Consider the following 57,329-nt stretch of genomic DNA (forward strand, 5'->3'; position numbering starts at 1 on the left):
CAACCTAGACACCGCCGAAGTCGATCTGGCCGATGCCGAGGCCAACTTCTACGCCGTGGTCGGGCGCATGCCCGACGAACTGGAAACCGCGCCGTCGATCCGCGGTGAAATGCCCGCCTCGATCCAGGACGCCCAGCAGAGCATGGTCGATAACAACCCGTACCTGAAATCCGCCCAGGCTGACGTGCAATCGGCCGAGAGCCAGTACGAAGTGGCCAAATCGCCGTTCTACCCGCGCTTCGACGCGGAAGCGGCGGTGGGTGCGAACAACAACATCGCGGGTGAGGAAGGCCACGACAACGAGTGGCGCGTCGGCATCGTGATGAACTACAACCTGTTCCGTGGCGGCAGCGACAAGGCGCGGCTGGCCTCCGATGCACACAAGATCAATCAGGCACTGGACATCCGCAACAACGCCCTGCGCCAGCTCAACGAGAACATCCGCCTGGCCTGGAACGCCATGCTCAACGCCCGCAAACAAACACCGACCGCCCGCGAATACGCCGAAACCACCACCCGGGTGCGCGCGGCCTATCAGGATCAGTTCGGCCTCGGCCAACGCACCCTGCTCGACGTGCTCGACAGTGAAAACGAACTCTACAATGCCAACCGCCGCTATACCGAGGTACGCTACACCGAGGAATACTCGATGTACCGCGTCCTGGCCAACATGGGCGAGCTGTTGAGCAAGCAGCGCGTGGTGCTGCCCGCCGATGCGGTGGCCAGGACCGAAGTGAAAAGTGAAGCTCGCCTGCCTGAGTTGAGATAACGCAATGGAGCGATCCCTGTGACCAGCATGGAACCGGGCAACACCGGTGCCGATCCACGGCTGAGCTTCGATGACCCGCTTCTGGACGGTCTGCTGATTCTCTGCAAACTCCATGGCGCGACGGTCAGTCGCGCCAGCCTGAGTGCCGGGCTGCCAATGGCACACCAACGCATGAGCCCGGACCTGCTGCCACGCGCGGCGGCCCGGGCCAGTTTGCAGGCACGGCTGCTGCGCCGTGACCTGCAGGATATTTCCCCGCTCAACCTGCCGGTCCTGCTGATTCTCAACAGCGGTCGCACGGCGGTGCTGCGCCGCTTTGGCGAGGACGGCCGCGTGCTGATCCTGCCGAGCGAAGCCGACGGCGGCGAGCAATGGGTCAGCCGCGAAGAACTCACCGAAGACTACAGCGGCCAGGCCCTGTTCGCCCGGCCCCGGCACGAGCTCGAAGACTTGCGCTCGCCCCTGGTCCCTCGGGTCGAGGCGTGGTTTCGCGATACCTTGAAACTGTCGAAATGGCTGTACAGCGACGCCATCCTCGCCAGTTTCCTGATCAACCTGCTGGGGCTCATGGTGCCGCTGTTCGTGATGCAGACCTACGACCGGGTGGTGCCGAACCAGGCGACATCGACCCTGTGGGTGCTGTCCATCGGCCTGCTGATCGGCACCGGGTTCGAACTGGCGCTGCGGGTGGTGCGTGCCCACTTGCTGGACACGGCCGGCAAGAAAACCGACGTGATCCTGTCCGCCACGCTCTTCGAGCGCATCACCGGCATGTCGATGAAAGCACGCCCGGCGACCATCGGCGGGTTTGCCCAGAGCATCCACGACTTCCAGGGGCTGCGCGAATTTCTCACCGCCGTCACCCTGACCAGCCTGATCGACCTGCCGTTCGTCGTGCTGATGCTGTTGGTGATCGGCCTGCTCGGTGGCTGGCTGGTGGTGATTCCGTTGCTCGCCTTCCCCATCACCATCGTGTTTGCCATGGTGATCCAGGCGCGCCTGCGTGACACCGTGCAAAAAAGCCTGACCCTGGGCGCCGAGCGCCAGGCGCTGTTGATCGAAACCCTCGGCGGCCTGGAAACCCTCAAGGCCTGCAGCGCCGAAAGCGAACGCCAGCACAAATGGGAAAGCACCCACGGCGCCCTCACCCGCCTCGACAGCCATGCGCGCAACCTCTCGGCGCTGGCCACCAACGGTACGTTGTTCATCCAGCAGTTCTCCGGCATGGCGACCATCGTTGCTGGCGTGTACAGCATCATCGCTGGCAACCTGAGCGTGGGGGCGCTGGTGGCGTCGTACATGCTCGGCAGCCGGGTACTGGCCCCGCTGGGACAGATCGCCGGCCTGATCACCCGCTATCAGCAAGCGCAACTGACCATGAAGAGCACCGACGCGCTGATGAGCCTGCCGCAGGAACGCGACGCCCGCCAGCGCCCGCTGGAACGCACGCAATTGCAAGGCGCGCTGGACGTCAGCGGTGTGACCTTCCACTACAACGGCCAGAATGCGCCGGCACTGAACAACATCAGTTTCAGCCTCAAGCCCGGTGAACGGGTGGGCATCATCGGTCGCAGCGGTTCGGGCAAAAGTACCCTGGGGCGGTTGTTGATGGGGTTCTTCGAACCCGGTGAAGGGCAGTTGCTGCTCGATGGCCTGGACCTGCGACAACTCGACGTCGCCGACCTGCGCCAACAGATCGGTTACGTGGCCCATGACCTGCCGCTGCTCGCCGGCAGCCTGCGCGACAACCTGACCCTCGGTGCGCGCTACATCAGCGATTCGCGGATGCTGGAAGTGGCCGAGTTGACCGGTGTCACCGAACTGGCGCGTCAGCATCCACACGGCTTCGACCGGCCGGTCGGCGAGCGTGGGCAGTTGCTCTCCGGCGGTCAACGCCAGGCGGTGCTGCTGGCCCGGGCGCTGCTGCTCGACCCACCGATCATGCTGCTCGACGAACCCACCAGCGCCATGGACAACAGCAGCGAAGACATCCTGCGGCAGAAACTCCACGGCCTGGTCCAGGGCAAGACCCTGCTGCTGGTCACGCACCGCACCTCGATGCTCAGCCTGGTGGATCGGCTGGTGGTGCTGGACAACGGGAAGATCGTCGCCGACGGTCCGAAAGAAGCGGTCATCGATGCACTGCGCAAGGGCCGTGTCGGCTCTGCGGCCGTCTAGGAGGCCGCCATGGCATCTTCACAGAGTTCACGCGGTTACTTCGACAGCTTCAGCAAAAGCGCCGAGAGCGAATACATGCCGGAAACCGCCGGCGCTTCGTTGCAGGACTCGCCGCGCTGGTCGCGGATCACGGTCTGGCTCGCGGCGGCGTTGATCATCAGCGCCGTGGTCTGGGCCAAGTTCGCGGTGCTGGACGAAGTCACCATGGGCGAAGGCAAGGCGATTCCGTCGAGCAAGATTCAGGTGATCCAGAACCTGGAGGGCGGCATCGTCACCGAAATCTTCGTTCGCGAAGGGCAGATGGTGAACAAGGGCGACACCCTGCTGCGCCTGGATGACACGCGCTTTCTGTCGAACAAGGGCGAAAGCGAGGCCGACCGTTATGCATTGACCGCCCAGGTCGAGCGCCTGTCGGCCGAGGCCGAGGGGCGGCCGTTCAAGGTCTCGCAGGAAGTGATCGACAAGGCGCCGCAGGTGGCCGAAGACGAACGCGCACTGTACGAACAGCGCCAGCGTCGACTGGCCAGCGAACAACGCACCTTGACCGAACAACTGCGGCAGAAAACCCAGGAACTGGCGGAGTTTCGTTCCAAGCAGGGCCAGTACAGCTCCAGCCTGGCCTTGCTGCAACAGGAAATGAACATGTCAGCGCCGCTGGTGGGCACCGGCGCGGTGTCGCCCGTGGAAATCCTGCGGCTCAAGCGCAGCGCGGTGGAGATTCGCGGTTCGCTGAATGCCACGACGCTGGCGATTCCACGCGCCGAAGCGGCGATCGCCGAGATCAAGAGCAAGATCGACGAATCGGAACAGACCTTCCGCTCGGAGGCAGCCAAAGACCTCAACGAGAAACGCACCGACCTGTCGAAAATCACAGCATCGAGCATTGCCATCGATGACCGGGTGAGCCGCACCACCGTGGTGTCGCCGGTGCACGGGATCATCAAGGTGCTGAAGGTCAACACCATCGGCGGCGTGGTCCAGCCGGGCAGCGACATGGTGGAAATCGTCCCCATCGAGGACAACCTGCTGATCGAAGCCAAGGTGCGCCCACAGGACGTGGCCTTCCTGCATCCGGGGCAGAAAGCCATGGTCAAGTTCACCGCGTATGACTACACGATCTATGGCGGCTTGAGCGCCAAACTGGAATTGATCGGTGCAGACACCATCACCGACGACAAGGGCAACAGCTTCTACCTGATCCAGGTGCGCACCGACAAGAATCACCTGGGCGGGGATGTGAAGCCGTTGCTGATCATTCCGGGCATGGTGGCGACGGTGGACATCATCACCGGGGAGAAAAGCGTACTGGATTACCTGTTGAAACCGGTGCTGAAGGCACGGACCGAGGCGATGCGGGAGCGGTAATCCCGGTTCATGCGGGCCCCATCGCGAGCAAGCCCGCTCCCACAGTGTTTTTGTAGTGTTCACAGAATTTGTGAACAACCGAGATCCCTGTGGGAGCGGGCTTGCTCGCGATGGGGCCGCCACTGACAACCACTATTTCGGCCCATGATTACGCTGAAAAACCTCCTCCCCCATCGCCGCAATCTGCCCCTCGATCAACGCCTCGAAAGGCCTGAGCAACGGCTCGAAACTGACCGGCGCTTCCAGCACCTGCAACGCCTGGACAATCGCCTCCACCGTCGACAAGGCGCCCGGTCCCGGTGCCTTGCGCAACCGGTAGCGCGACACCCCGCCGTCGGCCAGGGTCACCCGAGGGAGCGCCGCCAACAGCGGATTGAGGTGCAGCAGCTTGCGCGCCTTGCGCCAGGTGCCATCGGGCACCACCAGCAGCAACGGCTGATCGGTCGCGCGGTAGGCCTGCATCGGCTGCGCCTCATCGCCAGGGAACAACAAGCGCGCCTCATACCCCGGCGGGTTCAACAGCGCCGGCAAATCCTCGAACACCTCGCCGACGATCAACTGCGCATTGTTCAATCCCAACGCGGCCAGCCGTGCGGTGTTCAGTGCGTGATTCACTTCGCTGGGGTGTTGCAACAGCAAAACCCGGGTACGGCTATCGAGGCTCGGAATCAATGCGCACAGGCAATGGGTTTGCGGGCGCAGGCAACGCGGGCAGTGGATTCTGGACATCGTGTGCTTTTCCTCAGGCCGCCTGGTTGAGCTGCGCTTTGAGCAGGTCGCGGAACGTCTGGATCAACGGTTCACGGCTGCGACCCCGGCGCACGATCATCGAAAACGGCGCCTGATATCCGAAGGTCGCCGGCAGCAGCACGCGCAAGTCGCCCTTGTCCGCCCAAGCCTGGGCATAGTGCTCCGGCAGGTAGCCGATGTAGGCGCCGGACAATACCAGAATCAGTTGCGCTTCCATGCTCTCCACCGTCGCCGCGCTGTGCTTGAAACCGTGGCGCGCCAGTTCGGCCTGGCTCCAGTAGCCCCGGCCGACCATGCGTTGCTGGGTAATGACCTGCTCGGGGATGCGGCGCTCGGCGAACAGCGGATGACGGTTGCTGCAATACAACCAGTGCTGCTCGCGATACAGCGGCATGTACACCAGCCCGCTCATGCGCGTGGAGAACGCGCCGATGGCCAGGTCGAGGCGGTTGTCCTGCACGCCGAGTTGCAGCTCATACGGGCTCATGACCGACAGGTGCAGGTGCACCGCCGGGTGTTCCTGACTGTAGGCGCCAATGGCTTCGGCGAACGGCAAGGCCTTGTCGCTGACCGTGGAATCGATCACCCCCAGGTTCAGGGTGCCGCGCAACTCGCCTTTCAACGCCGCCGCGTATTGCTCGAAACCTTCGAGCTCGGCGAGCAGGCGCAGGGTTTCCTGATGGAACAGTTCACCTTTGCTGGTCAGGCTGAACCCGCCTCGGCCCCGATGGCACAGCACCAGGCCGAGGGCGGCTTCGAGCTGGCTCATGTAGGTGCTGATCGCCGACGTCGAGAGATTGAGCTCCTGCTGGGCGTTGGCGAACCCCTGATGGCGCACCACGCTGACGAAGATGCGCAACAGCTTGAGGTCGGGTAAAGCATTGGCCATGGGGGGCTCCTGTCCGAGCGTGGAACCTGTGGGAGATGCGTAGGCCGGCAGTCTATCGCCCTGCCCACCATTAGTTTAGAAAAATCTGAACTAAGTATTTGCCCGTAGCGATTCTTCCGCCCCGCTGCTTTTCGCAGAATCGGCTCATAACGGTGCCCGTGCCTCCGCGGCCGGCGTATCCGCATAAATAAAACAACGATGATGAGGCCCCACCCGTGGACAAGATTCTTCACCAACCACTGGGCGGCAACGAAATGCCGCGCTTCGGCGGCATCGCCACCATGCTCCGACTGCCCCATGTGCCCACCGCTGCCGGCCTGGACGCTGCCTTCGTCGGCGTGCCGCTGGACATCGGCACTTCGCTGCGCCCCGGCACCCGTTTCGGACCGCGTGACATCCGCGCCGAATCGGTGATGATCCGCCCGTACAACATGGCCACCGGTGCCGCCCCGTTCGACTCGCTGTCGGTGGCCGACATCGGCGACGTGGCGATCAACACCTTCAACCTGCTGGATGCCGTGCGGATCATCGAAGAATCCTACGACAACATCCTCGAACACGACGTGATCCCGTTGACCCTGGGCGGCGACCACACCATCACCCTGCCCATCCTGCGTGCCATCCATAAAAAGCACGGCAAGGTCGGCCTGGTGCACATCGACGCCCACGCCGATGTCAACGATCACATGTTCGGCGAGAAAATCGCCCACGGCACCACCTTCCGTCGCGCCGTCGAAGAAGGCCTGATCGATCCGCAGCGTGTGGTGCAGATCGGCCTGCGTGCCCAGGGTTATACCGCTGACGATTTCAACTGGAGCCGCAACCAGGGCTTCCGCGTGGTCCAGGCCGAAGAATGCTGGCACAAATCCCTGGCGCCACTGATGGCTGAAGTTCGCGAGAAGGTCGGCGGCGGCCCGGTGTACCTGAGCTTCGACATCGACGGCATCGACCCGGCTTGGGCGCCCGGCACCGGCACCCCGGAAATCGGCGGCCTGACGACCATTCAGGCCATCGAGATCGTTCGTGGCTGCCAGGGTCTCGACCTGATCGGCTGCGATCTGGTAGAAGTCTCGCCCGCCTACGACACCACCGGCAACACCTCGCTGCTGGCCGCCAACCTGCTGTACGAAATGCTCTGCGTACTGCCCGGCGTTGTCCACCGCTGAGGATCGGCCATGACTGAACGTGATCAGGTTTTGCAAGCGGCCGCCGATCTGGTGGCCGCCTTTGCCCGCAATGATCGCGAGGCCTATTTCGGCGCCTTCAGCGCCGACGCCAGCTTCGTGTTCCACACCCTCGAACAGCCCCTGCTGTCGCGCGATGCCTACCAGGTGTTGTGGGACAACTGGCGCGCCGAGGATGGCTTCGAAGTGCTGTCGTGCATGTCGAGCAACGCTTTCGTCAGCCTGCAGGGTGACGTGGCGATTTTCATCCATGACGTGGCCACCGAGCTGCGCATGCAAGGGGAGCAACACTTCAGCCAGGAGCGCGAGACGATTGTTTTCAGAAAACAGGCGTCTGGCCAAGAACAACAAGGCCTGTGGCTGGCCTGTCACGAACATTTATCCGCGATGCCGGAAGGGCTGCCAATCCCTTAGCCAAACAGGTGACGCTCGCACACGATGAGCGCGCCTTTATGATCGGAGCAGATCATGAATAACAACAACAACGACCAAAGCCTTACGCAGATTGAAACCCACGGGGTCGAGCAGATCCCGGACCACGAGCGCACCGCAGGCCCGACGGACTTGTTCCGGATGATCTTCGGTGGTTCGAACACCTTTGCCACCGCCGTGCTCGGCAGCTTCCCGGTGCTGTTCGGCCTGTCCTTCCAGGCGGGCGTGGCGGCGATCGTGCTGGGCGTGCTGCTCGGCTCGCTGATTCTCGCGCCGATGGGCCTGTTCGGCCCGCTCAACGGCACCAATAACGCCGTGTCTTCCGGTGCGCATTTCGGCGTGCATGGGCGGATCGTCGGTTCGTTCCTCTCGCTGTTGACCGCCATCGCCTTCTTTTCGCTGTCGGTGTGGAGCTCGGGGGACGCGCTGATCGGTGGCGCCAAGCGCCTGATCGGTCTGCCGGAAACCGACCTGACCCTGGGCCTGGCCTACGGTCTGTTCGCCATTCTGGTGCTGACGGTGTGCATCTACGGTTTCCGCTTCCTGCTGTGGGTCAACAAGATCGCGGTGTGGAGCGCCAGCCTGCTGTTCCTGCTGGGCGTGTTCGCCTTCGCCGGCCCCTTCGATGTCAACTACGCCGGCACAGTGAGCCTCGGTCAACCGGGCTTCTGGGCCGCGTTCATCGGTGCGGCGCTGGTGGCGATGAGCAACCCGATTTCCTTTGGTGCGTTCCTCGGCGACTGGTCGCGCTACATCCCCCGTGAAACGTCCAAGCGTCAGATCATGGCGGCGGTGCTGATCTCGCAGATCGCCACGTTCATCCCGTTCCTGTTCGGTCTCGCGACGGCCACCATCGTTGCGATCAAGGCACCGGACTACATTGCCGCCAACAACTATGTCGGCGGCCTGCTGGCGGTTTCGCCGAACTGGTTCTTCCTGCCGGTATGCCTGATTGCAGTGATCGGCGGCATGTCCACCGGCACCACGTCGCTGTATGGCACCGGGCTGGACATGTCCAGCGTATTCCCCAGAGTGCTGTCGCGGGTCAAGGCCACGTTGCTGATTGGCGTGATGTCGATCGCCTTCATCTTCATCGGACGCTTCGCCGCGAACCTGGTGCAGAGCGTCTCGACCTTCGCCGTGCTGATCATCACCTGCACCACCCCGTGGATGGTGATCATGATCATCGGCCTGGTGGTGCGGCGCGGCTTCTACTGCCCGGACGACCTGCAAGTGTTCACCCGGGGCGAGAAAGGCGGCCGGTACTGGTTCGCCCACGGCTGGAACTGGCGCGGGCTGGGGGCCTGGATCCCGAGTGCGCTGGTGGGCCTGTGCTTCGTGAACCTGCCGGGGCAATTCGTCGGTGTGCTCGGCAACCTGGCGGATGGCATCGACATCAGCCTGCCGGTGACCCTGGGCCTGGCTTCGGTGGTGTACCTAGTGCTGTTGAGCCTGTTTCCGGAACCGGCTGCGGTGTTCGGGCCGGATGATGCGCGCAGCAAAGGCGCAACAACGGATACCGCGTTGCGCCAGGTTGCCTGATAGACGCCTTACCTGTGGGAGCGGGCTTGCCCGCGATGACCGCGGCACATCCGACATCGATGTGACTGACCGATCGCTATCGCGAGCAAGCCCGCTCCCACAAAAAGCAGTGCCACAGAACCTCTTTGTTTCACCATAAAAAAGACAATCGGAGACACGCCACCATGGCATTGGATTTATTCGTCGTTCTCATATACGCCGCTGCGATGCTGGTCCTCGGCTACTTCGGCATGCGCAAGGCCAAGACCAACGAAGAGTTTCTGGTCGCCGGCCGTAACCTCGGCCCGACCCTGTACATGGGCACGATGGCGGCCACCGTTCTGGGCGGCGCCTCCACGGTCGGCACCGTACGCCTGGGCTATGTGCATGGCATCTCCGGTTTCTGGCTGTGCGCCGCACTGGGTTGCGGGATCGTGGCGCTGAACCTGTTTCTCGCCAAGCCGCTGTTGAAGCTCAAGATCTACACCGTGACTCAGGTCCTGGAAAAACGCTACAACCCGATGGCCCGTTCCGCGAGTGCGGTGATCATGCTGGCCTACGCGCTGATGATCGGCGTGACCTCGATCCTGGCCATCGGCACCGTGTTGCAAGTGCTGTTCGGCCTGCCGTTCTGGGTCTCGGTACTGCTGGGCGGTGGCGTGGTGGTGATGTATTCGGCCATCGGCGGCATGTGGTCGCTGACCCTGACCGACATCGTCCAGTTCATCATCAAGACCGTCGGCCTGATGTTCATCCTGCTGCCGATCTGCCTGTACCGCGTGGGCGGCTGGGATGAACTGGTGACCAAACTGCCGGCGGCGAGCTTCAGCTTCACCACCATCGGTTGGGACACCATCATCACCTACTTCATGATCTACTTCTTCGGCATCCTGATCGGCCAGGACATCTGGCAACGGGTGTTCACAGTCAAGACCGCCAAGGTCGCGCAATACGCCGGTACGTTCGCCGGCCTGTACTGCATTCTCTACGGCCTGGCCTGCGCCCTGATCGGCATGGCCGCCCACGTGTTGATCCCGGATCTGGACAACGTCAACAACGCGTTTGCCGCCATCGTCAAACTGTCCCTGCCGGATGGCATCCGTGGCCTGGTGATCGCCGCTGCACTGGCCGCCATGATGTCCACGGCCAGCGCCGGCCTGCTCGCCGCCGCCACCACCCTGAGTGAAGACCTGCTGCCGAAACTGCGTGGCGGCAAACAGTCGAGCCTGAGCCTCAACCGCCTGGTGACCTTGCTGACCGGTGTGGTCGTGCTGGGCATTGCCCTGGTGGTGAACGATGTGATCAGCGCCCTGACCCTGGCGTACAACCTGCTGGTGGGCGGCATGTTGATCCCGCTGATCGGTGCTATCTTCTGGAAACGCGCGACCACCGCCGGCGCCATCGCCAGCATGGGCCTGGGCTTTGCCACGGCCTTGCTGTTCATGGTCAAGGACGGTCTGGATGCCAACACCCCGATCTACTACAGCCTGGTGGTCGGCCTGGTGAGCTTCGTTGTGGTGAGCCTGATGTCCCGCCGCCCGGCAGTGGTGGCCAGCGCCATTTGAGCTGAACATAACGAAACAATGCTTTCTTCGACGGGTGTGGCGTCGGTGGCCACACTCGTTTTTTGCTGTCCCATAGTCTGACCATTCGTCGTTACTGATATTTCTGACAGTGGTTCACGCGCAAGCGCTCACCCTATTCTCGGGCTGTGAATCGCTCTCCCCGAGAGAGGGTTCTCACTCCTGACATGACTTAAAGAGGTGAAAAAATGAGCGCTAAACAATCGCATCCCCCTTCAGACAAAATCCCGAGCAGCGTACGTGTCGGAGACACAGTAACGATCAACGGGCAGGTTGGCGGGGCTCTCATGGGCGTGTATGCCGTGGACTTCAGTAATCCCGAGGAACGATGCCTGGTCCCAATTTCCCGAATCTCGCCGGAAAGCTTTTATTTTGTCGTATCCGGCAATCTGATTTCGGGAGAAATCTGGGTGGATCTGGATGAGAACAGTCCACTGGGCAGCCGGGTGAGCCTGGGCAGAACCGTCATTTCCCCCTGATCAAGGCCTACCACTCCACTCTGGTCGACTACGCGCGCAGCCTGCAACGCCTGCGCGCGCTGCCAATCCGCACGGTGCGCGGCGGGCACTTCGGCAGTTTCTCCGGTGACCATCTGCGCGCAATGATTGACGAGTGGCAGCGCTCCCACGACTGAAGCCTGCTGTACTCAATGTCGGGGCCACATCGGTCATGCCCCTGAAGAACTCACATGAAAAGAGCTGCCGTGCGTGCCGCCGTGCATCGCTTCATCAGCCGTCTGCTGGAAGACCAGGAGGACTTCGACGATGACGCCAGTCTGATGGAATTGGGTTTGGAAAAAGCGGATATCGAAGACCTGATCTTCCATCTGGAAGATGAGCTGGGGCTGACGGCGTTTACCGCAGAAGAAGACCAGATGCTCAAGAACGCCAGGACGGCGAATGATTTGAGCCGGTTTTTGCTTGCCATTGCACGGCACTGAACCGGCCAAGGCTGAGTGCAAGCCGAGCGGCAGGCACCCGGACAGCGGGCCCGCGGTGGCCGCGGTGGCCGCAGTGGCTACCGCATGGCGGTTTGAACGCGATTACCGGCGGCGCTGCTGGCGTCGACGCTGCTCATCGTCTGTCCGAATAGGCACGGGTTGCATGGGTGGTTCGATCAGACCCAGCGCAACACCGAGGTCGTGCAGCCAGTTTTGGATTTTCTCTTTCATGGTGCCCCCCTTCAGGGTAATGCTCGGTGGCTGAAATTCTGTAGCCCCTTCCTCGGTGGCTGAAATTCTGTAGCCCCTTCCTCGGTGGCTGAAATTCTGTAGCCCCTTCGCACTGATAATAGTCCGAAGTCCTACGCAATGCTCAGCAAAATCCGCAAGGATCTGTTACTGAATGGATCCGAATACCTGACCGATAGTTCAAGCCGTCGCCTGCGCGGGAATCGCCGCCGAGGGAAAGTCCATCTGCTGTTGCTCGATCCAGGCATTCAGGTTGGCCCCGACCATGCCCTTGCGCCACATCAGCCAGGTGGTCGCACTGGCGAACGGCTCGGCCAGCGGGTGCACCGCGACGCTTTCGCGCCCCGGCAGGCTGGCGAGCATCGACTCGGCCATCAACGCCACCCCGGAGCCGGCAATCACGCAGGCGAGCATCCCCTGGTAGGACTCGATCTCCATCGCCCGCCCCATGGCCGCATGATAGTGCGCAAACCAGGCTTCCAGGCGCATCCGGTACGAACAGCCCTGGCGAAAGGTGAACACCGCCCGCCCCTGCACGTCCAGCGCACTGCGTACCGGCGGGTGATCGGCTTCGCTGATCAGCACCAGGCGTTCATCGCACAGTGGCACGCCGTCGAGGCCCGCCAACTCCAGCGGGCCGTCCACCAGCGCCGCATCCAGGCGTCCGCTGAGCAACCCCTCCAGCAGTTCCCCACTGGGCCCGGCGTGCACCTGCAGGTTCACGGCCGGGTAGGTGCGGTGATAGCGCGCCAACAGTGTCGGCAGGTGGATAGCGGCGGTGCTGTACATCGTCCCCAGCACGAAATCTCCCGCCGGCTGCCCGCCCTGCACCGCCGATTGCGCTTCGTCGTGCAGGCTGAAGAGTTTGGCGGTGTAGTCCAGCAGGACTTTTCCCGCAGGTGAAAGCTGCAAGCGCTGTCGCTCGCGAAGGAAAAGCTCCACACCCAGTTGCTCTTCCAGTTGTTTGAGCCGGGTCGACAGGTTCGACGGCACCCGGTGCAACCGCTCGGCGGCGCGAGTGACGGAGCCCTCCTGCGCGACCGCCTGGAAAATCCGCAATTGGCTGAATTCCACAATATTCTCCAAATCAGAATAAGTTACTCACTATTATTCATTTTTAAAGAAAGTCAATCAGTCCTAGCCTGACGGTCATTGATCCTCTGCAGGAACCCCGACCATGTCGCCTATGATTCGCCTACTCGCCAGCTTCATCGCCCTCATGATGGCCATGGGCATCGGCCGATTCGCCCTCACCCCGCAAATGCCGCACCTGCTCAGTGAAGGCCAGATCGACCTGACCGAAGCCGGCCTGATTGCCGCCGCCAACTACCTGGGTTACTTCGTGGGGGCGCTCGACGCGATGTTCGCCCGCCAGCACCATCACGTGCGGCAGCGGTTGCTCGGCGGCTTGTGGTTGTGTGTGGTGCTGACCCTCGCCTCCTTCTGGGCCAACGGTTTCTGGTCACACCTGCTGTTGCGCTTCGGTACCGGCGTGGCGAGTGCCTGGGTGCTGGTGATGATCACTGCACTGAGCCAGCCACTCGCCGCAGCAGCTGGCCGGCCCCGCCTGGGCGCGCTGGTCTTCGCCGGACCTGGCCTGGGTATTTTCCTGACGGGGTTGCTGGCGCTGGGCTCACACTTGCTGGGACAGACGTCCGCCACCCTGTGGCTGATTTATGCGGCGGTCGCCCTGGTGATGTTGCTGATGGTCCTGCCATTCCTGCCACAACCGGCGGCCGCTGTTGCCGCGACCGCCCACGCCACACATTCGGGCAATCAGGGCATCGGTCGCCTGGGCTTGATCTATGGCCTGTACGGCCTGGGTTACATCATCCCGGCCACCTTCCTCTCGCAAATGGCCAACGCGCAATTCCACGGACAATGGCAAGCCGACCTGTTCTGGCCATGCTTTGGCCTGGCGTCCGCGCTCGGCGTGGTTCTGGTGAGTCTGCGTCGACACAACCCTGACGCCACCCGTCGCTGGTTGATGGTCACGCTGTGGTTGCAGGCGGCCGGCGTGTTCGCCTGCCTGTTGAACAGTGGTGTCGGCCTGGCGCTGGGCGTGCTGCTGTGCGGCACACCGTTTCTGGCTTGCATGCAACTGGTGATGCAACGCTCGAGGGAACAGGCGCCCCACGCGACCCAGCGCAATGCAGGTCTGCTGACCGCATGCTTCGCCGTTGGCCAGCTCGCCGGCCCGCTGCTGGCCGCTTCGAGCAGCCATTTCAGCGGCGGCTTGCAACCGGCGTTGATCGTGGCAGGCACCGGTCTGCTGGTTGCGGGCGCGCTGTCGCTCAGCCCGATTACGCGGCAGCTGAGCGCCGGCGCCCCAACCGTTCAACGGTGATAAGCGGGCCAGCGCAAAAGCGGCCCATCAGGGCCGCTTCAGTGTCAGCTCAGTTCGATGCGATCAGCATGAATGACGATCTGGCCATTCTTGTACAACGCGCCAATGGCCTTCTTGAAGTTGCCCTTGCTGACGCCGAACAGGCTGCTGATCAACGCGGGATCGCTCTTGTCACTGACGGCCAGGGTGCCGTTGTTTTCACGCAACTTGGCGAGGATTTTCGAGTTGAGGCTGGTGGCCGCTTCCTGGCCGACCGGTTGCAGGCTCAGGCTGATCTTGCCGTCGGTGCGGACCTCCTTGATAAACCCCTTCTCCTGTTTGCCGGCGCGCATGAACTTGAAGATTTCGTTCTTGTGGATCAGGCCCCAGTGCTTGTTGTTGATGATTGCCTTGAACCCCATGTCGGTAGCTTCGGCAACCAGCAGATCAACTTCCTGGCCAGGCGCATAGTTGGCGGGCGTCTTGTCCAGGTAGCGGTCCAGACGGGCGGTCGCGGTAATGCGGCGGGTATGCTTGTCGAGGTAGACATGCACCACCACATACTCGCCCGCTGTCATCTGGCGCTTTTCTTCCGAATAGGGCAGCAACAGGTCCTTGGGCAAACCCCAATCCAGGAAAACACCGATGCTGTTGACTTCAACAACTTTCAAACTGGCAAATTCACCCACTTGAACTTTTGGCTTTTCAGTTGTTGCGATAAGTTTGTCATCGCTGTCCAGATAAACGAAAACATTGAGCCAGTCTTCATCTTCACTGGGAATATCTTTTGGAATATAACGATTAGGCAAAAGAATTTCGCCGTCCGCGCCACCGTCCAGATATAAACCAAAGTTAGTGTGTTTAACCACTTGCAAACTGTTGTAACGCCCGACTAAAGCCATTTCCAATACCCTCATTGCGTGGGCGGCATTCTACCTGTTTTTGCCGGCTGCGCCCGGCGCCCGAACGCGCAGATCGAGAAAAGGCGCTCGGAGTCCTGATTTTACTGTGGTTGCCATCCGCATCCGGCCATTCGTCAGGCAGCCCCGGCAACCGGCGCCGAAGGATGCAGGCGAAAAAACGATTTAAACGCGGTGATCTTCTTATTCAAAACAGCAGCTTACGGTCCTGTTCCGGACAATAACTTGCGATGGGTCAGCGAACTCCCTGCCCGTTCCCGGGGATATTTACCAAGCAATTACCAGCTCGTTCCTGTACGATGACTGGCCAAATTGATTTTCTACAGGTAATTGGCCGCCATGCGCGTAAAAGCATCCAACAGCAAAGCAAAGCCAGCTCCAGCCGTTGAAACCAGCGAATCGATCAACGACCAGATTGCTGCCTTCCTCAAGTCCGGTGGCCAGATCCAGCAAATTGCCAAAGGCGTGAGCGGCCAGACGTTCGGCCCGTCCAAGCAGATCACCCTGGGCAAGAAGTAACACCCGCATCATCCGGTCCCTGAGCGCTTTGAGTATCGAAGCGCTTGGACTGACCTCCCCCCGCAACCCCCTCCCAAATTGCACAAAATCGACGAACGGCCTTCGCCGCCGAGCATTCGCCGGTATGCTTGCACGCGTCTAGATCAAGTATTTCATCGATTTTCGGTTCTGCTCCTCGCGGTCATGGAGTGACGCATGCTCAAGCCCTTTCTCTTGCTGGTCGGCAGCCTGCTGTGGTGCTCGGCGGTCAGCGCGCAGATTTTCCAGCGTGAACTGGGAGACTTCGACCTCAAGCTTGGCACCACGCCGAGCCGCAGCATGGCACAGGGCCTGGTCAAACCTTCGGCCACCGGCTCTTTTCACGGCGGCCTGGATCTGAGCCACGACAGCGGCTTGTACGTCGGCCAGTGGTCGCCCAGCGTGGGACTGAGCCCGGGGAGCAATCTCGAAGTCGATTCCTACATGGGCTTTAAACAACCCTTCGACCAGACCCTGGGCTATGAAGTCGGGATGATTCATTACAGCTACCCGAAGCTTGAGACTCTCGACTCCCATGAATTCTTTGGTGGCTTGACCCTGCTCGGCAGCCGGTTCGGCGCCGCCTTCAGCAACGACCCGGACAAACAGAACAGCACCCTGTTCGCCGACCTGGGTGGCAATCAGCCGTTCGGCATCGGGATCAGCATGAAATACACCACCCACCAGCTCAACACCCCCGTTTCGGTGGACGGAGGCTACGTCAGCAGTTTCAACGATTGGTCGCTGAAATTGTCCCGGCCGTTCATGGGTATCGACCTGGACCTGATCTACAGCGACTCCAGCCTGAGCGGCAGCGATTGCTCGGCCTATTCAGGGCGCAACAGCCAGTGCGACGGACTGGTCACCCTCAAGGCGGAACGCGCGTTCTATTGATTGGCTGAACTGGGAGGCTCATCCTGCGTTCACATGAGAACCCAGGCTTTCGCAAGGACTCGCCCATGTCGCGCTGGTTGAAGTGTCTCGCCGTTGTCATCACCCTCAGTCTCGCCCTCGGTGCCTGCAGCCGGGTGGGCCTGGCCTACCGCAATCTCGACGTGATCATTCCCTGGACGCTCAGCGATTACCTGGACATGAACGGCGAGCAGAAAGGCTGGTTCAACGAGCGCCTGCAGGAACACCTCACCTGGCATTGCACCACGCAACTGCCCGGCTACCTCGACTGGCTCGACCGCCTGCAGGCAATGGTAGCGAGCAACCAGATCAACGACGCCGAGCTGCAAGCCCGCACTCAGGAAGCCAAGCAGGCGATTGCCCAGACCGCCCGGGAAATCACGCCTTCGGCCATCGAGCTGTTGCAGGGGCTGGATGACCGGCAGGTGGCAGAAATGAACGAGGCGTTCGCCAAGGACCTGCGCAAGCGCCAGCAGGAATACCTCGAGCCCTCCCTCGATCAGCAGATCAAGGAACGCAGCGAGCGCATGGAAAAACGCCTGAATGACTGGCTCGGTCCGATCAGCCCTTCTCAGCAGCAGCGCGTGGTCAGTTGGTCGAATGCCTTGGGCGACCAGAACACTCAATGGATCGCCAACCGTGCCCATTGGCAGAAGCAGTTCAGCGCAGCGGTCGCACAACGCAAGAGCCCGCAGTTCCCACAGAGAATCGAGACGCTTCTGGTGAATCGCGAAAGTTTATGGACGCAGGACTACCGTCAGGCGTACGCCAACACCGAAGCCCAGGCGCGCAGCCTGATCGTCGACCTGATGGCGCAAAGCACGCCGGCCCAGCGCCAGCGGCTGCAGAAAAAGATCGAGGGGGTTCGCAAGGACTTCAATGATCTGAAGTGTCTGAAAGCGGCTCGGCAGGCGTAATTGCAGCACAACCCTCCTGTAGGAGCGAGCCGGCTCCGGGCGGCGTTCCGACGATAGCCGTCTGACAGTCAACTTATCATCGACATGTTAAACGCAATCGTCGGAACGCCGCCTGGAGCCGGCTCGCTCCCACAGAGATCGCTGGATAACCGAAGGGGTTCAGGCAATCTGCGCCTTCGACGCCAGCTCATCGAACGTCACCTCATCCAGCGCGTCGTCCTGATCGTCCAGCACTTGCCGTGGGTGATCATTCCCGGGAATGCTACTGTCGATCAGGCTCAGCAACCTCGATCCACGCAGGGTCAGGATGTAGTTGGAACCCGTGCCGCCCTCTTCTTCGGGCCGAGGCTCGATGTAGCCCCGCTCCAGCAGTAACTTTTCGTACTCACCGGCCACCGCTTTCAGATGGTCCAGGTTTTCGGTCGCCTCGCCTTCCGTGGCTTTCTGCGCCGCGTACTGTTCGGCATAGGGCCGTGGGGTGAAGCTGGCAGCGCCGTTCTGCACTTCGTGCAGCAGGCGTTCAATCAAATCCCAGTTATAAGTCGTCATCCTGTTCAACCTCCAAAGCCCGTGAATGTGATGGCCTTCATCGGTTGTGACCGGTTGCCGGTGCAGCCGTTCCGCCTGGTTTTGCGTGACGACCGACCGGCGGTATGTCGATCCGGGTGGGGGCGCAGCGACTAGGCTATGTCAGTCCCCTCCCAGCGTTGCGCAGGAGAAAACGCGATGAACACTCAGAATCATCCGGTCGTCTCGCGAGAAGATTGGCTCGCGGCCCGCAAACAACACCTGACTCACGAAAAAGCCTTCACCCGTGAACGAGACAAACTCAGTGCCGAACGTCGCGCCTTGCCTTGGGTGAAAATCGACAAGGACTATCGCTTTCAAGGCCCCAAGGGTGAGCTGAAACTGGCTGACCTGTTCGGCGGCCGCAGTCAGTTGATCATCTACCACTTCATGTTCGCCGACGGCTGGGACGAAGGCTGCCCCGGCTGCTCGTTCCTGTCTGACCACATCGACGGTGCCAACCAGCATCTGGCTCACCATGACGTTGCGGTCGTGGCGGTGTCCCACGCACCACTGGCTGAATTTCAGGCGTTCAGACAGCGCATGGGCTGGAAATTCGATTGGGTGTCGTCAGCAGGTTGCGATTTCAACTACGACTTCGGCGTCTCGGCCCGCGCGGAAGACGTCGCGGCCGGCAAAGCTACGTACAACTACGAAAAGTCCGATGGAGCGGAGGAGGAACTCCCGGGCCTGAGCGTATTTTTTCGCAATGAAGCCGGCGAGATCTTCCACACCTATTCCACCTATGCGCGCGGTCTCGACCTGTTGGTCGGCGCCTACAACTTCCTCGACCTGACACCCAAGGGCCGTAATGAAGATCAGATCATGGAATGGGTGCGGCACCACGATCGTTACGAGGGCCAGACCTCTGCGGGTTGCTGTCACAAAGACCAGAGCGCGGAACTTTAAGGGGCCCGGTGACCTCAACCGATTGACCGCCCAAAACGGAACCGAGGCCCACTCCATGAAAACCCTGCTGAACATCACCCTCGCCGCCACGCTCGCCTGCGCATTGCCCGCCTGGGCCTGCACGCCCGAGGAAGCCACTGCCAAGCGCGAACAGCTCGCCCGTGAAGTCACCAAGCTCACCGAGCAGAATCCGGCCAAGGCCAAGGAGATCAACGACGAGCTGCAGAAGATGGACCTGGGCACGGCCAGTGCGGACCTGCCGGACAAATGCCAATTGATAGACCAGCGCCTGAAAGAATTGGGGTCGGCGGAAAAGAAAGCCGAGGGTTGATCGCTTCAAGCGAATTGCACGCCAAAAAAAACCGGACATCTGTCCGGTTTTTTTAAGCGCGGGTGCGGGGCTTACTCAGCCGCCGGCGCCTGCGGCTTGCGACGCTTGAGCGGTGCCATGCCGTCCTTGCTGACCAGCGCCGGCACTTCGGCCTTCGGACGGTTGGCGCTCTTGCGCTTGGTCGGGGTCTTGGCGGCCACTTTTTTCTTGTCGCCCTTGGCGTCGGTCTTTTTCTTCTTCACGCCGACGGCTTTGCCCGAGGCCTTGACCTTTTTCGGCCCGCCGTAGGTGCCTTTGACTTCCTTGATGGTGCGACGCTCGAAGCTCTGCTTGAGGTAGCGCTCGATGCTCGACATCAGGTTCCAGTCGCCATGGCAGATCAGCGAGATCGCCAGGCCATCGTTGCCGGCACGACCGGTGCGGCCGATGCGGTGAACGTATTCGTCGCCGCTGCGTGGCATGTCGAAGTTGATCACCAGGTCCAGGCCATCCACGTCCAGGCCGCGCGCGGCGACGTCGGTGGCGACGAGGATTTTGACGCCGCCCTGCTTCAGGCGATCGATGGCCAGCTTGCGGTCCTTCTGGTCTTTTTCACCGTGCAGGACGAACGCCTTGTACTCCTGCGCCACCAGGCGACCGTAGATGCGGTCGGCCATGGCCCGGGTATTGGTGAAGATAATGGCCTTCTGGTAGGTCTCGTTGGCCAGCAACCAGTTCACGATCTGCTCTTTGTGCTGGTTGTGGTCAGCGGTGATGATCTGCTGGCGGGTGGTTTCGTTCAGTTGGCTGACCGCGTTGAGCTGCAGGTGCTCAGGGTTGTTGAGGACCTTGGCGACCATCTCGCGCAGGCCCGAACCCCCGGTGGTGGCGGAGAACAGCATGGTTTGCTGGCGGTTGGCGCATTCGTCAACCAGACGCTGTACGTCATCGGCAAAGCCCATGTCGAGCATGCGGTCGGCTTCGTCGAGGACCAGCACTTCGACTTCTTTCAAGTCGAGGTTGCCGGCGTTCAACTGCTCGATCATCCGCCCCGGCGTTCCGATCAGGATGTCCGGCACCTTGCGCAGCATCGCGGCCTGGACCTTGAAGTCTTCACCGCCGGTGATCAGGCCGGACTTGATGAAGGTGAATTGCGAGAAGCGTTCGACTTCCTTCAAGGTCTGCTGGGCCAGTTCACGGGTCGGCAGCAGGATCAGGGTCTTGATGCTGACACGGACTTTGGCCGGGCCGATCAGACGGTTGAGGATGGGCAGGACGAACGCCGCGGTCTTGCCGCTGCCGGTTTGCGCCGTCACCCGCAGGTCACGCCCCTGGAGCGCGAGCGGAATAGCCGCTGCCTGCACAGGCGTAGGCTCGACAAATTTAAGCTCGGCCACGGCTTTGAGCAGGCGTTCGTGCAGGGCGAATTCGGAAAACACGGGTGCTACCTCGAAGAAATGCAAAAAATCAGCGGTATAGGTTACCGGTTTCGGGCGCGCAGGCCGAGTTTCTTTATGCAATCGCCGGCAAACTGTGGCTTTTGTGTTGCTTGTTTTGTCCTCAAATGTCATCCAAGGCGTCTTAAATGCTCTAATCGCCGCGACGCGCCCTCATAGAAGAATCGTTTTTACCCATGGACATCAAACAGCTCTGGCTCAACACCCAAGACCTTTGGGGAGCACTCGATCAACATCCGCTTCTGCGCTCCGGCCTCGGGCTGCTGCTGTTGCTGGGGGTGGCACTGGTCCTCGGACGAGTGGCGCGCTACCTGATCCTGCACGCGACCAAAATGCTCGGCCGCCAACCCGCCCTCCACTGGATCAACGACTTTCGACAGAACAAGGTGTTTCACCGCCTGGCGCAAATGGTGCCGCCGCTGGTGTTTCAGTTCGGCCTGCACCTGGTGCCGGAGCTGGGCAAGACCAGCCTGGTGTTCCTGGGCAACATTGCGTTGGCGTCGAGCATTCTGTTCCTGCTGCTGGCGGTCAGCGCCCTGCTCAGCGCCCTGCTGGACATCTACGCACGCACCGAACACGCCCGCACCCGTTCGATCAAGGGTTATGTGCAACTGGCGAAAATGGTCTTGTACGTGCTGGGCGCGATCATCATCGTCGCCACCCTCATCGACCGTTCGCCCCTGTTGCTGCTGTCGGGTCTGGGTGCCATGTCGGCGGTGATCTTGCTGGTCTACAAGGACACGCTGCTGTCATTCGTCGCCAGCGTGCAATTGACCAGCAACGACATGTTGCGGGTCGGCGACTGGATCGAGATGCCCCAGGTGGGTGCCGACGGCGACGTGGTGGACATCACGTTGCACACCGTCAAGGTGCAGAATTTCGACAAGACCATCGTCTCCATCCCCACCTGGCGCCTGATGTCCGAATCGTTCCGTAACTGGCGCGGCATGCAGCAATCCGGAGGCCGGCGGATCAAACGCAGCCTGTTCATCGATGCCAGTGGTGTGCGTTTCATCCGTGACGACGAGGAGCAGAAACTGTCCCAGGTGCACCTGCTGACCGACTACATCAGCCGCAAGCAGGCTGAACTCAAAGCGTGGAACGAAGCCCAGGGCAACGTGGCAGCGATGTCGGCCAACCGCCGGCGGATGACCAATATCGGCACGTTCCGGGCATACGCACTGGCGTATTTGAAGAGCCATCCGGAAATCCAGCCGAACATGACCTGCATGGTGCGGCAGCTGCAGACCACGGCCCAGGGCATCCCGCTGGAAATCTACTGTTTCACCCGCACCACGGTGTGGGCCGATTACGAGCGGATACAGGGGGATATTTTCGATTACCTGCTGGCGGTGCTGCCGGAGTTTGGCTTGAGCCTGTACCAACAGCCCAGTGGCGGGGATCTGCGGGCAGGGTTACTGCCAGCGGTGTTGGGCGCGAGTCATATCCCGGAACCAGAAAAACACATCATGTAAGTAGCACCGCCTTTCCCTGTGGGAGCGGGCTTGCTCGCGAAGGCGGTGTGTCAGACAAATCAATATCGCCTGACACACCGCCTTCGCGAGCAAGCCCGCTCCCACAAAAAGCCAATCGCCGATCAGTGTGCTGGGATAGCTCTGCGCACACCCAACCGACTGATCCACACCGCTGCCAGAATCACCGACCCGCCGAGCAGCAAGCGGCCCAATTCCTCATGCTGATTCCAGATCAGCAAGTTGAGCAGCAACCCCACGGGCACATGCAGGTTGTTCATCACCGCCAGGGTGCCGCCATTGACCAGGCACGCGCCCTTGTTCCACCAGTACAACCCCAGTGCGGTCGAAACCAGGCCAAGAAATACCAGCACGCCCCATTGCAGCGGCGCTTCGGGCAGGAAGTTCTGCTTGCCGAACAACAGGAACGCCGGCAAGGCCACCGCCAGTGCCCCCAGGTAGAAGTAACCGAAGCGCCGGTAATGCGGCAGGTCGCTCGGATGCCGCGCCACCAGATGCTTGTAGAGCACTTGCCCGGCGGCGTAGGTGAAATTGGCCAGTTGCAGCAGCAGGAACCCCATGAAGAAATCCGGGTTGATACGGTCAAAGCGAATCACCGCCGCGCCCATCACCGCCACCAGTGCGGCGACCAGGGCCCAGGGATTGAAACGCCGGCTCAGCGCGTCTTCGATCAAGGTCACATGCAACGGCGTAAGAATGGTGAACAGCAGCACTTCGGGCACGGTCAGCACCCGGAAGCTCAGGTACAGGCAGACGTAGGTCACGCCAAACTGCAACGCGCCGATCAGCAGCATGCCGCGCATGAACGCCGGCTCCACCGAACGCCAGCGCGTCAGGGGAATGAACACCAGCCCCGCCAGCAGCACCCGCACCAGCACCGCGAAGTAACTGTCAACGTGACCGGCCAGGTATTCGCCGATCAGACTGAAGGAAAACGCCTGGATCAGCGTGACAAAAAGTAGATAGCCCATGTTCGCCTCATTTGGAATGGCGGCGACGATAGCGGGTTTTATCGATGATCGCGAGAACACATGGAACACTGTGGGAGCGGGCTTGCCCGCGATGGCGTCATCGGGTCCGACATCTCTGTCGAACGGCACACCGCTATCGCGAGCAAGCCCGCTCCCACAAGTTCATGTGGCGCTCACAAAATCCCAAGCAAAAAAAAGCCCGATCTCGCTAATGCGTACAATCGGGCGGCAGCACTCAGGAGCAACAAGTGCAAAGGGAGGTTCGATGCGCGTGAAACCTTGAAGGGGATTCGCCAGACAATTTGACCCTCAAGGGATTATCTGGCGATTAAAGCTCAAGCCACCTGGGCAAGTTTGGCGTTGGCCTGGTTCAGGCCCTTCTCCTGGAAGTCACCACCCAGGTTCATGCCTTCGGCATGAATGAAGGTCACGTCGTGGATGCCGATGAAGCCCATGACCTGACGCAGGTACGGTTCCTGATGGTCCGCCGGGCCACCGGCGTAGATCCCGCCGCGAGCCGTCAACACGTAGGCACGCTTGCCACTGAGCAAGCCTAGCGGGCCGGTTTCGGTGTATTTGAACGTCACGCCGGCACGCAGCACATGGTCGAGCCAGGCCTTCAGGGTGCTCGGGATGGCGAAGTTGTACATGGGTGCGGCCAGGACCAGCACATCGGCGGCCAGCACTTCGTCGGTCAACTGGTTGGAACGCTCCAGGGAGGCCTGTTCGATCTCGCTGCGCTGCTCGGCGGCTTTCATCCAGCCGCCCAGCAGGTTGATGTCCAGGTGCGGCACCGGGCTGACGGCCAGATCACGTACGGTGATCTCGTCTTGCGGATGCGCGGCTTTCCATTGGTTGATGAAGGTCTGGGTCAGTTGACGCGAAACCGAGTCTTGCTGGCGGGCGCTGCTTTCGATGATCAGAACGCGGGACATGGAATGTAGGCTCCATCTGAGAATGCTGTAAGTCGATGGAGTGAAGGTTAAACGGGGCTGTATCGATGAAAAAGCGCAAATAACTGCTACAACCGATCAATAAATTCGTTTATAAGCTGAGCATGCCTCGTGGGAGCCAACCTGCTCCCACAGGACCCGGGGCTATTTCGGGGTACAGGTCAGCTTGATGCGCATCTTGATGATGGAGCGGTTGAACTTGACGGTGGCCGTCTTGTGTTTGCCGGCCGCCACTTCGATGTTGCGGGTGCGCGGCGCCTCCGGACCATTATTGAAGACGACCTTGCACGAGGCATCGGTGGTGCCGTAGTTGTTCACCTGGATAGAGGCGATGTCGGTATCGGTGTCATTGGCGTTGTAATCGATGCTCAGGCCGTTCAACTGTTTTTGCACTTCGATCGGGTAGGCAAACGCTGTCAATGGCAACAACGCCAGGACCAGACAACACAATTTTTTCATTCGGCAGTCTCCAATAGGGACCGCCAGCTTAGGACAAGAGGAGCTCAACATGAAAGCGCCCCGCGTGACCCTTGATCAATGGCGAACGCTGCAGGCCGTGGTCGACCACGGTGGTTTCGCCCAGGCCGCCGAAGCGCTGCATCGCTCGCAGTCGTCAGTCAGCTACACCGTGGCCCGCATGCAGGACCAGCTCGGCGTGCCGCTGCTGCGTATTGACGGGCGCAAGGCCGTGCTGACCGAGGCCGGCGGCGTGTTGCTGCGCCGTTCCCGGCAACTGGTGAAGCAGGCCAGCCAGCTGGAAGACCTGGCGCACCACATGGAGCAAGGCTGGGAAGCGGAAGTGCGGCTGGTGGTGGACGCCGCCTACCCGAGCGCCCGCCTCGTCCGCGCCTTGACCGCGTTCATGCCGCAAAGCCGTGGCTGCCGCGTGCGCTTGCGCGAGGAAGTGTTGTCGGGTGTGGAAGAGGTCCTGCTCGAAGGCGTGGCGGACCTGGCGATCACCGGGTTCAGCATTCCCGGCTATCTGGGCACGGAATTGAGTGACGTCGAATTCGTCGCCGTGGCTCACCCCGAGCACGCCCTGCACCGTTTGAACCGCGAGCTGAGCTTCCAGGACCTGGAAAGCCAGATGCAGGTGGTGATCCGCGACTCCGGCCGCCAGCAGCCCCGGGATGTCGGCTGGCTCGGCGCCGAGCAGCGCTGGACGGTCGGCAGCCTGGCCACCGCCGCGACATTCGTCAGCAGCGGGCTGGGCTTTGCCTGGCTGCCCCGGCACATGATCGAGCGGGAACTCAGGGAAGGTTCGCTCAAGCTGCTACCGTTGGATAAGGGCGGCAGCCGTAATCCGAGCTTCTACCTGTATTCGAACAAGGACAAACCGCTGGGGCCGGCGACGCAAATCCTCATCGACCTGCTGCGCAACTTCGACACCGCGCCGCTGGACGCACCGTTCGCCGCCCCCGAACAAGCCTGACACGGAGTGAACCGATGGCCTATTTCGAACATGAAGGTTGCCACCTGCACTATGAGGAATATGGCCATGGCGAACCGCTGCTGCTGGTCCATGGCCTGGGTTCCAGCACCCTGGACTGGGAAGAACAGATCCCGGCACTCGCCGCCCGCTATCGGCTGATCGTGCCGGACGTGCGCGGCCACGGCCGCTCGGACAAGCCCCGCGAGCGCTACAGCATTGCCGGTTTCAGCGCCGACCTGATCGCCCTGATCGAGCATCTGAACCTGGGTCCTGTGCACTATGTGGGCCTGTCCATGGGCGGCATGATCGGTTTTCAACTGGCGGTGGACCAACCGCAATTGCTCAGGAGCCTGTGCATCGTCAACAGCGCGCCCGAGGTCAAGCTGCGCAGCCGCGACGACTACTGGCAGTGGTTCAAGCGCTGGAGCCTGATGCGGGTGCTGAGCCTGGGCACCATCGGCCGGGCCCTGGGAGCCAAGCTGTTCCCGAAACCGGACCAGGCCCGGTTACGTGAAAAGATGGCCGAACGCTGGGCAAAAAACGACAAACGTGCTTATCTCGCCAGCTTCGACGCCATCGTTGGCTGGGGTGTTCAGGAACGACTGTCCAGGGTGTCCTGTCCAACCCTCATCGTCAGCGCCGACCGTGACTACACACCGGTCTCGCTGAAGGAGACGTACGTCAAACTGCTGCCCGATGCGCGGCTGGTGGTGATCGCCGATTCACGCCACGCCACCCCGCTGGATCAACCGCAACGTTTCAATCAAACCCTGCTCGAGTTTCTCACCGCAGTCGACACCACTTCACTCAGGATCACTGACCCATGCTGAAAAAAATCGCCCTCGTCGCCGGCTCCGTTCTGTTTGCCGCCAACCTGATGGCCGCCACGCCTGCCAAGGCGCCACACGTGCTGCTGGACACCACCAATGGCCAGATCGAAATCGAACTGGACCCGGTCAAGGCGCCGATCAGTACCAAGAACTTTCTCGAGTACGTCGACAGCGGCTTCTACAACAACACGATTTTCCACCGTGTGATTCCGGGCTTCATGGTCCAGGGCGGCGGTTTCACCCAGCAGATGCAGCAGAAGGACACCAAGGCGCCGATCCAGAACGAGTCGAAAAACGGCCTGCATAACGTGCGTGGCACGCTGTCCATGGCCCGCACCTCCAACCCGAACTCGGCGACCAGCCAGTTCTTCATCAACGTCAAGGACAACGATTTCCTCGACCAGGGTGATGGCTACGCGGTGTTCGGTAAAGTCGTGAAGGGCATGGAAGTCGTCGACATCATCGTCAACTCGCCAACCACCGTCCGTGGTGGCATGAAGGATGTGCCTGCCGACCCTGTGTTCATCAAGTCGGCCAAGCGCATCGACTGAGAACCACGCGCACAGGGATGTGGAGCGGGCGCCGGTCACGGCGCCGCTCTCAGCGTTTGAAGAAGAGCCCGTTCGCGGGCGGAGAAGCAATGCTTTATCGCCGTTTTGAACAACTGATCGATGTCTTCCGTGACGCTCCGACGGCGGCGCCGCCGGACCGTGTTTTCCCCTTCTACACCTATTACCTGAAGCAGGTCTGGCCGAGCTTTGCTGCCCTGCTCACCGTAGGCCTGTTCGGCGCGCTGATCGAAGTGGCGCTGTTCAGTTACCTGAGCCGCATCATCGACCTGGCCCAGGGCACGCCCAACGTCAATTTCTTCAAGGACCACGGCCTGGAACTCGCCTGGATGGCGGTGGTGGCGCTGATCCTGCGCCCGGTGTTCGTGGGCCTGCATGACCTGCTCGTGCACCAGACCCTGAGTCCGAGCATGACCAGCCTGATCCGCTGGCAGAACCACAGCTACGTGCTCAAGCAGAGCCTGAATTTCTTCCAGAACGACTTCGCCGGGCGCATTGCCCAGCGCATCATGCAGACCGGCAACTCGCTGCGCGACTCCGCCGTGCAAGCCGTGGACGCCCTCTGGCATGTGCTGATCTATGCGATCAGCTCGCTGGTGTTGTTCGCCGAAGCCGACTGGCGCCTGATGATTCCGTTGTTGAGCTGGATAGCCGCCTACATCGGCGCGCTCTACTACTTCGTGCCCCGGGTCAAGGAGCGCTCGGTGGTGTCCTCGGATGCGCGCTCCAAGCTGATGGGCCGCATCGTCGACGGCTACACCAATATCACCACGCTGAAGCTGTTTGCCCACACCAACTACGAGCAACAGTACGCCCGGGAAGCGATCGAGGAACAGACCGTCAAAGCCCAGCTGGCCGGCCGCGTGGTCACCAGCATGGACGTGGTCATCACCAGCATGAACGGCCTGCTGATCGTCACCACCACAGGCCTGGCGCTGTGGCTGTGGACGCAGTCGCTGATCACCGTGGGCGCCATCGCCCTGGCCACCGGCCTGGTGATTCGTATCGTCAACATGTCCGGGTGGATCATGTGGGTGGTCACCGGCATCTTCGAAAACATCGGCATGGTCCAGGACGGTTTGCAGACCATCTCGCAACCGGTCAGCGTCACCGACCGCGAAGAAGCCAAGCCGTTGGCCGTGGCCCGTGGCGAAGTGCGCTTCGAGCACGTGGATTTTCACTACGGCAAGAAAAGCGGGATCATCGGCGACCTCAACCTGACGATCAGACCCGGTGAGAAAATCGGCCTGATCGGCCCGTCCGGCGCCGGTAAATCGACTCTGGTCAACCTGCTGCTGCGCCTCTACGACGTGCAGGGTGGGCAGATCCTCATCGACGGCCAGAACATCGCCGAGGTCGGCCAGGAGAGCCTGCGTGCGCGCATCGGCATGATCACCCAGGACACCTCGCTGCTGCACCGCTCGATCCGCGACAACCTCCTCTACGGCAAACCCGATGCCACGGACGCCGAACTCTGGGAAGCGGTGCACAAGGCACGCGCCGACGAGTTCATCCCGCTGCTGTCGGACGCCGAAGGCCGCACCGGCTTCGATGCCCATGTCGGTGAACGCGGTGTCAAGCTGTCCGGCGGTCAGCGCCAGCGGATCGCCATCGCCCGGGTGCTGCTCAAGGACGCGCCGATCCTGATCATGGACGAAGCCACCTCGGCGCTGGACTCAGAGGTTGAAGCGGCCATTCAGGAAAGCCTGGAAACCCTGATGCAGGGCAAAACGGTGATCGCCATCGCCCACCGCCTCTCGACCATCGCCCGCATGGACCGGCTGGTGGTGCTGGAAAGAGGCCGGATCGCGGAGATGGGCACCCACGCCGAACTGCTGGCCCACGGCGGGCTGTATGCACGGTTGTGGCAGCACCAGACCGGGGGTTTTGTCGGAATCGACTGACCTGTGGAAGCGAGCCTGAAAAACCGCCACAGCCCTTTGATACAGGGCCCTGGCGGTTTTTTACGCCGGCTGGAAATCCGCACGAATCGTGCTGTACTCAGCGCAGGTTCTGGAGAGGAACCTGTCGTAAGTCTGCAGGATGCACAACTCGATGCAGTCTCGATAGCAAGCCTATCAAGGACGCTCTCATGTCTCTGTTCAAACGTTCAGTCACTGAGTTGCTAGGTACGTTCTGGCTGGTGTTGGGGGGTTGCGGCAGTGCGGTCCTCGCCGCGTCGTCTCCGCTGGGAATCGGGGTGCTGGGCGTGGCCCTGGCGTTTGGCCTGACGGTGTTGACCATGGCGTTCGCCATTGGCCACATTTCCGGCTGCCACCTGAACCCCGCCGTTTCGGTGGGCCTGTCCGTAGGGGGACGGTTCCCCGCCCGTGAGCTGCCCGCGTACATCGTCGCCCAGGTCATTGGCGCGATTATCGCCGCCGGCCTGATCTACTTAATCGCCAGCGGCAAGGAAGGTTTCGACCTGACAGCCGGCCTCGCCTCCAACGGCTACGGCGAGCACTCTCCCGGGAAATACTCGATGGTGGCAGGCTTCGTCTGCGAGCTGGTGATGACGGCGATGTTCGTGCTGATCATTCTCGGTGCCACCGACAAGCGCGCACCGGCCGGGCTGGCACCGATCGCCATCGGTTTGGCCCTGACGCTGATCCACCTGATCTCGATTCCCGTCACCAACACCTCGGTCAACCCGGCCCGCAGTACCGGCCCGGCCCTGATCGTCGGCGGCTGGGCCATCGCGCAATTGTGGATGTTCTGGGTCGCGCCCTTGCTCGGCGCGGTCATCGGCGGCGTGACCTATCGATGGCTGGGCAAGGAAGGCACCTAGCCCCTTGAGAGGGATCAGCCTTGCCGATACGGCAAGGCGGTCCGCGCTTCCTCGGCGTATGCCAATACACCCAGGCGTTCCTGTTGCAGGAAATCCTTGACCGCCGCCTTCAGGCCCGGATGACGCAGGTAATGCCAGGAATGGGTGATCACCGGCTCGAAGCCGCGAATCAGCTTGTGCTCGCCCTGGGCGCCGGCATCGAAGCGCGCAAAGCCGTGGGCAATCGCGTAGTCCATGCCCTGATAGAAACAGGTCTCGAAATGCAGGCGGTCGAATTCCGCCAGGCAGCCCCAGTAGCGGCCATAAAAACTGTCACCACCGACCAGGCTGAACGCCATGGCCACCGGCCGTGAAGCCTGTTTGGCCAGCACCACGCGAATGGCCTCGGGCATGCGCTCGGCCAAAAGGCTGAAGAACTCGCGGGTCAGATAAGGCCGTTGCCGACGTACTGCATAGGTATTGGCGTAGCAGGCATACACGAAATCCCACTGTGCCTCGTCCAGTTCCCGACCTTCCAGCCACTCGAAGTCGATCCCCTGACCCGCCACCTGTTCCCGTTCCTTGCGCATCTGCTTGCGCTTGCGTGAACTGAGGCTGTCGAGGAAGTCCTGGAAATCCCCATAGCCGCGATTCTGCCAGTGGTACTGGCAGCCAATGCGCTGCAACCAGCCGGGTTGTTCGGCCAGGGCGGCGTCGGTGAATGGATCGGTGAAATTGACGTGGGCACTGGAAAACCCCTCGATCTCCAGGTAACCCGGCAGGCTCTTGAGCAACTCGAAACCGTCTTCAAGCGTGCCGGCCAGCAAGCGTGGCCCGCTGACCGGGCTGAACGGCACGGCGGTCAGCAGCTTCGGGTAGTAGTCGATGCCGGCACGCTCGCAGGCATCCGCCCATGCGTGATCGAAGACGTACTCGCCGTAGGAATGCCATTTGCGGTAACTGGGCAACGCTGCGAGCAGACGATCGCCTTCGATGTGCAGCAAGTGCTCCGGCTGCCAGCCGGAATGCGCACCGACGCTGCCACTGTCTTCCAGCGCGCTGAGAAAGGCGTGACGCAGGAACGGCTGAGACTGTGGCACCAAGCCATCCCACGTGTCCGAGTCGATTTCGGACAGATTGTGCAGGCGTTGCAACGGCATTGAATCCTCTCCAATTCGCGGTCTAGAGCCTCGCCAGTATCGCTCATCGCGATCAGATGCACAGCTCGTGAACCGGCGACAGACGTGCAAAACAAAAGTTCAGACAGCCCCTGAATCGTCATCGAGACGCCATCACTTTGCCACCGCTTTGTCATAAACCATCGCGATACTGGCGCCAGTTTTTAGAGCGCCGGGTTCTAACGCCCGGTCACTGTTTTCCGCCCTTCAACGGTCGGTTGTGTCCTGGATGACCACGTCATCCTCTCTTATCCTTCGGAGATTGATATGCGTCTTGCTTCCACAAAAACTGCGGCGGCCCTGTGTGGCGGCCTGCTGCTGGCCATGAGTGTACCGGCCAGCGCCGCAGTCGACGCCAAACTGCTCGACATGCTCAAGGCTAACGGTTCGATTAGCAATGCGCAGTACACTGAACTGCAAGCCGAACTGGCCCGGGATCAGAAAGAACAGCAAATCGCTCGCCAGGCTCAACAAGAGACCAATGAGCAGATCGCAGCGACCGCCAAGAAAACCAACGAGCTGAGCTCCTTCGACCAGAAACTGGCGTGGGCGGCCAAGACCCAGTTCAAGGGTGATGTTCGCTTCCGTCAGGAAACCGTGAAGAACGACGGTGTTTCCAACACGGGCGACCAGGATCGTCAGCGTATTCGTGTGCGTCTGGGCGCCTACACCGAAATCAACCCGCAAGTGGACACCGGTATCCGTATCGCCACCGGCAGCGACAACGATCCTCGCTCTACCAACCAGAGCCTGGACAACAACTTCACCAAGAAAGACATCTGGCTGGACCAGGGTTACGTTGACTACCACCCTGACGCCATCAAGAACCTGCACCTCGTTGGCGGCAAGATGCCACAGCAATGGGTGAGCATGGGCGACATTATCTGGGATAGCGACATCAGCCCGGAAGGTCTCTCGGCTTCTTACAAATACCCGCTGGGTGGCAGCACCGAGCTGTTCGGCAGCGCCGGCCACTACACCCTCAAGGACAACGTCGACGGCGAAGGCAAGCAGTTCCGTCACGACCTGCGTCTGTACGCCGGCCAGTTGGGCGCACGCTTCGCGATCACTGACAACCTGAAAATGACTCTGGGTGGCAGTATCTACGCGTACGACAACGACAACGATATCAACAACACTTGCACCGCCAACACCTGCCGCCTGGCCATCAACGGCAACAGCGCGAACGAGCAGTTCAAACTGTACGAAGGCTTCGGTCAGCTGGACATCGGCGGCCTGCCAATGCCGCTGTCGCTGTACGGCCAAGTGGTCAACAACGACGACGCCAGCAACGACCAGGACATGGGCTGGCTGGTCGGTGCCAAGACCAAGGTCTACGGCTTCGGCATCGATTACAACTACCGCGACGTACAGCGTAACGCGGTGGTCGGTGCCTTCACCGACTCCGACTTCGCCAACGGTTTCACCGGTTCGCGTGGCAGCAAGTTGAAAGTGAGCTACGACCTGGACAAGAACTTCTCGCTGGGCGCGACGTACTTGATGGCGGACTCCGACTACACCAACGCCACCTTGAAGGACTCGAAAATCAACACCCTGCAACTGGATGCTGAAGCGAAGTTCTGATAACCGCTACACGGCCCGGGCAGGGAAGCCTGAGCTGATTTCATAAACTCGCGTTGCCGTATCGGTCCCCATCATCCGTCCGATACAGCAGCGCGAGTTTTTTTGTTGCCGCGAAACCTGTAGGAGCGAGCATGCTCGCGATGGAGGGTCAGACAACGCGGGGCATCAGACAGCCGCGTCATCGTTGACCACCATCGTCGGAACGCCGCCCGGGACAAGTCCGCTCCGACAGTTTTACCGTTTACGCAAAATCACACTGCCAATCGAATAACCCGCACCGAACGAGCTGAGCACCGCCAGCGAACCCGGCGCCAGGTCGTCCTGGTTCTTGTGGAACGAAATCACCGAACCGGCGGAGCTGGTGTTGGCGTAGGTGTCGAGAATCACCGGGGCTTCCTGCTCGGTCGCATCGCGGCCCAGCAGTTTCTTGACGATCAGGTGGTTCATGCTGAGGTTGGCCTGGTGCAGCCAGAAACGCTTCACGTCGGCGACATTGAGCTGGTTCTCTTCCAGATGCTGGCCAATCAGCTCGGCCACCATCGGGCAGACTTCCTTGAACACCTTGCGACCTTCCTGGACGAACAACTTGTCCCTGGCGCCAACGCCCTCTTCCGCCGCGCGGTTGAGGAAACCGAAGTTGTTGCGGATGTTGTTGGAGAACTTGGTCAACAGCCTGGTGCTGACAATGTCGAATTGGTACGGCGACGTGGCCTGGTCAGCGCGTTCGATGATCACGGCGGTGGCCGCGTCGCCGAAGATGAAGTGGCTGTCGCGGTCACGGAAATTCAGGTGACCGGTGCAGACTTCCGGGTTCACCATCAGGATCGCCCGGGCCTGGCCCAGTTGAATGCTGTTGGCGGCGGCCTGAATGCCGAAGGTGGCCGAGGAGCAGGCCACGTTCATGTCGTAACCGAAACCCTGAATGCCCAGCGCTTCCTGGACTTCGATGGCGATGGCCGGATACGCACGTTGCAGGTTGGAACACGCGACGATCACACCGTCGATGTCCGCTGCGGTCTTGCCGGCGCGCTGCAAGGCTTGCTCGGCGGCACCGATGGCCATCTGGCAGAGGACCGACCACTCGTCATTCGAGCGTTCCGGCAGGCGTGGCGTCATGCGTTGCGGGTCGAGAATGCCTTCCTTGTCCATGACAAAGCGGCTTTTGATGCCCGAAGCTTTTTCGATGAACGCGGCGCTGGATTCGGTCAGGGCCTGGACTTCGCCACTGGCGATGGCCTCGGCGTTGTCGGCGTTGAACTGTGCGACGTAGGTGTTGAAAGACTGCACCAGCTCTTCGTTGGAGATGCTGTTGGCCGGGGTGTACAGGCCGGTGCCGCTGATGACGACGTTATGCATGGTCGTTTCTCTAATCTGTTCAGGCAGAAAGCATTGGCACCGACGTACCAATACACAATGGGTCTGTTCCCATCCCGGGGACGCAAACCTGGCGTCGCTTTATTCCGGGATCCGCCCAGAGCGAAGGCTCTGGGTCGCGAAACCGGCGTTTATGGTCGCGAAGTTTGCCATAAACCTTGGATTTTGGCGCCTTTTGCAATATCAACGACATTCCCCTGTGGGAGCGGGCTTGCCCGCGAAGGGGCCGTCAACTCAACACCAATGTTGACTGACGCAGCGCTTTCGCGAGCAAGCCCGCTCCCACAGGGAATTGTGCTAGGGCTCCACCTGGCTCCACTGCTTGCTCAGGCGCTTGTCCGAGATCGGCACCTTGGTCCCCAACTGCTGGGCGAACAGCGACACCCGGTACTCCTCCAGCCACCAACGGTACAGCTCGAGCTGCGGATCGCGCTTGCCTTCCTGGGCGTGCTTGGTCGCGCGAGCCTGGTACTGGGCCCATAACCCGGACAACTCGCCGCTCCAGACCCGATCCTTCTGCACCTGGGCACCGAGTTTTTCGAAACGCTGTTCGATGGCCTTGAGGTAACGCGGCAACTCCTTGAGCCATTGCATCGGCGTTTGGCGGACAAACCCCGGGTACACCAGTTGGCTGAGTTGCTGCTTGATGTCGTTCAGCGCCACCGCCTGCGCCAGGTCGATCTTGCCCTTGAAGCGTTTTTGCAGGCCGTGCCAGAGCTTGAGAATCTCCAGGGTCAGTTTCGCCAGCCGCTCGGCGTGTTCGGTCCAGTTACCACGCTTGCGCTCGGCCAGCGACGCCAATGCAGCGCCATCGCGGGGCAACGGGTCTTCGCCATCGAGAATGCAGCTGTCGAGGCTGGCCAGCAGAATGTCTTCCACCAGCGCATCGACGCGCCCCATGTCGCGGTACAGCAGGCCCAGCTCGGTCAGCCCCGGCAACTTGCCGCGCAGGAACTTGGCCGGTTCCGCCAACTGCTGCATCAGCAAGCGTTGCAGAGCGCGGCGATGCTGGAATTCAGCTTCGGCCGGCGTCGAGAAACGCCCCTCCTTGACCGTGCCCGCCTCCTCCACCAAGGCCGGATAGACCGTCATCGACAAGCCGGCAATCTTCTGCTGGGTTTTCTCGGCGACGGCGGCGAAGACTTTCGGCTCGACCGGCTGCTGGCTTTTCGCGGTTTGCGGCACCGCCAGTGCGGCCTGGCTGGCTTCGGCGAAACGTGCGGTCAGCTCCGCCAGATCCCGCCCTTCGCCGAGGAACTTACCCTGGCCGTCGACGATTTCCAGGTTCATGCGCAGATGGCTTTCGACCTGCTGCGCCGCTTCCGCCCAGGCTTCATCGCTGACCCGCGCGCCGGTCATGCGCAGCAACTCGCGACCCAGCGCCTGGGGCAACGAGCCCTCGGCAAAGGTCATGCGCTGCAACGCGGCCTTGACGAAGTCCGGGACCGGCACGAAATTCTTGCGCAGCGCCTTGGGCAGGTTGCGCACCAGTGCGATGCACTTGGCTTCGATCACCCCCGGCACCAGCCACTCCAGGCGCTCCGGCGGCAGCATCGGCAACAGCGGCGCCGGCACGCGCAAGGTCACGCCATCGCGCGGGTGGTTGGGCTCGAAGTGATAACTGAGGGCCAGTTCCAGATCGCCGATGTGCAAGGTGTCGGGGTACTGCATCGCGGTGATTTCACTGGCCTCGCGGGCCAGCACGTCTTCCTCGCGCATGATCAGCAGTTGGGGATCTTTCTGGCTGTTGACCCGATACCAGCTGTCGAAGGTCGCGGTCTGATGAATCTCTGCCGGCAGTCGCGCATCGTAGAACGCATACAGGGTTTCTTCGTCGGCGAGAATGTCGCGCCGACGGGCCTTGGCTTCGAGTTCGTCGAGTTGCTCCAGCAACTGCGCATTGGCCGCCAGGCACTTGGCCTTCGACTGGATTTCACCGCGCACCAGGCCTTCGCGGATAAACAGCTCGCGAGACACCACCGGGTCCACCGGCCCGAAATGCACCGGCCGGCGCCCGACCACGATCAGCCCGAACAGGGTGATCTGCTCGTAGGCCACGACCTGCCCGCGCTTCTTCTCCCAATGGGGCTCGAAGTGGTTCTTCTTGATCAGGTGCCCGGCCAGTGGCTCGATCCAGTCGGCGTCGATCTTGGCGACCATGCGCGCATAGAGCTTGGTGGTCTCCACCAGTTCGGCGGTCATCAGCCATTGCGGGCGTTTCTTGCCGATGCCCGACGACGGATGAATCCAGAATCGCCGCTGACGGGCGCCCAGATAATCGCCGTCTTCGGTCTTCTGGCCGATCTGGCTGAGCAGGCCCACCAGCACCGCCTTGTGCAGTTTCGGGTAATCCGCCGGTTCCTTGTTGAGGCTCAATTGCAGGTCACGACAGATCAGGCTCAACTGGCGATGGGAGTCCCGCCACTCGCGCAGACGCAAGTAATTGAGGAAGTTCTTGCGGCACCAGTTGCGCAACGGGCTGGCACTCAGCGCCTGGCGCTGCTCTTCAAAACCGCGCCACAAATTGACCAGCGCGGCGAAATCCGAGTCCGGATCCTTCCACTGCGCATGCGCCTGGTCCGCCGCCTGCTGACGCTCCGGTGGACGCTCGCGCGGGTCCTGGATCGACATGGCGCTGGCGACGATCAGCACTTCCTGCAAGCTGCCGAGTTTGGCCGCTTCCAGCAACATGCGCCCCATGCGCGGGTCCACCGGCAGCCGCGCCAGTTGGCGGCCGAGCGGCGTCAGCTGGCTGTTGCGGTCCACCGCCGAGAGTTCCTGCAACAGATTGAAACCGTCGCTGATGGCCTTGCCATCCGGCGGCTCGATGAAGGGGAAATCGGTGATTTCACCCAGGCGCAGGTGCAGCATCTGCAGGATCACCGCCGCCAGGTTGGTGCGCAGGATTTCAGGATCGGTGAATTCCGGGCGACCGAGGAAATCCTCTTCGCTGTACAAGCGCACGCAGATACCGGGTTCGACCCGCCCGCAACGGCCTTTGCGCTGGTTGGCGCTGGCCTGGGAAATCGCTTCGATGGGCAGGCGCTGGACCTTGGCGCGGTAGCTGTAGCGGCTGATGCGCGCAGTGCCGCTGTCGATCACGTAACGAATGCCCGGCACGGTCAGCGAGGTTTCGGCGACGTTGGTCGCCAGCACCACGCGCCGGCCCGGGTGCGACTGGAAAATCCGCTGCTGCTCGGCCGGCGAGAGCCGCGCGTACAACGGCAGGATTTCGGTGTGCTTGAGCTGGGCCTTGCGCAGCATGTCGGCGGCGTCGCGGATCTCCCGTTCGCCGGGCAGGAACACCAGCACGTCGCCGGGGCTGCGGCGTTCGCTGCGCTCATAGGCGGCGATTTCGTCGAGGGTGGCGAGAATCGCCTGGTCCACGGTCAGGTCATCCTCGACCCGGTTGCCCTCTTCGTCCTGCTCCAGGGTCAGCGGGCGATACCAGGTGTCCACCGGGAAGGTACGACCGGACACCTCGACGATCGGCGCGTCGTCAAAATGCCTGGAGAAGCGCTCCAGGTCGATGGTCGCCGAGGTGATGATGACTTTCAGGTCCGGACGGCGCGGCAGCAGGGTTTTCAGGTAACCCAACAGGAAATCGATGTTGAGGCTGCGTTCGTGGGCCTCGTCGACGATGATCGTGTCGTAGCGTTCCAGGTAACGGTCGTTCTGGGTTTCCGCCAGCAGGATGCCGTCGGTCATCAGCTTGATCAGGGTGTTGGCGTCGCTCTGATCCTCGAAACGCACCTGGTAACCGACCAGCGCGCCCAAGGGCGTGCCCAGCTCCTCGGCGACACGGCTGGCGACACTGCGCGCGGCGATCCGGCGCGGCTGGGTGTGGCCGATCAGGCCGTGCTGGCCGCGACCGATTTCCAGGCAGATCTTCGGCAACTGGGTGGTTTTACCCGAACCGGTTTCACCGGCAATGATCAGCACCTGGTGCTGTTCCAGCGCCTGCTTGATTTCGTCGCGCTTGGCGGCAATCGGCAGGCTGTCGTCGTAACGAATCACCGGCAGGCTGGCCTTGCGCGCCAGCACCTGATCGCAGGACGCCTGCATGCGCGCCACCCATTGGGCCAGCTTGGCCTCGTCGGGTTTCTTGCGCAGCTCAAGCAACTGCCGCCGCAGCCGGTGACGGTCGGCGAGCATGGCGTGATCGAGATTTTTCAGCAGTTTGTCGATGGAAGGCGATTGGTCGGTCATCGGGTCGGCAATAAGTCGTCTAGTGGCGCAGGGTGCCGATTGTCGCAGATTTGCGACCGCTGCGCGGCCATCGCGAGCAGCCGCGCTGCCACAGGCTTGCCGTGATCATTGTGGGAGCGGGCTTGCCCGCGATCGATTGCGCAGCAATCGCGGCCAGCTACTCGCCATCCAGCCCCTTGCGCCGATACGGGAACACATCGATCACCTTCCCCGCCCGGATCGCCTCCTGCAACCCTTTCCAGTAATCGGCGTTGTACAACTCGCCATGCAACTGATCGAACAACTTGCGCTGCCCGGCATCGGCAAACAGGAACGGCGGAAACTCTTCCGGGAACACATCCAGCGGTCCGATCGAATACCAGGGCTCCGAGGCCATTTCATCCTCGGGCGTGCGCGGCGCCGGGATGTGGCGGAAGTTGGCTTCAGTCAGGAAACAGATTTCGTCGTAGTCATAGAACACCACGCGACCGTGACGGGTCACGCCGAAATTCTTCAGCAGCATGTCGCCGGGAAAGATGTTGGCCGCCGCCAGTTGCTTGATCGCCAGCCCATAGTCGTCCAGCGCCTCGCGCACTTGCGCCTCGTTGGCGTTGTCCAGGTACAGGTTCAGCGGTGTCATCCGCCGCTCGGTCCAGCAGTGGCGGATCAGCACCGTGTCACCTTCGACCGACACCGTGGACGGCGCCACTTCGAGCAATTCTTCCAGGCAGGCCGGTTCGAATTTGCCCAGTGGAAAACGGAAGTCGGCGAACTCCTGGGTATCGGCCATGCGCCCGACGCGGTCGACGCCTTTCACCAGCCGGTACTTCTCGATCACCGTGGCGCGGTCGACGTTTTTCGATGGAGAAAACCGGTCCTTGATGATTTTGAACACGGTGTTGAACCCCGGCAGGGTGAACACGCTCATCACCATGCCGCGCACGCCGGGGGCCATGATGAACTGGTCGTCGGTGTTGGCCAGGTGATTGATCAGCGCCCGGTAGAACTCCGATTTGCCGTGCTTGTAGAAACCGATGGAGGTGTACAGCTCGGCGATGTGCTTGCCCGGCAGGATGCGTTTGAGGAAGCCGATGAACTCCGCCGGCACCGGCACATCCACCATGAAATACGAACGGGTGAAGGAGAAGATGATCGAGACATCGGCTTCGTCGGTGATCAGCGCATCGATCTGGATGCCGCGACCTTCCAGGTGCAGCAGCGGAATCGCCAGCGGCCACTGCTCATCGGCCGTGAAGATGCGCCCCACCAGGTACGCGCCCTTGTTGCGGTACAGCACCGAGGAGAACAACTCGACGCTCAGGTCCGGGTCCTTGCACACCCAGTCGGGCAAATTCTCGCGCAGTTGCGCTTCGAGGCGCCGCAGGTCGCCCGGCAGGTCGGCGTAATCCTCGCGGAAACGGTAGTCGGCAAAAATGCTCGCCAGCATCTGCGCCAGGTGGCCCTGTGGTTTGTAGGTGCGGGTTTGCGCGGCGCGTGCCCGACGCAGGCTGGGCCGGGTGGTGTGAATGAACATGCAGCCGTCGCTGATCAGGTCATGGCTGAACAGGCCGCAGAAAATCGAGTTGTACCAGGTCTCGGACAACTCATCGTCGAAGCGCAGGTCGATCAGGCTGATGTAGGCGCTCTTGACCAGCGGCCAGCAGCTGACATCCAGGGTGTCGGTATCGAAGGCGATACGCAGCCGCTGCACCGTTTCACCGACTTTTTCTTCATAGAGGTTGATCCGTGCCGCCGACGCCTCCTGCGTCGCCTGCCACTGGGCCTGTTCGAACCGCGCCCGGGCGCCGTCGGTGATCTGGCGAAAATGTTCACGGTAATCGTCAAAGCCATCGAGGACCATTCGGGCGATATCGGCGGCGGGCCATTGCTGCGGCATGGTGAAACCTCTGCGGGTATCTGGAAGACCTGAGCTTAGCCAGTGAACCCGATGCAGGAGAAGGGTAATTTCGGCCGTTGTGCGGATGAATCGAGCGGCCACGACATTTATTTCGTTTTTTTTAAATCGACCGTTTAGTCAGAAAATGCATGGAAACCTTCATGTCTCGTAGATGAATCGATTCACTCGAGACCGCGAATCCTGTGGCTTTCGGATCCAATTCAGTGCCAGTGCGGAGGAGCGCGCCACGCTCACAGGGTTTTTCCGCCGTCGCCTCTCGCCGTCCAGAGCGATCGGATTGGTCTTACCAAAATAGTGGCACTTTGATATATACGCGTCGTTAACCTGCCTGAAAACAAGATCTTCGGCTCACGAGGACGATTTCTCTCACTATGTCCAAGGAGCACTTGCATGCCTTTCAGAAACCTGCGCATCGGTTTGCGCGCCAATTTGAGTTTCGCCGTTCTCGCCGGTCTTCTGGTACTGGTCGGGCTGTTTGGGCTCGGTCAGATGGCGACCTTGCGCGAAAGCGCCAGAATCATTGAAGAATCATGGATGCCGAGCAGCGAGCGCATCCACGACAGCGCGGCCAACATTGCGACCATCCGCCTGGAGTCGTTGCGCCTGAGGACCAGCAGCCACAGTGACGTCAGGCAGAAGAGCAAGGGCATCATCAGCGCCCAACGCCAGGAGTTGCTCCAGCGTCTCGAGGATCACGCGGCCCTGCTGTCGAGCGACCAGGAACGGGCCATGCTCGACAGCCTCAAGTCAACCGTCGCCAAGTACCTGTCGCTCGTCGACCAGGTCATTGCCCACATTGACGCCGGCCATGACAGCCAGGCCTACGAGCACCTCAACGTCGAATCCAACGCGCAGGGCATCCAGCTGGACAAAATCCTGGAGTCGATGATCAGCTTCAACCAGCAAGGTGCCGACACCGCCGCCGACGCCGCCACGGCGTTATACCAGCGGGCGCAATGGATCGTCGGCTCGATCATCGTCGTTGCCTTGCTGGCCACCCTGCTCCTGGCCTGGGCGCTGACCCGCAGCATCACCACGCCCATCAATCAGGCCCTGGACGTCGCCCGCCGGATTGCCTCGGGTGACCTCAGCGGCAAAGTCGTCAGCGACGGCAAGGACGAAGCTGCGCAGTTGCTCGATGCCTTGACCGACATGCAGGGCAACCTGCGTTCGACCATCCACGGCATCAGTGAGTCGGCCCGACAACTGGCTTCCGCCGCCGAAGAGATGAGTTCGGTGATGGAGGAAAGCACCCGCAGCCTGCAACAACAGAACGACCAGATCGAAATGGCCGCCACCGCCGTCACCGAAATGAGCACGGCCGTGGATGAAGTGGCCAGCAATGCCGTGTCCAGCGCCGAAGCGTCCCAGGCCTCGAACGAGGACAGCAAGCACGGCCACGTTCAGGTCAGCGAAACCATCGCCTCGATCCAGGGCCTGGTCAGTGAAGTGCTGGGCGCCTCGGAGCAGGCCCAGGGCCTGGCCGTCCAGGCGCAGGACATCAGCAAGGTGCTGGAGGTGATTCGCGGCATCGCCGGGCAGACCAACCTGCTGGCGCTCAATGCTGCCATCGAAGCGGCGCGCGCCGGTGAAGCCGGACGCGGTTTTGCCGTGGTGGCCGACGAAGTGCGCTCGCTGGCGCAACGCACGCAGAATTCCACCGAAGAAATCGAGCTGATGATCAGCAATATCCAGCAAGGCACCGGGGCCACGGTCGGCGCCTTGCAAAGCAGTGCCGAGCACGCGAACCAGACCTTGCGCCGGGCCAACAGTGCCGGCAGTGCACTGGAAAAAATCACGGCGTCTATCTCGCAGATCAACGAGCGCAACCTGGTGATCGCCAGCGCCGCCGAACAGCAGGCACTGGTGGCCCGGGAAGTCGATCAGAACCTGGTGAACATCCGCGATCTGTCGACCCAGACGGCCGCAGGCGCGACCCAGACGTCGGCCGCCAGCCATGAACTGTCGCGCCTGGCGGTTGATCTCAATGGTCTGGTGACACGTTTTGTAATTTAATGCCGGTTTTGCGGTTGCCATCGACAAGGCGCTCGGCAACACTCTCGCCCCCATCAAAGGAAGGAGTGCACCGTGAGCCCTGTCGATTCTGTGCGTCTGCTGTCGCTGGCGGCGATCTGGGGTGCGAGCTTTCTATTCATGCGCATCATTGCCCCGGTGATCGGCCCCATTCCCACGGCGTTTTTCCGTGTCTCGATTGCCGCCGTCGGGTTGCTGATGATTCTCGGGCTGCTGCGCGTGCGCTGGGATTTCAAGGGCAAACTGAAAACCGTGATGCTGCTCGGGGTGATCAACTCCGGGATTCCGGCGACCCTTTATTCGGTGGCGGCCCAGGTACTGCCTGCCGGCTACTCGGCGATTTTCAACGCGACGACGCCATTGATGGGCGTGTTGATCGGCGGGCTGTTTTTCAGTGAACGACTGACCGCCGCCAAACTCGGCGGGGTGTTCCTCGGCCTGTTCGGCGTGGGTGTGCTGACCCGCGCCGGGCCGGTGACGTTCGATCTGCAACTGCTGATGGGCGCCCTCGCCTGCCTGCTCGCCACCACCTGCTACGGCTTCGCCGGATTCCTCGCCCGCCGCTGGCTGGACCAGGCCGGAGGGCTCGACAGTCGCCTGTCGGCGCTGGGCAGCATGCTCGGGGCGACCCTGTTCCTGCTGCCGCTGTTCGGCTACAGCGTGATCAGCCAGCCACCGGCAAGCTGGGGCGGCTGGAATGTCTGGCTGTCGCTGCTGGGGTTGGGGCTGGTGTGCACCGCGTTCGCCTACATCATCTACTTCCGCCTGCTGAGCTCGATCGGCCCGGTGAAATCGATGACGACGACCTTCCTCATTCCGCCGTTTGGCGTGCTGTGGGGCGCGCTGTTGCTGGACGAACCGCTGTCGATTGCGCACGTGTATGGCGGGGTGTTGATTGCGGCGGCGTTGTGGTTGGTGTTGAAGCCGGCCAGGTAGGGTCTGTACTGCCATCGCCGGCAAGCCGGCGATGACGGACATCCACACAATGCAGATCAAAGCGACGAGTGACTCAACTCCCCATCCACCAACCGCCGAATCCCCAGCGGGTTACTGTCCTGCAACGCCTCGGGCAGCAACGCATCCGGGTAGTTCTGGAAGCACACCGGCCGCAGGAAGCGGTCGATTGCCAGCGTGCCCACCGAGGTTCCCCGGGAATCGGAGGTCGCGGGGTACGGGCCGCCATGCACCATCGCGTCACACACCTCGACCCCGGTCGGATAACCGTTGAGCAGGATTCGACCGACCTTTTCCTGCAGCACGTCGGTCAGCCAGCGGTACTCCAGCAACTCATCGGCCTCGCCAATCAGCGTCGCGGTCAGTTGCCCGCGCAAGCCGTGCAGCGCCGCCGCGAGCTGCGCCCGATCCTCGACTTCGATGACGATGGTGGTCGGTCCGAACACCTCTTCCTGAAGCAGTTGGTCACCCTTGAGCAGCAGGCTGACATCGGCCTTGAACACCTGCGGTTGCGCCTGCTTGCCTTGCTGCGGCTGGCCCGCCAGGTGGCTCAGCCCCGGATGCTCGTGCAGCTCCCCCAGGCCGTGACTGTAGCTGGCCAAAGCACCGGCGTTGAGCATGGTCTGCGCCGGCTGCTCGTTCATGGTGGTGCAGAACGCCTGCAAAAAGGCGCTGAACTGCGGCGAGCGCAGGCCGATGACCAGGCCCGGGTTGGTGCAGAACTGGCCACACCCCAACGTCACCGAACCGGCCAGTTGCGCCGCGATCTGCTCACCACGTACCTGAAGCGCTTCGGGCAACAGGAACACCGGGTTGATGCTCGACATTTCGGCGAACACCGGGATCGGCTGCGCTCGGGTCGCGGCCATGTGACTTAAGGCATTGCCGCCCTTGAGCGAACCGGTAAACCCGACCGCCTGGATCGCCGGGTGCTTGACCAGCCACTCGCCCACGCCCGCGCCGTAGATCATGTTGAACACACCGGCCGGCATGCCCGTGCGTTCGGCGGCGCGGATGATCGCGTTGGCGACCCACTCGGCCGTGGCCATGTGCCCGCTGTGCGCCTTGAACACCACCGGGCAGCCGGCGGCCAGGGCCGACGCGGTATCGCCACCGGCCGTGGAAAAGGCCAGCGGAAAGTTGCTCGCACCGAACACCGCCACCGGGCCGAGGGCGATGCGGTACTGACGCAGGTCAGGACGCGGCAGCGGTTGGCGGTCCGGCAGCGCCCGGTCGATTCGCGCACCGTAGAAGTCGCCACGCCGCAGGACCTTGGCGAACAGCCGCAGCTGACCGCTGGTACGCCCGCGCTCGCCTTGAATCCGCCCTGGCGGCAAAGCGGTTTCGCGGCAGACGGTGGCGACGAACTCATCGCCCAGCGCATCGATTTCATCGGCGATGGCGTCGAGGAACGTGGCGCGTTGTTCCGCACTCAGGTTGCGGTAGATCGGGTACGCCGCCGCAGCGGCCTTGGCGGCGGCATCCACCTCGGCTTCGCTGGCCTGGAAGAACCGCACCGGCAAGGGTTCACCGGTGGTGGCGTCGAGGCTTTGCAGTTGCACGGTGCCGTTGGCACTGCGGCGTCCGCCGATGTAGTTGTGTCCGAGTAGCGTGGTCATGAATATTCCTTGATCGTCTGGCGTAGCTGTAGGAGCGAGCTTGCTCGCGAAAAAACGTCCTGACACTGCGTTCATTCAGGCAAACCGCGCCACCGTTGGCGACATTCGTCGGAACGCCGCACGGAGCACGCTCGCTCCTACAAAGTGCGAACCTGGCCGATGGCCAAAGGCTGCGCACTTTCCCCGATACCATTGACCAACGGCGCGCCAAACTCGTCCAGGCTGATCTGGAAACGATCCCCCGGCTGGGTCTTCACCCCGTCGGCGAACGACAGCGTGGCCGTGCCGAAGTAATGCACATGCACATCGCCGGGACGCAGGAACTGCGCGTACTTGAAGTGGTGAAATTCCAGGTTGGCGAGGCTGTGGCACATGTTGTCCTCACCGCTGAGGAATTCCTTTTCCCAGAGCGTTTCGCCGTTACGCACGATGCGGCTGGTGCCCACCAGGTGCCGGGGCAACTCGCCGACGCGCAACTCGGGACCGTAGGCGCAACTGCGCAGTTTCGAGTGCGCCAGGTACAGGTAATTGCGCCGCTCCATCACATGATCGGAGAACTCGTTGCCCAGGGCGTAACCGACGCGATACGGCAGGCCGTCGTCGCCGATCACATAGAGGCCGGTCAGCTCCGGTTCCTCACCGGCATCCTCGGCGAACGGTGGCACCGGGAAGTTCGCGCCGGGGCGCACGACGATACTGCCGTCGCCCTTGTAGAACCACTCGGGCTGCGCACCCACCTGCCCGGCTGACGGTTTGCCACCTTCCAGGCCCCATTGGAACATGCGCATGGTGTCCGTCATGCCCGCTTCGACCGCGCCCTCCTGCTGGTGCATCTTGTCCCGTGCCGAGGCGCTGCCCAGGTGAGTCAGGCCGGTGCCGCTGATCAGGCAATGAGCCGGGTCTTCGTGGTCCAGTGGCGGCAGGACCTTGCCCTGCTGCAACAGAGTCGCGTAAACGGGGCCCGGCTGGGTACCCCGCACGGCGACTTCTTCCTGCAGGCTGCGTTGCGCACGTATGGCGGCGAGTGCCAGTTCGCGGGTGCTGGCGGTGTTGTTCAACACCTGGATGAGGGAACCCTCGACCACGCCGACCTGGCGTTCTCCCTGGGTATTTTCGAATTGGATCAGGCGCATGTTGTCCTCCACTGTGTCAGGGATGGCGCCGTTCGGGGGCGCCTCAAGGTCACTCGATGATGTTGAAGTCGCTCAGGTATTCATCGGAGATTTCCAGGCCCAGGCCCGGTCTGTTGTCATCGAGCTGGATGTAGCCGTTGACCGGCTGCGGCTCGCCCTTGAACACGTAGTAGAACAGCTCGTTGCCGACCTCGACGTCGAACACCGGGAAGAACTCGGCCATCGGCGAAGCCGTGGTGGACATGGTCAGGTGATAGTTGTGCATCTGCCCGGCGTGCGGAATCACCGGCACCGACCAGGCTTCGGCCATGGCGTTGATCTTGCGTGCGGCAGTGATGCCGCCCACGCGGTTGGTGTCGTACTGGATGACGTCGACGGCGCGACGTTCCAGCAGGTCTTTGAAACCGTAGGAAGTGAATTCGTGCTCACCGCCGGAGATCGGCATGATCCCCATTTTCTTCAGCTCGATGTAACCCTCGATGTCGTCGGCGATCACCGGCTCCTCGAGCCAGCGCGGTTCGAATTCGGCCAGCTTGGGCAACATGCGGCGCGCGTATTCCAGGGTCCAGCCCATGTAGCACTCGAGCATGATGTCGACGTCCGGGCCGGCCAGTTCACGCAGGGCGCGCACTTGCTCGATGTTCTTGCGCATGCCCGCCGGGCCGTCTTTCGGACCGTAGCCGAAGCGCATTTTCAGCGCGGTAAACCCCTGGTTCAGGTAGCCCTGGGCTTCTTCGAGGAACAGGTCGAGGTTGTCGTTGGCGTAGAGCTTGGAGGCGTAGGTCCAGATCTTCTCTTTGGTACGCCCGCCCAGCAGCTTGAAAACGGGCTTGTTGACCGCCTTGCCCATGATGTCCCAGATCGCAATGTCGATCGCCGAGATCGCCGCCATGCCGATGCCTTTGCGGCCCCAGGCGTGGCTCTGGCGGTACATTTTCTGCCAGATGTATTCGTTGTCGAACGGGTCTTCGCCAATCGCGATCGGCGCCAGGTAGGTGTCGATGATTTCCTTGGCCACACGTGGCGCCAGGGCGCAGTTGCCGATGCCGACCAGACCGGTATCGGTCTCGACTTCCACCACCAGCCAGCCATGGAACCGGAACGAGCCCATCGCGTCGCCGCGCTCGAACAGGATGTCGCTGGCGTTGGTGCAGAAGTGCGCCTGAGGGGGAACGACCTTGCCTTTCCACTCGAAAACGCGGGTACGGATTGCTTTGATTTTCATGAATTGGGTTCCTTGCTGACGCTTCTTGTCATTGTGAGTCGCATACACGGAACCGCTCAGCTGGCGGCTTGCAGGTATTCGATGGGGCGACTTTAGCCAGCGTCCGGGGAGCGCGGATAATCACTTATGCACATCCGTCGATAACCAGAGGTGATACCAAATTTTGATTTGTGACCGTATTCAGTTATCACCTCGGAGCAAAAAAAAGTGGGAGCGGGCTTGCTCGCGATGGCGGTGGATCAGGCACTGCAAAGGTGTCTGACACGCCGCTATCGCGGGCAAGCCCGCTCCCACAGGTTTACGCGTGGACCATCAGTGCCGGTTCTGTCCCATCCTGCAGGCGATTTCGAAGGCCTGGCGGACCGCGCCGGGGTTGGCCTTGCCTTGCCCGGCGATGTCGAAAGCGGTGCCATGGGCAGGGGTGGTGATCGGGATCGGCAGGCCGCCCTGCACGGTCACGCCACGGGAGAAACCCATCAGCTTGATCGCGATCTGGCCCTGGTCGTGATACATGGTCACCACCGCGTCGAATGCGCTGGCGTCCCCCTGCACCTTGAGGAAGATCGTGTCGCCCGGATAAGGTCCTTCGGCAGCGATGCCCAGGCTCTGCGCGGTACGTACCGCCGGGCCGATGATGTCCAGCTCTTCGCGGCCAAACGAGCCGTTGTCGCCGTTGTGCGGGTTCAGGCCGCAGACGCCGATACGCGGTTTTTTCAGGCCGCTGCGCTTGAGCGCGGTGTCGATCAGCTGGATCGCTTCCACCACGCGCTCCTGGCTGAGCATGCCCGGCACTTCGGACAGGGCCACGTGGGAGGTCACCCGGGACGTCCACAGGTTGTCGAGTACGTTGAACTCGCAGAACGGCCCGTGGAAATCCAGCAGCTCGGCAAACCAGTGCAGTTCATCGTTGTGCGCCATGCCGGCCATGTGCAGCGACGTCTTGTTCAGCGGCCCGAACAGCACCGCGTCGGTGGTGCCGGCCTCGGTCAGGCGCAGGGCCTTTTCGAGGGTGTCGAGGCTGTAGCGGCCGCCGATGACACTGGCTTCGCTGCGCGGGAATTCACCCACCGTGTCGCCGCGAAAATCAAAGAACAACGGGGTGTCGTCGGTGAACGACAGTTGCTCCAGCGACTCCACCCGACGGTAGGGAAACTCCGCACCGGCCAGGCGCATGCCGCGACGCATTTCCGCCTCGTCGGCGATCAGGATCACGTTGGCCTGACGCCGTACCTCAGGCTCGCCGAGCAAACGGGCGATCAGTTCAGGGCCAATCCCGGCGGGGTCACCCAGGACCATGGCGATGGTTGTCTTGTTCATGCTTCACTCCTCAGGAATTCAGGGCGTGCCCGGTCGATGGCACTCGGCTCGCAGCGATACACCCGCTGCGCGTTGCTGTAGAACAGTCGCTCCTGATCCGCCGGCGGCAGGTCAGCAACGATGGATTTGAAACCGCTGTAGATGTCGTCGAACGAGCCGCACAGGCTGTCCACCGGGAAGTTGCTGGCGAACATCACGCGACCGGCGCCGAACATGGCGATCACTTCGCGCACGATCCACGCGTTGTCCTTGGCGCGCCACGCCTGACCCTTGAGACCGAGGCCGGAGATTTTCACCTGCACGTTCGGCCACTCGGCCAGCCGCGCCATTGCCCGGCGCCAGCCAGCCAGGCCTTCGGCGCTGCGGTCACTGGGCAGACCGGCGTGATTGAGAATCAGCGTGGTACCGGGAAAGTCCCGGGCCAGGCGTTCGGCTTCGTGCAGGTTCCACCAGGGAGTCTGCAAATCGAAATGCAGCCCCAGCCCTTGCAGGGCCGCATAACTGCGACGCCAATGCTCGTCGCTCATCAGGCTGCGCACATGGCCCACCTGCGCCGGGCTGGTCGGCCCGCCAGGCTTGTGGCGCACGCTGCGCACACATTTGAAAGCCGCTTGCTCGGCGAGTACCGCGAGGGCGTCCGGATGATCGAGCCAGGCCTGGGCCACCACCGCATTCGGCACGCCGTAACGGGCAGCCAGTCGCTCGATGAAACGGGTTTCGCCAATCGGGTCCTGCGGGTCCCACTCGGTCTCGATGTACACCGTTTGCACGACCTTGTGCGGGCCGGCATCGGCGAAGTAGTCGTCGGGAAAATACCGCCGCTTGATCGCGCTGTAGTCGCCGTAGCGAAACGGGATGTTGGCCTCGGGCGCGAGCCACGGATGCGGATTGACCGTCGGGTCCCAGAAATGGTGATGGGCGTCGATGATCGGCCCGTCGTACAGCTTAACCATGGCGCACCTCGTCCAGACTGATGAACAGCGTGGCCAGCACGAAGATGGCCGAGCACACGGCGAAGAAGCCCAGCACCGGGGCGAAGCCACCGGCCATTTGCAGGATCACACCGACCAGGATCGGCACCGCAATCCCGCCGGTGCTGCCGGCCATGTTCATCACACCGCCAATCAGGCCGACCCGTGCCGGTGCCGCGAGCAGCGCAGGGAAGCTCCAGTAGAGGCTACCCCACATCAGGAAAAACGCGGTCATGGCCAACAGCGCCACCGCCGCAAAAGGGTCTGTCAGGGTCGGCAACATCAGGAAGGCACCGAGCGCGATCAGGCCGGAGAACGCCAGCAGCCCCTTGACCGCCACCCCACGGCGAACGCCTTTACGGATCAGGCCGTCGCACAGAAAGCCGCCGGTCAAGGAACCCAGCGCGCCACAGATGAAAATCACGAAGGTGGCCGCACCAATGCCCTTGATATCAAAGCCACGGGCCTGCGCCAGGTAGCTCGGCCCCCAGGTCAGCAGCCCGAAATACACCATCGCCCAACTGGCGCGGCCGACCAGCAAACCGCTAAGGGACCGCGCCGCAATGCCCAGGCCCTTGACCGGTACTCGCGCGGCTTCCGCAGCCGGCGTGGCACGTCCGGCGTTGATCTTCTCGAGTTCCTGCGCATTGACCTGCGGGTGACTGGCCGGGTCATCGCGCAGATAACGCCACGCCAGCCAACCCAGCAACAGGGTGGCGACACCGGCGATGCCGAAGGCCAGTCGCCAGGAGTCCAGTGTGGCAATCAGATAGGCGATGATCAGCCCGCCGAGCGCGACGCCCAACGGGCTGCCGCTGTCCATCAGCACCGCGCCGCGACTGCGTTCGCTGGGGGCCAGCCACAGGGAAATCAGCTTGCCGCCCGAGGGGAACAAAGGTGCCTCGGCAGCTCCCAGCGCGACCCTGGCGAACAGCAGCGACAACCCGCCGGTGGCAAACGCCGCGAGCACCTGGAACGTCCCCCACAGCCCGGTGGACCAACTGATCACCCGGTGCGGCCCGAATCGGTCGATCATCCACCCGCCCGGAATCTGCAACAACGCATAGGCCCAGAAGAAACTGCTGAGGATCAGCCCTTGCATGCTCGGCGACAGAGAGAATTCATGGGCGATGGTCGGCATCGCAATCGACAGTGACACCCGGTCGATCAGGTTGACCATGGTCAGCGCGAAGACAATCGCAAAGATACGCCAGCGTACGCTGCTGGCTTTGGTGGTACCCGCCCGGGCCGTGGCCGCTGCGGCGGTTTGGACATCTGCGTCTGGCAGATGCAGGGAAGCACTGGGACGAGCCATGGTGCATACCTCGATTTATTATTTTTGTAGGAGTGTCGCATTGGCCGTTTCAGGACGGCATGGATGAGCACTATCGAAGGCTCAGCGATAACCGTCTAATCAAAACTGGAAATACGGCGATAGCCTCGAGTTATGGCAGAGGCCGCTTTCACCGAGCTTTCAGCCCCCTTACCCGGCAATCCAAATGCCATGAAACCGCTCTGGGACAAGTCTTTCAATAACTGTGACAATTCATTTCCCAGCGAGCGATAACCCCAAGCTATCGGTATATGTATTGTTTTGACTAGACGCGACGGCACAGGCTTCCCACACTCGGGCCAGGCTTGCAGCTTTCGAGCACCGACAAGTCACTCATAACAACTACAAAAACGAGGCCCTTCCATGCGAAATGCATTCGTCCGTCGCACATCCCGTCTGTTGCTTGGCTGCTCGTTGATCGCGGCCGGCACCCTGCCCGCCCTCGCTCAAGCCGCGTGGCAACCGGACAAGAACGTCGAAATCGTCGTGGCCGGCGGTCCCGGTGGCGGCACCGACCAGCTCGGCCGCCTGATCCAGTCGATCATCACCACCCACAAACTGCTCGACGTCAACACCATCGTCCTCAACAAGGGTGGCGGCAACGGCGCCGAAGCCTTCCTCGACCTGAAGATGAACAAGGGCGATGCGGAAAAACTGGTGATCGGCACCAACAACATCTACCTGTTGCCGCTGGTATCCAAGCTGGGCTACCAATGGCAGGAACTGACCCCCGTCGCCGCCGTGGCCGAGGATGACTTCATTCTCTGGAGCTACAAGGGTGCGCCGTGGAAGGACGCCAAAGGCTTCTACGAAGCGGTCAAGGCCGACCCGAGCAAGTTGCGCATGGGCGGCAGCCAGTCCAAGGACGTCGACCAGACCCTCACCCTGCTGCTGAACCAGACCACCAACAGCAAACTGGTGTACATCCCGTTCAAGAGCGGCAGCGAAGCCGCGACGCAACTGGCCGGCAAACACATCGCCGCCAACGTCAACAACCCCGCCGAAAGCATCAGCCAATGGCGCGGTGACCAGGTCGAACCGCTCTGCGTGTTCAGCCAGGAACGCATGAGCTACACCGACAAGGTGGCGGGCGACAAATCCTGGGCCGACATCCCGACCTGTCACGAACAGGGCCTGGGCGTCGACCAGTATCGTTTCCCACGCACCGTGTTCATGCCCGGCGATGTCACCGCCGAGCAGCGGGCGTTTTATGTCGAACTGATGCGCAAAGTCACCGAGACGCCAGAGTTCAAGGCTTACGTGAAGCAGAACGCGCTGGTGCCGACCTTCCTCGAGGGCGAGCCTCTGACCGCCTACATCGAAAAAGACACCGCCCGCGTCACCCCGGTGTTCAAAGAAGCCGGCTGGCTGAAAAACTGAGTCAGCGACGGCCGTCCACCTGGGCACGGCCGTCACCTCTGGAGGTGCTTTCATGTCCCATTCTTCGGATTCACCGACGCTGGTCGGTACCCGCTGGGTCGAGCTCGGCCTGGCCGTCTTCACCGCGCTGATCGGCGCGGTGGTGATGGTTGGCAGTGTCGAACAAGGTATCGGCTGGGGCGATTCTGGCCCCGAGCCGGGTTATTTCCCGTTCTACATCGGCCTGATGCTGTGCGCCGCGAGCGTGGCCAACGGCGTATTGACCCTGGTGCGCTGGCACGCGCTGAGCATTTCATTCGTCAGCCGCAGTGCATTCAGGCAAGTGCTGTCGGTGTTCATCCCGATTGCCCTGTTCGTCGCGGCCATGCCGTTCACCGGCCTTTACCTGGCGTCGGCCTGTTTCATCGCCTGGTTCATGGCCCGTGACAAAGTGCGCGCCAAACCCTACGGCAAACTGCTGATCGCCAGCGTTTCCCTCGGCGCGGCACTGGCCAGTTACCTGATTTTCGCGCTGTGGTTCAAGGTCCCGCTGGATGCAGGCCCCCTGGGCGACCTGTTCAACCTGCTGGGGAGAACTTTCAAATGAGCGAATTCGATTCCCTGCTGCAAGGCATGAACCTGATCCTCACGCCAGGCCACATCGGCCTGATGGTGGTCGGCGTGCTGCTGGGCATCCTGGTCGGCGTACTGCCCGGCCTCGGCGCCCCCAATGGCGTGGCGTTGCTGCTGCCGCTGACGTTCACCATGTCGCCGGTGTCGGCGATCATCCTGCTCTCGTGCATGTATTGGGGCGCCCTGTTCGGCGGCTCGATCACCTCGATCCTGTTCAACATTCCCGGTGAACCCTCATCGGTGGCGACCACGTTCGACGGCTACCCGATGGCCCGCGAAGGTCGCGCCGCCGAAGCCTTGACCGCCGCCTTCAGCTCGGCACTGATCGGTGCACTGGCCGGGGTGCTGCTGCTGACCTTCCTGTCGACCAAGATCGCCGCGTTCGCCATGACCTTCAGCTCGCCGGAGTTCTTCGCGGTGTACCTGCTGGCGTTCTGCACGTTCATCGGCATGAGCAAGAACCCGCCGTTGAAAACCGTTGTGGCGATGATGATCGGTTTCGCCATGGCGGCCGTCGGCATGGACACCGTGTCCGGCAACCTGCGCCTGACGTTCGACCAGCCGATCCTGATGACCGGCATCAGCTTCGAAGTGGCGGTGATCGGTTTGTTCGGTATCGGCGAAATCCTCTGCACGGTCGAGGAAGGCCTGGTGTTCCGTGGCGAACATGCGCGGATCACGCCAATGGTGATCCTGCGCACCTGGGCAAAACTGCCGCGCTACTGGTGGACGATCGTACGCAGCACGCTGGTCGGATGCTGGATGGGCATCACCCCAGGCGGGCCGACGGCGGCCTCGTTCATGAGCTACAGCCTGGCGCGACGCTTCTCGAAGAATCGCGAGAAATTCGGCAAGGGCGAACTCGAAGGCGTGATCGCACCGGAAACCGCCGACCACGCAGCGGGCACCAGCGCGCTGCTGCCGATGCTGACCCTGGGCATTCCGGGCTCAGCCACTGCAGCGGTGATGCTCGGCGGCCTGATGATCTGGGGTCTGCATCCCGGGCCGACGCTGTTCGTCGAGCAGCATGATTTTGTCTGGGGCCTGATTGCGAGCATGTACCTGGGCAACGTGGTGAGCCTGATCGTGGTGCTGGCCACCGTGCCGCTGTTCGCCTCGATCCTGCGCATTCCGTTCTCGGTCATCGCGCCGATCATCATCATGGTCTGCGCCATTGGTGCCTACTCGGTGCACAACTCGTTCTTCGACGTGGTACTGATGCTGGGCTTCGGCGCACTGGGGTACCTGTTCAAGAAACTCGGTTACCCGATCGCGCCGCTGGTATTGGCCGCCGTACTGGGTGACAAGGCCGAAGATGCGTTCCGCCAGTCGATGCTGTTTTCCGACGGCCAGATCGGCATCTTCTGGTCCAATCCGCTGGTGGGCAGCCTGACCACGGCCGCCCTGCTGATGCTGTTCTGGCCCTTGATTTCCAAGGCGCTGGGCAGCGTGATCGGCCTGCGCAAATCCGCAGCGGCCAAGACCAAACCGGTGCAGTGACACCGTAATGCTGGCAACGCCTGGCATTTGTTGTCAGGCTTGCCGCAGTCTTTTCTGCGAGCGTGGCCCATGACCCGAATTCCTGATGCCAATGTGATCCACAGCCGACTGCGTCTGCGCCAATTGCGGCTGATGCTGGCGTTGCAGGAATTCGGCTCGCTGCGCCGCGCCGCCGACCACATCGGCATGACCCAGCCGGCAGCGACCAAGATGCTGCACGAGGCCGAGGACCTGCTCGGCGTCGAACTGTTCGAGCGCCTGCCCCGGGGCATGCGTTCAACCCCGTTCGGCGAAACCGTGATCTATTACGCGCGCATGGTGTTCGCCGAACTCAGCGGCATGCGTGAAGAGCTGGTCGCGCTCGAGTCCGGCAACCTGGGTCGGGTCGCCGTCGGCGCCATTCCCGCGCTGGCCTCGGGGTTGTTGACCCGCACCATCGCCACGTTGAAACAGAGCCATCCACGCCTGTCGATGAGCATTCAGGTCGACACCAGCGACGTGTTGGTCCAGGCCCTGCTGCAGGACCAGCTCGACATCGTCCTGGGACGGATTCCAGTGGGTGCACGGGCCGAAGAACTGCTGTTCGACAGCCTCGGTGAAGAGGCGCTGTGCGTGATCGCCAGCGCGCAGAACCCGTTGGCGAACGAAAAGCACCTGAGCTGGGCCGAACTGCAGAACATGACCTGGGTGCTGCAACAGCAGCCCAGCCCTATGCGCGCAATCATCAATCAGGTGTTTCACAACGCACGGGTCGACATCCCCAGCAGCATCGTCGAAACCACCTCGATCATGACCCTGCTGTCGTTGATCCAGCAAACCGACATGCTCGGCGTCACGCCGGTCTCGGTGGTCGAGGACTACCCCGGCCGTGACCTGCTGGCAGTGCTGCCGATCAAGTTCGAAGCACGGCTCCCCCCCTACGGGTTGATCACCCGCCGTCACCGCATTCAATCGTCGGCCATGCAGGCGTTCATGAATTCGGTGCGGGCCGAGCATGCGTTGAGCAAGTGAGCCTGCCGGGGACTTGCAATAAGTTGGACAAAGGGCCAGTAACGACAGCTGAGTAACCGGCACCTACTCTGGGGACGCAAGAAAGCTACTGCCAAAGAAATCTCATCCGCGCTTGTGAGAAAGCGGACGGCTCTAGCGTCCACGAGCAACCAGCGACGCCTGCTGCAACTACTGGTAACCGGCATCGAAGGCGAAGAACCTGACGTGCTTGCCGGACGCCGATGACGCCAGTTGAAAAAAACCGCTCCCAAGGGAGCGGTTTTACGTTCGACCGGCGCAATCACCCAAACAACCAATACCCCAACAACGTCAGCACCACCACTGCCAGCACAGGCCTCAGCACTCGATAGGCTTTGGGGTTGCGGCGCTTCCACTGCTTGACCACGCCGCTGGTCTTGTCGCTGAAACGCTTGCTCCAGGCATAGGCCTGGTTGATGCCGCCAACCCGCTCGTCATCCAGGTTCTGCGGCGCGGTGGCGCGCCCGAGCAAAGCACTGACTCGACGGTTGAGGGTGGTCATCAGGCGATTGCTCAGCGGCCGTTCGATGTCACAGAACAGGATCACCCGGGTTTTCTCGGTTTCGTTCTTGACCCAGTGCACATAGGTTTCATCGAACATCACGTCATCGCCATCGCGCCAGGCATACACCTGACCGTCGACAAAAATGCGACAGTCGTCGGAGTTCGGCGTCGACAGCCCCAGGTGATAACGCAGGGAACCGGCAAAGGGATCGCGATGCGGGTTCAGATGGCTGCCACCGGGCAACAACGCGAACATCGCCCCTTTGACGTTGGGAATGCTGCTGACCAACGCCACGGTTTTCGGGCACAGCGCTTCGGCGGATGGCAGGGGTTTGTCGTACCACTTGAGGTAAAAACGCTTCCAGCCTTTCTTGAAGAACGAGCCGAAGCCGGCGTCATTGTCCTTCTCGGCGGCACGAATGTAGCCTTCGTCGAACAGGTGCATCGCTTCGTCGCGAATGACCTCCCAGTTTTCCTTGAGCACATCCAGTTCCGGGAACTTGCTGCGGTCCAGGTAAGGCCGGGAAGGCACGCTGGAAAACAGGTACATCAAGGCGTTGTAAGGCGCAAACAGCGCGGAGTGGTTGACGAACTGGCGCAAGACCGGCAAACGCGCCTTGCCGCGCAAATGCACATACAGCGTGCTGCCCAGGAACAGCAGCAACAGCGCCGCCTTCACGGCAAAGGAAACAGTCATCCACAACTCCTTGAATATAAACATTCATGCACAGCGCCATACACCCGACGCGGCAGCCCGCCATGATAAGCACTCGGGGCCAGGGGGAAAACCCGCCCGACCCGACATTCAGTGTTGGGGATTGTGCAACAAAGCCCTTGTTAACATAAGCCTGCTGAACGGGGGCTGACGTCAATCAGCCCCTCGACCGGACATGCGGCACTTATGCCTGGTTCTCCTGCTCGGTGAACAGATCACTGAACAGCATGCTCGAGAGGTAGCGTTCGCCGGAGTCAGGCAGAATCACCACGATGGTCTTGCCCTGCATTTCCGGGGTTTCCGCCAGGCGTGCGGCCACGGCCATGGCGGCGCCGCAGGAAATCCCGCACAGAATCCCCTCTTCCTGCATCAGGCGCAGGGCCATGGCCTTGGACTCGTCGTCGGTGACCCGTTCGACCCGGTCGACCATCGACAAGTCCAGGTTCTTCGGCAGGAAACCAGCGCCAATGCCCTGGATCTTGTGTGGGCTGGGCTTGATCTCTTCGCCCGCCAACGCCTGGGTAATCACTGGCGAAACCACCGGCTCGACCGCCACCGACAGAATCGGCTTACCCTGGGTGTTCTTGATGTAACGCGAGACCCCGGTAATGGTTCCGCCGGTGCCGACGCCCGCCACCAACACATCGACCGCGCCGTCGGTGTCGTTCCAGATCTCCGGCCCTGTGGTTTTCTCATGAATGGCCGGGTTCGCCGGATTTTCGAACTGGCCCGGCATGAAGTGCCGGGACGGGTCGCTGGCGACGATTTCGGCGGCCTTTTCGATCGCACCCTTCATGCTCTTGGCCGGTTCGGTCAGCACCAGCTCGGCGCCCAGCGCCTTGAGTACCTTGCGACGCTCGATGCTCATGGACGCCGGCATGGTCAGGGTCAGCTTGTAGCCTCGTGCAGCGGCGACGAACGCCAGGCCAATGCCGGTGTTGCCGGAAGTGGGCTCGACAATGGTCATGCCAGGCTTGAGTTTGCCGGTGCTTTCGGCGTCCCAGATCATGCTGGCGCCAATCCGGCATTTG

Annotated in this window: 49 protein-coding genes and 2 pseudogenes (2 of these 51 only partly in view); 29 read left to right on the top strand and 22 right to left on the bottom strand. The window is 61.8% G+C overall.

All coding sequences use genetic code 11. From position 1 onward, the window contains the following. The 3 genes in view from QIW53_RS07330 to QIW53_RS07340 are tightly spaced (at most 18 nt apart) and all read left to right on the top strand, a layout consistent with a single transcriptional unit that may run on beyond the window. Positions 1-769, top strand: the 3' portion of a protein-coding gene (locus QIW53_RS07330) for a TolC family outer membrane protein (protein ID WP_371048966.1). Its footprint begins 590 nt before the window's first position; the window shows 769 of its 1,359 coding nt (coding positions 591-1,359); the start codon falls outside the window, past its left edge; its stop codon occupies positions 767-769. An 18-nt stretch (positions 770-787) separates the two neighbouring features. Then, positions 788-2,947: a type I secretion system permease/ATPase gene (locus tag QIW53_RS07335; RefSeq protein WP_371048967.1), complete on the top strand. Its 2,160-nt coding sequence runs from the start codon at positions 788-790 to the stop codon at positions 2,945-2,947. Between the two features lie 9 nt (positions 2,948-2,956). After that, positions 2,957-4,312: an HlyD family type I secretion periplasmic adaptor subunit gene (locus tag QIW53_RS07340; protein WP_371048968.1), complete on the top strand. Its 1,356-nt coding sequence runs from the start codon at positions 2,957-2,959 to the stop codon at positions 4,310-4,312. A 132-nt stretch (positions 4,313-4,444) separates the two neighbouring features. Here QIW53_RS07340 and QIW53_RS07345 read toward each other — a convergent pair whose 3' ends face one another. Both QIW53_RS07345 and QIW53_RS07350 read right to left on the bottom strand, forming a co-directional pair. Beyond that, positions 4,445-5,041 carry a tRNA-uridine aminocarboxypropyltransferase gene (locus QIW53_RS07345; RefSeq protein ID WP_371048969.1) on the bottom strand — a complete coding sequence of 199 codons (597 nt, stop codon included), beginning with the start codon at positions 5,039-5,041 and terminating at the stop codon, positions 4,445-4,447. A gap of 13 nt (positions 5,042-5,054) precedes the next feature. After that, positions 5,055-5,951 carry a LysR family transcriptional regulator gene (locus QIW53_RS07350; RefSeq protein WP_192302205.1) on the bottom strand — a complete coding sequence of 299 codons (897 nt, stop codon included), beginning with the start codon at positions 5,949-5,951 and terminating at the stop codon, positions 5,055-5,057. A 215-nt stretch (positions 5,952-6,166) separates the two neighbouring features. On the opposite strand from QIW53_RS07350, the gene speB reads away from it, so the two are divergent. From speB to QIW53_RS07385, 7 genes and pseudogenes are all read left to right on the top strand, one after another. Continuing rightward, entirely contained in the window at positions 6,167-7,117 is a 951-nt protein-coding gene (speB, locus tag QIW53_RS07355) for an agmatinase (RefSeq protein ID WP_371048970.1), read from the top strand. A 9-nt stretch (positions 7,118-7,126) separates the two neighbouring features. Next, the gene (locus tag QIW53_RS07360; RefSeq protein WP_371048971.1) at positions 7,127-7,549 is read left to right on the top strand and encodes a YybH family protein; all 423 of its coding nucleotides are present in this window, start codon (positions 7,127-7,129) and stop codon (positions 7,547-7,549) included. Between the two features lie 54 nt (positions 7,550-7,603). Further along, on the top strand, positions 7,604-9,109 hold the full coding sequence (locus QIW53_RS07365; RefSeq protein ID WP_371048972.1) for a purine-cytosine permease family protein: 1,506 nt from the start codon (positions 7,604-7,606) through the stop codon (positions 9,107-9,109). A 164-nt stretch (positions 9,110-9,273) separates the two neighbouring features. Continuing rightward, a complete protein-coding gene (locus QIW53_RS07370) occupies positions 9,274-10,653 on the top strand; it encodes a sodium:solute symporter (protein ID WP_371048974.1) in 1,380 nt (459 codons plus the stop codon). A 206-nt stretch (positions 10,654-10,859) separates the two neighbouring features. After that, complete coding sequence (locus tag QIW53_RS07375) at positions 10,860-11,150, top strand: hypothetical protein (protein ID WP_371048975.1); 291 nt, start codon at positions 10,860-10,862, stop codon at positions 11,148-11,150. Further along, positions 11,144-11,305: pseudogene (locus QIW53_RS07380) on the top strand (MBL fold metallo-hydrolase); the annotation flags it as partial. The gene QIW53_RS07375 and the pseudogene QIW53_RS07380, both read left to right, overlap by 7 nt. 54 nt (positions 11,306-11,359) lie before the next feature. Beyond that, positions 11,360-11,611: an acyl carrier protein gene (locus QIW53_RS07385; protein ID WP_371048976.1), complete on the top strand. Its 252-nt coding sequence runs from the start codon at positions 11,360-11,362 to the stop codon at positions 11,609-11,611. A 102-nt stretch (positions 11,612-11,713) separates the two neighbouring features. Here the strand turns inward: QIW53_RS07385 and QIW53_RS07390 are convergent, their stop codons facing one another. Together QIW53_RS07390 and ptrR are read right to left on the bottom strand one after the other, a co-directional pair. After that, complete coding sequence (locus QIW53_RS07390) at positions 11,714-11,842, bottom strand: PA1414 family protein (RefSeq protein ID WP_257737111.1); 129 nt, start codon at positions 11,840-11,842, stop codon at positions 11,714-11,716. 198 nt (positions 11,843-12,040) lie between these two features. Next, positions 12,041-12,934 (bottom strand): putrescine utilization regulator PtrR, encoded by an 894-nt coding sequence (ptrR, locus tag QIW53_RS07395; protein ID WP_371048977.1) that lies wholly within the window; start codon positions 12,932-12,934, stop codon positions 12,041-12,043. A 103-nt stretch (positions 12,935-13,037) separates the two neighbouring features. Between ptrR and QIW53_RS07400 the strand changes: the two genes are divergently transcribed. Beyond that, positions 13,038-14,207, top strand: a complete 1,170-nt coding sequence (locus QIW53_RS07400) for an MFS transporter (RefSeq protein WP_371048978.1) — start codon at positions 13,038-13,040, stop codon at positions 14,205-14,207. Between the two features lie 44 nt (positions 14,208-14,251). On the opposite strand, the gene QIW53_RS07405 is transcribed toward QIW53_RS07400, so the two are convergent. Further along, on the bottom strand, positions 14,252-15,088 hold the full coding sequence (locus QIW53_RS07405; RefSeq protein WP_371048979.1) for a CvfB family protein: 837 nt from the start codon (positions 15,086-15,088) through the stop codon (positions 14,252-14,254). A gap of 357 nt (positions 15,089-15,445) precedes the next feature. Here QIW53_RS07405 and QIW53_RS07410 point away from each other — a divergent pair, with 357 nt between their 5' ends. The 3 genes from QIW53_RS07410 to QIW53_RS07420 all read left to right on the top strand — a co-directional run bounded on the left by QIW53_RS07410 (position 15,446) and on the right by QIW53_RS07420 (position 17,472). Then, complete coding sequence (locus tag QIW53_RS07410) at positions 15,446-15,625, top strand: hypothetical protein (protein ID WP_192302214.1); 180 nt, start codon at positions 15,446-15,448, stop codon at positions 15,623-15,625. Positions 15,626-15,820: 195 nt separating this feature from the next. Next, entirely contained in the window at positions 15,821-16,537 is a 717-nt protein-coding gene (locus tag QIW53_RS07415; RefSeq protein WP_371048980.1) for a TorF family putative porin, read from the top strand. A 65-nt stretch (positions 16,538-16,602) separates the two neighbouring features. Continuing rightward, positions 16,603-17,472, top strand: coding sequence for a DUF6279 family lipoprotein (locus QIW53_RS07420; protein ID WP_371048981.1), 870 nt, complete (start codon positions 16,603-16,605; stop codon positions 17,470-17,472). A gap of 159 nt (positions 17,473-17,631) precedes the next feature. Here QIW53_RS07420 and QIW53_RS07425 read toward each other — a convergent pair whose 3' ends face one another. Continuing rightward, positions 17,632-18,021, bottom strand: a complete 390-nt coding sequence (locus QIW53_RS07425) for a transcriptional regulator (RefSeq protein WP_371048982.1) — start codon at positions 18,019-18,021, stop codon at positions 17,632-17,634. 177 nt (positions 18,022-18,198) lie between these two features. On the opposite strand from QIW53_RS07425, the gene QIW53_RS07430 reads away from it, so the two are divergent. Next, positions 18,199-18,948, top strand: a complete 750-nt coding sequence (locus QIW53_RS07430) for a DUF899 domain-containing protein (protein ID WP_371048983.1) — start codon at positions 18,199-18,201, stop codon at positions 18,946-18,948. A 55-nt stretch (positions 18,949-19,003) separates the two neighbouring features. Next, positions 19,004-19,279, top strand: a complete 276-nt coding sequence (locus tag QIW53_RS07435) for a hypothetical protein (protein WP_371048984.1) — start codon at positions 19,004-19,006, stop codon at positions 19,277-19,279. A gap of 71 nt (positions 19,280-19,350) precedes the next feature. Here the strand turns inward: QIW53_RS07435 and QIW53_RS07440 are convergent, their stop codons facing one another. Further along, entirely contained in the window at positions 19,351-20,697 is a 1,347-nt protein-coding gene (locus tag QIW53_RS07440; protein ID WP_371048985.1) for a DEAD/DEAH box helicase, read from the bottom strand. Positions 20,698-20,891: 194 nt separating this feature from the next. Between QIW53_RS07440 and QIW53_RS07445 the strand changes: the two genes are divergently transcribed. Continuing rightward, positions 20,892-22,190, top strand: coding sequence for a mechanosensitive ion channel family protein (locus QIW53_RS07445; protein ID WP_371048986.1), 1,299 nt, complete (start codon positions 20,892-20,894; stop codon positions 22,188-22,190). A gap of 122 nt (positions 22,191-22,312) precedes the next feature. Here QIW53_RS07445 and QIW53_RS07450 read toward each other — a convergent pair whose 3' ends face one another. The 3 genes from QIW53_RS07450 to QIW53_RS07460 all read right to left on the bottom strand — a co-directional run bounded on the left by QIW53_RS07450 (position 22,313) and on the right by QIW53_RS07460 (position 24,591). Then, entirely contained in the window at positions 22,313-23,179 is an 867-nt protein-coding gene (locus QIW53_RS07450; protein ID WP_371048987.1) for a carboxylate/amino acid/amine transporter, read from the bottom strand. Between the two features lie 335 nt (positions 23,180-23,514). Continuing rightward, complete coding sequence (locus tag QIW53_RS07455) at positions 23,515-24,114, bottom strand: FMN-dependent NADH-azoreductase (protein ID WP_371048988.1); 600 nt, start codon at positions 24,112-24,114, stop codon at positions 23,515-23,517. Positions 24,115-24,276: 162 nt separating this feature from the next. Next, on the bottom strand, positions 24,277-24,591 hold the full coding sequence (locus QIW53_RS07460; RefSeq protein ID WP_371048989.1) for a 3-phosphoglycerate kinase: 315 nt from the start codon (positions 24,589-24,591) through the stop codon (positions 24,277-24,279). 49 nt (positions 24,592-24,640) lie between these two features. On the opposite strand from QIW53_RS07460, the gene QIW53_RS07465 reads away from it, so the two are divergent. From QIW53_RS07465 to aqpZ, 5 genes and pseudogenes are all read left to right on the top strand, one after another. After that, positions 24,641-25,564, top strand: coding sequence for a LysR family transcriptional regulator (locus QIW53_RS07465; RefSeq protein WP_371048990.1), 924 nt, complete (start codon positions 24,641-24,643; stop codon positions 25,562-25,564). 14 nt (positions 25,565-25,578) lie between these two features. Next, positions 25,579-26,384: pseudogene (locus QIW53_RS07470) on the top strand (alpha/beta fold hydrolase). A 3-nt stretch (positions 26,385-26,387) separates the two neighbouring features. Then, complete coding sequence (locus QIW53_RS07475; RefSeq protein ID WP_201196022.1) at positions 26,388-26,945, top strand: peptidylprolyl isomerase; 558 nt, start codon at positions 26,388-26,390, stop codon at positions 26,943-26,945. An 89-nt stretch (positions 26,946-27,034) separates the two neighbouring features. After that, entirely contained in the window at positions 27,035-28,867 is a 1,833-nt protein-coding gene (locus QIW53_RS07480) for an ABC transporter ATP-binding protein (RefSeq protein WP_371048991.1), read from the top strand. Between the two features lie 188 nt (positions 28,868-29,055). Then, positions 29,056-29,751 carry an aquaporin Z gene (gene aqpZ / locus QIW53_RS07485; protein WP_371048993.1) on the top strand — a complete coding sequence of 232 codons (696 nt, stop codon included), beginning with the start codon at positions 29,056-29,058 and terminating at the stop codon, positions 29,749-29,751. A gap of 14 nt (positions 29,752-29,765) precedes the next feature. Here aqpZ and QIW53_RS07490 read toward each other — a convergent pair whose 3' ends face one another. Then, positions 29,766-30,890 carry a GNAT family N-acetyltransferase gene (locus QIW53_RS07490; RefSeq protein ID WP_371048994.1) on the bottom strand — a complete coding sequence of 375 codons (1,125 nt, stop codon included), beginning with the start codon at positions 30,888-30,890 and terminating at the stop codon, positions 29,766-29,768. Positions 30,891-31,175: 285 nt separating this feature from the next. Between QIW53_RS07490 and QIW53_RS07495 the strand changes: the two genes are divergently transcribed. Further along, positions 31,176-32,492: a putative porin gene (locus QIW53_RS07495; RefSeq protein WP_371048995.1), complete on the top strand. Its 1,317-nt coding sequence runs from the start codon at positions 31,176-31,178 to the stop codon at positions 32,490-32,492. Positions 32,493-32,726: 234 nt separating this feature from the next. On the opposite strand, the gene QIW53_RS07500 is transcribed toward QIW53_RS07495, so the two are convergent. The 3 genes from QIW53_RS07500 to aceK all read right to left on the bottom strand — a co-directional run bounded on the left by QIW53_RS07500 (position 32,727) and on the right by aceK (position 39,951). Beyond that, positions 32,727-33,848, bottom strand: coding sequence for a beta-ketoacyl-ACP synthase III (locus QIW53_RS07500; protein ID WP_371048996.1), 1,122 nt, complete (start codon positions 33,846-33,848; stop codon positions 32,727-32,729). A 315-nt stretch (positions 33,849-34,163) separates the two neighbouring features. Continuing rightward, positions 34,164-38,075 carry an ATP-dependent RNA helicase HrpA gene (gene hrpA / locus QIW53_RS07505; RefSeq protein WP_371048997.1) on the bottom strand — a complete coding sequence of 1,304 codons (3,912 nt, stop codon included), beginning with the start codon at positions 38,073-38,075 and terminating at the stop codon, positions 34,164-34,166. Between the two features lie 157 nt (positions 38,076-38,232). Further along, positions 38,233-39,951: a bifunctional isocitrate dehydrogenase kinase/phosphatase gene (aceK, locus tag QIW53_RS07510; protein ID WP_371048998.1), complete on the bottom strand. Its 1,719-nt coding sequence runs from the start codon at positions 39,949-39,951 to the stop codon at positions 38,233-38,235. 411 nt (positions 39,952-40,362) lie between these two features. On the opposite strand from aceK, the gene QIW53_RS07515 reads away from it, so the two are divergent. Further along, entirely contained in the window at positions 40,363-41,988 is a 1,626-nt protein-coding gene (locus QIW53_RS07515) for a methyl-accepting chemotaxis protein (RefSeq protein ID WP_371048999.1), read from the top strand. A gap of 72 nt (positions 41,989-42,060) precedes the next feature. After that, positions 42,061-42,942: a DMT family transporter gene (locus QIW53_RS07520; RefSeq protein ID WP_371049000.1), complete on the top strand. Its 882-nt coding sequence runs from the start codon at positions 42,061-42,063 to the stop codon at positions 42,940-42,942. A 56-nt stretch (positions 42,943-42,998) separates the two neighbouring features. Here the strand turns inward: QIW53_RS07520 and QIW53_RS07525 are convergent, their stop codons facing one another. The 6 genes from QIW53_RS07525 to QIW53_RS07550 all read right to left on the bottom strand — a co-directional run bounded on the left by QIW53_RS07525 (position 42,999) and on the right by QIW53_RS07550 (position 50,540). Then, the gene (locus tag QIW53_RS07525) at positions 42,999-44,579 is read right to left on the bottom strand and encodes an aldehyde dehydrogenase (NADP(+)) (protein ID WP_371049001.1); all 1,581 of its coding nucleotides are present in this window, start codon (positions 44,577-44,579) and stop codon (positions 42,999-43,001) included. A gap of 137 nt (positions 44,580-44,716) precedes the next feature. Beyond that, positions 44,717-45,712 (bottom strand): AraD1 family protein, encoded by a 996-nt coding sequence (gene araD1 / locus QIW53_RS07530; RefSeq protein WP_371049002.1) that lies wholly within the window; start codon positions 45,710-45,712, stop codon positions 44,717-44,719. Between the two features lie 49 nt (positions 45,713-45,761). Further along, entirely contained in the window at positions 45,762-46,937 is a 1,176-nt protein-coding gene (locus tag QIW53_RS07535) for an L-rhamnonate dehydratase (RefSeq protein WP_371049003.1), read from the bottom strand. Between the two features lie 312 nt (positions 46,938-47,249). Continuing rightward, positions 47,250-48,254, bottom strand: a complete 1,005-nt coding sequence (locus QIW53_RS07540) for a 4-hydroxythreonine-4-phosphate dehydrogenase PdxA (RefSeq protein ID WP_371049004.1) — start codon at positions 48,252-48,254, stop codon at positions 47,250-47,252. Continuing rightward, positions 48,251-49,207 carry an amidohydrolase family protein gene (locus tag QIW53_RS07545; protein ID WP_371049005.1) on the bottom strand — a complete coding sequence of 319 codons (957 nt, stop codon included), beginning with the start codon at positions 49,205-49,207 and terminating at the stop codon, positions 48,251-48,253. The genes QIW53_RS07540 and QIW53_RS07545 overlap by 4 nt, the downstream gene beginning before the upstream one ends. Continuing rightward, positions 49,200-50,540 carry an MFS transporter gene (locus QIW53_RS07550; RefSeq protein WP_371049006.1) on the bottom strand — a complete coding sequence of 447 codons (1,341 nt, stop codon included), beginning with the start codon at positions 50,538-50,540 and terminating at the stop codon, positions 49,200-49,202. The genes QIW53_RS07545 and QIW53_RS07550 overlap by 8 nt, the downstream gene beginning before the upstream one ends. A 381-nt stretch (positions 50,541-50,921) precedes the next feature. On the opposite strand from QIW53_RS07550, the gene QIW53_RS07555 reads away from it, so the two are divergent. The 4 genes from QIW53_RS07555 to QIW53_RS07570 all read left to right on the top strand — a co-directional run bounded on the left by QIW53_RS07555 (position 50,922) and on the right by QIW53_RS07570 (position 55,061). Next, a complete protein-coding gene (locus QIW53_RS07555) occupies positions 50,922-51,938 on the top strand; it encodes a Bug family tripartite tricarboxylate transporter substrate binding protein (protein ID WP_371049007.1) in 1,017 nt (338 codons plus the stop codon). 52 nt (positions 51,939-51,990) lie between these two features. Further along, positions 51,991-52,524, top strand: a complete 534-nt coding sequence (locus QIW53_RS07560) for a tripartite tricarboxylate transporter TctB family protein (RefSeq protein ID WP_371049008.1) — start codon at positions 51,991-51,993, stop codon at positions 52,522-52,524. After that, the gene (locus QIW53_RS07565) at positions 52,521-54,050 is read left to right on the top strand and encodes a tripartite tricarboxylate transporter permease (protein WP_371049009.1); all 1,530 of its coding nucleotides are present in this window, start codon (positions 52,521-52,523) and stop codon (positions 54,048-54,050) included. Before QIW53_RS07560 ends, QIW53_RS07565 begins: the two co-directional genes overlap by 4 nt. 69 nt (positions 54,051-54,119) lie before the next feature. Beyond that, on the top strand, positions 54,120-55,061 hold the full coding sequence (locus QIW53_RS07570) for a LysR family transcriptional regulator (protein ID WP_371049010.1): 942 nt from the start codon (positions 54,120-54,122) through the stop codon (positions 55,059-55,061). Between the two features lie 280 nt (positions 55,062-55,341). On the opposite strand, the gene QIW53_RS07575 is transcribed toward QIW53_RS07570, so the two are convergent. Both QIW53_RS07575 and cysK read right to left on the bottom strand, forming a co-directional pair. Continuing rightward, the gene (locus tag QIW53_RS07575) at positions 55,342-56,280 is read right to left on the bottom strand and encodes an aspartyl/asparaginyl beta-hydroxylase domain-containing protein (protein ID WP_371049012.1); all 939 of its coding nucleotides are present in this window, start codon (positions 56,278-56,280) and stop codon (positions 55,342-55,344) included. A gap of 202 nt (positions 56,281-56,482) precedes the next feature. Next, positions 56,483-57,329, bottom strand: the 3' portion of a protein-coding gene (cysK, locus tag QIW53_RS07580) for a cysteine synthase A (RefSeq protein ID WP_371049013.1). 128 nt of this gene lie beyond the right edge of the window; only the last 847 of its 975 coding nucleotides appear in the window; its start codon lies off the right edge, out of view; the stop codon is at positions 56,483-56,485.

Source organism: Pseudomonas fluorescens, from assembly GCF_041354075.1.
Lineage (GTDB): Bacteria > Pseudomonadota > Gammaproteobacteria > Pseudomonadales > Pseudomonadaceae > Aquipseudomonas > Aquipseudomonas fluorescens_CE.

Excerpts from the sequence above, each read along its gene's own strand:
- QIW53_RS07450 (WP_371048987.1), bottom strand. The coding sequence starts at position 23,179 with ATGGGCTATCTACTTTTTGTCACGCTGATCCAGGCGTTTTCCTTCAGT.
- QIW53_RS07570 (WP_371049010.1), top strand. The coding sequence starts at position 54,120 with ATGACCCGAATTCCTGATGCCAATGTGATCCACAGCCGACTGCGTCTG.
- QIW53_RS07560 (WP_371049008.1), top strand. The coding sequence starts at position 51,991 with ATGTCCCATTCTTCGGATTCACCGACGCTGGTCGGTACCCGCTGGGTC.
- QIW53_RS07375 (WP_371048975.1), top strand. The coding sequence starts at position 10,860 with ATGAGCGCTAAACAATCGCATCCCCCTTCAGACAAAATCCCGAGCAGC.
- hrpA (WP_371048997.1), bottom strand. The coding sequence starts at position 38,075 with ATGACCGACCAATCGCCTTCCATCGACAAACTGCTGAAAAATCTCGAT.
- QIW53_RS07360 (WP_371048971.1), top strand. The coding sequence starts at position 7,127 with ATGACTGAACGTGATCAGGTTTTGCAAGCGGCCGCCGATCTGGTGGCC.
- QIW53_RS07390 (WP_257737111.1), bottom strand. The coding sequence starts at position 11,842 with ATGAAAGAGAAAATCCAAAACTGGCTGCACGACCTCGGTGTTGCGCTG.
- QIW53_RS07405 (WP_371048979.1), bottom strand. The coding sequence starts at position 15,088 with ATGGCTTTAGTCGGGCGTTACAACAGTTTGCAAGTGGTTAAACACACT.
- QIW53_RS07385 (WP_371048976.1), top strand. The coding sequence starts at position 11,360 with ATGAAAAGAGCTGCCGTGCGTGCCGCCGTGCATCGCTTCATCAGCCGT.
- QIW53_RS07575 (WP_371049012.1), bottom strand. The coding sequence starts at position 56,280 with ATGACTGTTTCCTTTGCCGTGAAGGCGGCGCTGTTGCTGCTGTTCCTG.
- QIW53_RS07340 (WP_371048968.1), top strand. The coding sequence starts at position 2,957 with ATGGCATCTTCACAGAGTTCACGCGGTTACTTCGACAGCTTCAGCAAA.
- QIW53_RS07455 (WP_371048988.1), bottom strand. The coding sequence starts at position 24,114 with ATGTCCCGCGTTCTGATCATCGAAAGCAGCGCCCGCCAGCAAGACTCG.
- QIW53_RS07430 (WP_371048983.1), top strand. The coding sequence starts at position 18,199 with ATGAACACTCAGAATCATCCGGTCGTCTCGCGAGAAGATTGGCTCGCG.
- araD1 (WP_371049002.1), bottom strand. The coding sequence starts at position 45,712 with ATGCGCCTGATCCAATTCGAAAATACCCAGGGAGAACGCCAGGTCGGC.
- QIW53_RS07410 (WP_192302214.1), top strand. The coding sequence starts at position 15,446 with ATGCGCGTAAAAGCATCCAACAGCAAAGCAAAGCCAGCTCCAGCCGTT.
- QIW53_RS07480 (WP_371048991.1), top strand. The coding sequence starts at position 27,035 with ATGCTTTATCGCCGTTTTGAACAACTGATCGATGTCTTCCGTGACGCT.
- QIW53_RS07415 (WP_371048980.1), top strand. The coding sequence starts at position 15,821 with ATGCTCAAGCCCTTTCTCTTGCTGGTCGGCAGCCTGCTGTGGTGCTCG.
- QIW53_RS07515 (WP_371048999.1), top strand. The coding sequence starts at position 40,363 with ATGCCTTTCAGAAACCTGCGCATCGGTTTGCGCGCCAATTTGAGTTTC.
- QIW53_RS07500 (WP_371048996.1), bottom strand. The coding sequence starts at position 33,848 with ATGCATAACGTCGTCATCAGCGGCACCGGCCTGTACACCCCGGCCAAC.
- aceK (WP_371048998.1), bottom strand. The coding sequence starts at position 39,951 with ATGCCGCAGCAATGGCCCGCCGCCGATATCGCCCGAATGGTCCTCGAT.
- QIW53_RS07345 (WP_371048969.1), bottom strand. The coding sequence starts at position 5,041 with ATGTCCAGAATCCACTGCCCGCGTTGCCTGCGCCCGCAAACCCATTGC.
- QIW53_RS07495 (WP_371048995.1), top strand. The coding sequence starts at position 31,176 with ATGCGTCTTGCTTCCACAAAAACTGCGGCGGCCCTGTGTGGCGGCCTG.
- aqpZ (WP_371048993.1), top strand. The coding sequence starts at position 29,056 with ATGTCTCTGTTCAAACGTTCAGTCACTGAGTTGCTAGGTACGTTCTGG.
- QIW53_RS07425 (WP_371048982.1), bottom strand. The coding sequence starts at position 18,021 with ATGACGACTTATAACTGGGATTTGATTGAACGCCTGCTGCACGAAGTG.
- QIW53_RS07550 (WP_371049006.1), bottom strand. The coding sequence starts at position 50,540 with ATGGCTCGTCCCAGTGCTTCCCTGCATCTGCCAGACGCAGATGTCCAA.
- QIW53_RS07535 (WP_371049003.1), bottom strand. The coding sequence starts at position 46,937 with ATGAAAATCAAAGCAATCCGTACCCGCGTTTTCGAGTGGAAAGGCAAG.
- QIW53_RS07555 (WP_371049007.1), top strand. The coding sequence starts at position 50,922 with ATGCGAAATGCATTCGTCCGTCGCACATCCCGTCTGTTGCTTGGCTGC.
- QIW53_RS07400 (WP_371048978.1), top strand. The coding sequence starts at position 13,038 with ATGTCGCCTATGATTCGCCTACTCGCCAGCTTCATCGCCCTCATGATG.
- QIW53_RS07420 (WP_371048981.1), top strand. The coding sequence starts at position 16,603 with ATGTCGCGCTGGTTGAAGTGTCTCGCCGTTGTCATCACCCTCAGTCTC.
- QIW53_RS07475 (WP_201196022.1), top strand. The coding sequence starts at position 26,388 with ATGCTGAAAAAAATCGCCCTCGTCGCCGGCTCCGTTCTGTTTGCCGCC.
- QIW53_RS07435 (WP_371048984.1), top strand. The coding sequence starts at position 19,004 with ATGAAAACCCTGCTGAACATCACCCTCGCCGCCACGCTCGCCTGCGCA.
- QIW53_RS07365 (WP_371048972.1), top strand. The coding sequence starts at position 7,604 with ATGAATAACAACAACAACGACCAAAGCCTTACGCAGATTGAAACCCAC.
- QIW53_RS07370 (WP_371048974.1), top strand. The coding sequence starts at position 9,274 with ATGGCATTGGATTTATTCGTCGTTCTCATATACGCCGCTGCGATGCTG.
- QIW53_RS07525 (WP_371049001.1), bottom strand. The coding sequence starts at position 44,579 with ATGACCACGCTACTCGGACACAACTACATCGGCGGACGCCGCAGTGCC.
- QIW53_RS07545 (WP_371049005.1), bottom strand. The coding sequence starts at position 49,207 with ATGGTTAAGCTGTACGACGGGCCGATCATCGACGCCCATCACCATTTC.
- QIW53_RS07460 (WP_371048989.1), bottom strand. The coding sequence starts at position 24,591 with ATGAAAAAATTGTGTTGTCTGGTCCTGGCGTTGTTGCCATTGACAGCG.
- QIW53_RS07465 (WP_371048990.1), top strand. The coding sequence starts at position 24,641 with ATGAAAGCGCCCCGCGTGACCCTTGATCAATGGCGAACGCTGCAGGCC.
- QIW53_RS07540 (WP_371049004.1), bottom strand. The coding sequence starts at position 48,254 with ATGAACAAGACAACCATCGCCATGGTCCTGGGTGACCCCGCCGGGATT.
- QIW53_RS07490 (WP_371048994.1), bottom strand. The coding sequence starts at position 30,890 with ATGCCGTTGCAACGCCTGCACAATCTGTCCGAAATCGACTCGGACACG.
- QIW53_RS07565 (WP_371049009.1), top strand. The coding sequence starts at position 52,521 with ATGAGCGAATTCGATTCCCTGCTGCAAGGCATGAACCTGATCCTCACG.
- QIW53_RS07445 (WP_371048986.1), top strand. The coding sequence starts at position 20,892 with ATGGACATCAAACAGCTCTGGCTCAACACCCAAGACCTTTGGGGAGCA.
- QIW53_RS07350 (WP_192302205.1), bottom strand. The coding sequence starts at position 5,951 with ATGGCCAATGCTTTACCCGACCTCAAGCTGTTGCGCATCTTCGTCAGC.